Source organism: Salinivibrio kushneri, from assembly GCF_027286325.1.
Lineage (GTDB): Bacteria > Pseudomonadota > Gammaproteobacteria > Enterobacterales > Vibrionaceae > Salinivibrio > Salinivibrio kushneri_A.
In genome coordinates this window covers 2,651,378-2,709,048 of the sequence record NZ_CP114588.1, presented here as the reverse complement: position 1 = coordinate 2,709,048, position 57,671 = coordinate 2,651,378, and the positions used below count along the sequence as shown (strand labels likewise).

At 51.6% G+C, this 57,671-nt stretch carries 48 protein-coding genes, 2 rRNA genes and 1 riboswitch (2 of these 51 running past the window's edge); of the genes, 34 read left to right on the top strand and 16 right to left on the bottom strand.

Features of this window, described 5'->3' with window-relative positions:
• The 4 genes from recQ to N8M53_RS12415 all read left to right on the top strand — a co-directional run.
• Positions 1-1,374 carry the 3' portion of an ATP-dependent DNA helicase RecQ gene (recQ, locus tag N8M53_RS12430; protein ID WP_269578996.1) on the top strand. Its footprint begins 507 nt before the window's first position, so 1,374 of the gene's 1,881 nt are visible here — the last part of the coding sequence; its start codon lies off the left edge, out of view; its stop codon occupies positions 1,372-1,374.
• Positions 1,361-1,663, top strand: a complete 303-nt coding sequence (locus tag N8M53_RS12425; RefSeq protein ID WP_269578995.1) for a DUF3630 family protein — start codon at positions 1,361-1,363, stop codon at positions 1,661-1,663. Before recQ ends, N8M53_RS12425 begins: the two co-directional genes overlap by 14 nt.
• Before the next feature lie 112 nt (positions 1,664-1,775).
• Entirely contained in the window at positions 1,776-2,444 is a 669-nt protein-coding gene (locus N8M53_RS12420; RefSeq protein ID WP_077773180.1) for a 7-cyano-7-deazaguanine/7-aminomethyl-7-deazaguanine transporter, read from the top strand.
• Between the two features lie 58 nt (positions 2,445-2,502).
• Complete coding sequence (locus tag N8M53_RS12415; protein ID WP_269578994.1) at positions 2,503-2,955, top strand: GNAT family N-acetyltransferase; 453 nt, start codon at positions 2,503-2,505, stop codon at positions 2,953-2,955.
• 550 nt (positions 2,956-3,505) lie between these two features.
• Here the strand turns inward: N8M53_RS12415 and elbB are convergent.
• Positions 3,506-4,156 carry an isoprenoid biosynthesis glyoxalase ElbB gene (gene elbB / locus N8M53_RS12410; protein ID WP_269578993.1) on the bottom strand — a complete coding sequence of 217 codons (651 nt, stop codon included), beginning with the start codon at positions 4,154-4,156 and terminating at the stop codon, positions 3,506-3,508.
• A 453-nt stretch (positions 4,157-4,609) separates the two neighbouring features.
• Here elbB and polA point away from each other — a divergent pair, with 453 nt between their 5' ends.
• Positions 4,610-7,360: a DNA polymerase I gene (polA, locus tag N8M53_RS12405; RefSeq protein WP_269578992.1), complete on the top strand. Its 2,751-nt coding sequence runs from the start codon at positions 4,610-4,612 to the stop codon at positions 7,358-7,360.
• Positions 7,361-7,915: 555 nt separating this feature from the next.
• Here polA and yihA read toward each other — a convergent pair.
• Positions 7,916-8,560, bottom strand: a complete 645-nt coding sequence (gene yihA / locus N8M53_RS12400) for a ribosome biogenesis GTP-binding protein YihA/YsxC (protein WP_269578991.1) — start codon at positions 8,558-8,560, stop codon at positions 7,916-7,918.
• 149 nt (positions 8,561-8,709) lie between these two features.
• Here yihA and N8M53_RS12395 point away from each other — a divergent pair, with 149 nt between their 5' ends.
• The 5 genes from N8M53_RS12395 (at position 8,710) to hemN (ending at position 13,199) form a co-directional block, all read left to right on the top strand.
• Positions 8,710-9,327: a c-type cytochrome gene (locus tag N8M53_RS12395; protein WP_077457399.1), complete on the top strand. Its 618-nt coding sequence runs from the start codon at positions 8,710-8,712 to the stop codon at positions 9,325-9,327.
• Between the two features lie 666 nt (positions 9,328-9,993).
• On the top strand, positions 9,994-10,635 hold the full coding sequence (locus tag N8M53_RS12390; RefSeq protein ID WP_269578990.1) for a methyltransferase domain-containing protein: 642 nt from the start codon (positions 9,994-9,996) through the stop codon (positions 10,633-10,635).
• Positions 10,632-11,120 carry a Der GTPase-activating protein YihI gene (yihI, locus tag N8M53_RS12385; RefSeq protein ID WP_269578989.1) on the top strand — a complete coding sequence of 163 codons (489 nt, stop codon included), beginning with the start codon at positions 10,632-10,634 and terminating at the stop codon, positions 11,118-11,120. Before N8M53_RS12390 ends, yihI begins: the two co-directional genes overlap by 4 nt.
• A gap of 10 nt (positions 11,121-11,130) precedes the next feature.
• Positions 11,131-11,625 (top strand): DUF2489 domain-containing protein, encoded by a 495-nt coding sequence (locus N8M53_RS12380; RefSeq protein ID WP_269578988.1) that lies wholly within the window; start codon positions 11,131-11,133, stop codon positions 11,623-11,625.
• Between the two features lie 200 nt (positions 11,626-11,825).
• Positions 11,826-13,199, top strand: a complete 1,374-nt coding sequence (gene hemN, locus N8M53_RS12375; RefSeq protein ID WP_269578987.1) for an oxygen-independent coproporphyrinogen III oxidase — start codon at positions 11,826-11,828, stop codon at positions 13,197-13,199.
• 67 nt (positions 13,200-13,266) lie between these two features.
• On the opposite strand, the gene add is transcribed toward hemN, so the two are convergent.
• The 6 genes from add to glnA form a co-directional block, all read right to left on the bottom strand.
• Positions 13,267-14,268 (bottom strand): adenosine deaminase, encoded by a 1,002-nt coding sequence (add, locus tag N8M53_RS12370; RefSeq protein WP_269580047.1) that lies wholly within the window; start codon positions 14,266-14,268, stop codon positions 13,267-13,269.
• Between the two features lie 85 nt (positions 14,269-14,353).
• The gene (locus N8M53_RS12365) at positions 14,354-16,906 is read right to left on the bottom strand and encodes an EAL domain-containing protein (RefSeq protein WP_269578986.1); all 2,553 of its coding nucleotides are present in this window, start codon (positions 16,904-16,906) and stop codon (positions 14,354-14,356) included.
• Between the two features lie 111 nt (positions 16,907-17,017).
• On the bottom strand, positions 17,018-18,427 hold the full coding sequence (gene glnG / locus N8M53_RS12360) for a nitrogen regulation protein NR(I) (RefSeq protein WP_269578985.1): 1,410 nt from the start codon (positions 18,425-18,427) through the stop codon (positions 17,018-17,020).
• Positions 18,420-19,484, bottom strand: a complete 1,065-nt coding sequence (gene glnL / locus N8M53_RS12355; RefSeq protein ID WP_269578984.1) for a nitrogen regulation protein NR(II) — start codon at positions 19,482-19,484, stop codon at positions 18,420-18,422. Before glnL ends, glnG begins: the two co-directional genes overlap by 8 nt.
• A 109-nt stretch (positions 19,485-19,593) precedes the next feature.
• Positions 19,594-20,133 carry a DUF4124 domain-containing protein gene (locus tag N8M53_RS12350; RefSeq protein WP_269578983.1) on the bottom strand — a complete coding sequence of 180 codons (540 nt, stop codon included), beginning with the start codon at positions 20,131-20,133 and terminating at the stop codon, positions 19,594-19,596.
• Between the two features lie 112 nt (positions 20,134-20,245).
• On the bottom strand, positions 20,246-21,655 hold the full coding sequence (gene glnA, locus N8M53_RS12345; RefSeq protein WP_269578982.1) for a glutamate--ammonia ligase: 1,410 nt from the start codon (positions 21,653-21,655) through the stop codon (positions 20,246-20,248).
• A 517-nt stretch (positions 21,656-22,172) separates the two neighbouring features.
• Here glnA and typA point away from each other — a divergent pair.
• Positions 22,173-23,999: a translational GTPase TypA gene (typA, locus tag N8M53_RS12340; RefSeq protein WP_077668108.1), complete on the top strand. Its 1,827-nt coding sequence runs from the start codon at positions 22,173-22,175 to the stop codon at positions 23,997-23,999.
• A gap of 71 nt (positions 24,000-24,070) precedes the next feature.
• Here the strand turns inward: typA and N8M53_RS12335 are convergent, their stop codons facing one another.
• Positions 24,071-24,706 carry a DUF2959 domain-containing protein gene (locus N8M53_RS12335; RefSeq protein WP_269578981.1) on the bottom strand — a complete coding sequence of 212 codons (636 nt, stop codon included), beginning with the start codon at positions 24,704-24,706 and terminating at the stop codon, positions 24,071-24,073.
• Positions 24,707-24,776: 70 nt separating this feature from the next.
• Here N8M53_RS12335 and N8M53_RS12330 point away from each other — a divergent pair, with 70 nt between their 5' ends.
• Genes N8M53_RS12330 through N8M53_RS12320 form a run of 3 tightly spaced genes read left to right on the top strand, consistent with a single transcriptional unit; the run spans position 24,777 to position 27,123 of the window.
• Positions 24,777-25,745 (top strand): virulence factor BrkB family protein, encoded by a 969-nt coding sequence (locus N8M53_RS12330; RefSeq protein WP_420066592.1) that lies wholly within the window; start codon positions 24,777-24,779, stop codon positions 25,743-25,745.
• Positions 25,717-26,151 (top strand): D-aminoacyl-tRNA deacylase, encoded by a 435-nt coding sequence (dtd, locus tag N8M53_RS12325; protein ID WP_269578980.1) that lies wholly within the window; start codon positions 25,717-25,719, stop codon positions 26,149-26,151. Before N8M53_RS12330 ends, dtd begins: the two co-directional genes overlap by 29 nt.
• A gap of 27 nt (positions 26,152-26,178) precedes the next feature.
• Positions 26,179-27,123 carry a bifunctional GNAT family N-acetyltransferase/hotdog fold thioesterase gene (locus N8M53_RS12320; RefSeq protein ID WP_269578979.1) on the top strand — a complete coding sequence of 315 codons (945 nt, stop codon included), beginning with the start codon at positions 26,179-26,181 and terminating at the stop codon, positions 27,121-27,123.
• On the opposite strand, the gene N8M53_RS12315 is transcribed toward N8M53_RS12320, so the two are convergent.
• The 4 genes from N8M53_RS12315 to hslR all read right to left on the bottom strand — a co-directional run bounded on the left by N8M53_RS12315 (position 27,120) and on the right by hslR (position 32,354).
• On the bottom strand, positions 27,120-28,964 hold the full coding sequence (locus N8M53_RS12315) for an AsmA family protein (protein ID WP_269578978.1): 1,845 nt from the start codon (positions 28,962-28,964) through the stop codon (positions 27,120-27,122). The genes N8M53_RS12320 and N8M53_RS12315 overlap by 4 nt on opposite strands.
• A 125-nt stretch (positions 28,965-29,089) precedes the next feature.
• On the bottom strand, positions 29,090-30,718 hold the full coding sequence (gene pckA, locus N8M53_RS12310; protein ID WP_269578977.1) for a phosphoenolpyruvate carboxykinase (ATP): 1,629 nt from the start codon (positions 30,716-30,718) through the stop codon (positions 29,090-29,092).
• Between the two features lie 321 nt (positions 30,719-31,039).
• Positions 31,040-31,915 carry an Hsp33 family molecular chaperone HslO gene (gene hslO, locus N8M53_RS12305; RefSeq protein ID WP_269578976.1) on the bottom strand — a complete coding sequence of 292 codons (876 nt, stop codon included), beginning with the start codon at positions 31,913-31,915 and terminating at the stop codon, positions 31,040-31,042.
• Positions 31,916-31,949: 34 nt separating this feature from the next.
• Positions 31,950-32,354, bottom strand: coding sequence for a ribosome-associated heat shock protein Hsp15 (hslR, locus tag N8M53_RS12300; RefSeq protein WP_420066613.1), 405 nt, complete (start codon positions 32,352-32,354; stop codon positions 31,950-31,952).
• Positions 32,355-32,547: 193 nt separating this feature from the next.
• Between hslR and gspC the strand changes: the two genes are divergently transcribed.
• From gspC to cysQ, 14 genes are all read left to right on the top strand, one after another.
• Entirely contained in the window at positions 32,548-33,507 is a 960-nt protein-coding gene (gspC, locus tag N8M53_RS12295; protein ID WP_269578974.1) for a type II secretion system protein GspC, read from the top strand.
• A 77-nt stretch (positions 33,508-33,584) separates the two neighbouring features.
• Entirely contained in the window at positions 33,585-35,561 is a 1,977-nt protein-coding gene (gene gspD, locus N8M53_RS12290; protein WP_269580045.1) for a type II secretion system secretin GspD, read from the top strand.
• Positions 35,558-37,093: a type II secretion system ATPase GspE gene (gspE, locus tag N8M53_RS12285; protein ID WP_269578973.1), complete on the top strand. Its 1,536-nt coding sequence runs from the start codon at positions 35,558-35,560 to the stop codon at positions 37,091-37,093. The genes gspD and gspE overlap by 4 nt, the downstream gene beginning before the upstream one ends.
• On the top strand, positions 37,093-38,328 hold the full coding sequence (gene gspF, locus N8M53_RS12280) for a type II secretion system inner membrane protein GspF (protein ID WP_269578972.1): 1,236 nt from the start codon (positions 37,093-37,095) through the stop codon (positions 38,326-38,328). Before gspE ends, gspF begins: the two co-directional genes overlap by 1 nt.
• A gap of 28 nt (positions 38,329-38,356) precedes the next feature.
• Entirely contained in the window at positions 38,357-38,791 is a 435-nt protein-coding gene (gspG, locus tag N8M53_RS12275) for a type II secretion system major pseudopilin GspG (RefSeq protein ID WP_077457367.1), read from the top strand.
• Position 38,792: 1 nt separating this feature from the next.
• Positions 38,793-39,359, top strand: a complete 567-nt coding sequence (gspH, locus tag N8M53_RS12270) for a type II secretion system minor pseudopilin GspH (RefSeq protein ID WP_269578971.1) — start codon at positions 38,793-38,795, stop codon at positions 39,357-39,359.
• Positions 39,340-39,717 carry a type II secretion system minor pseudopilin GspI gene (gspI, locus tag N8M53_RS12265; RefSeq protein WP_269578970.1) on the top strand — a complete coding sequence of 126 codons (378 nt, stop codon included), beginning with the start codon at positions 39,340-39,342 and terminating at the stop codon, positions 39,715-39,717. The genes gspH and gspI overlap by 20 nt, the downstream gene beginning before the upstream one ends.
• Positions 39,701-40,339 (top strand): type II secretion system minor pseudopilin GspJ, encoded by a 639-nt coding sequence (gene gspJ / locus N8M53_RS12260; RefSeq protein ID WP_269578969.1) that lies wholly within the window; start codon positions 39,701-39,703, stop codon positions 40,337-40,339. Before gspI ends, gspJ begins: the two co-directional genes overlap by 17 nt.
• Positions 40,336-41,340 (top strand): type II secretion system minor pseudopilin GspK, encoded by a 1,005-nt coding sequence (gene gspK / locus N8M53_RS12255; protein WP_269578968.1) that lies wholly within the window; start codon positions 40,336-40,338, stop codon positions 41,338-41,340. The genes gspJ and gspK overlap by 4 nt, the downstream gene beginning before the upstream one ends.
• Positions 41,309-42,553, top strand: coding sequence for a type II secretion system protein GspL (gene gspL / locus N8M53_RS12250; protein ID WP_269578967.1), 1,245 nt, complete (start codon positions 41,309-41,311; stop codon positions 42,551-42,553). The genes gspK and gspL overlap by 32 nt, the downstream gene beginning before the upstream one ends.
• Positions 42,550-43,044, top strand: coding sequence for a type II secretion system protein M (locus N8M53_RS12245; protein ID WP_269578966.1), 495 nt, complete (start codon positions 42,550-42,552; stop codon positions 43,042-43,044). Before gspL ends, N8M53_RS12245 begins: the two co-directional genes overlap by 4 nt.
• A 4-nt stretch (positions 43,045-43,048) precedes the next feature.
• Positions 43,049-43,795 (top strand): type II secretion system protein N, encoded by a 747-nt coding sequence (locus N8M53_RS12240; protein ID WP_269578965.1) that lies wholly within the window; start codon positions 43,049-43,051, stop codon positions 43,793-43,795.
• 42 nt (positions 43,796-43,837) lie between these two features.
• On the top strand, positions 43,838-44,392 hold the full coding sequence (gene nudE / locus N8M53_RS12235) for an ADP compounds hydrolase NudE (protein WP_077773048.1): 555 nt from the start codon (positions 43,838-43,840) through the stop codon (positions 44,390-44,392).
• 3 nt (positions 44,393-44,395) lie between these two features.
• A complete protein-coding gene (cysQ, locus tag N8M53_RS12230) occupies positions 44,396-45,208 on the top strand; it encodes a 3'(2'),5'-bisphosphate nucleotidase CysQ (RefSeq protein ID WP_269578964.1) in 813 nt (270 codons plus the stop codon).
• Between the two features lie 41 nt (positions 45,209-45,249).
• On the opposite strand, the gene sthA is transcribed toward cysQ, so the two are convergent.
• Positions 45,250-46,668 carry a Si-specific NAD(P)(+) transhydrogenase gene (gene sthA / locus N8M53_RS12225; RefSeq protein WP_269578963.1) on the bottom strand — a complete coding sequence of 473 codons (1,419 nt, stop codon included), beginning with the start codon at positions 46,666-46,668 and terminating at the stop codon, positions 45,250-45,252.
• A 195-nt stretch (positions 46,669-46,863) separates the two neighbouring features.
• On the opposite strand from sthA, the gene fabR reads away from it, so the two are divergent.
• Entirely contained in the window at positions 46,864-47,499 is a 636-nt protein-coding gene (gene fabR / locus N8M53_RS12220) for an HTH-type transcriptional repressor FabR (protein WP_046074425.1), read from the top strand.
• A 13-nt stretch (positions 47,500-47,512) separates the two neighbouring features.
• On the top strand, positions 47,513-47,896 hold the full coding sequence (locus N8M53_RS12215; protein WP_046074424.1) for a YijD family membrane protein: 384 nt from the start codon (positions 47,513-47,515) through the stop codon (positions 47,894-47,896).
• 87 nt (positions 47,897-47,983) lie between these two features.
• Here the strand turns inward: N8M53_RS12215 and trmA are convergent, their stop codons facing one another.
• Positions 47,984-49,087: a tRNA (uridine(54)-C5)-methyltransferase TrmA gene (trmA, locus tag N8M53_RS12210; protein WP_269578962.1), complete on the bottom strand. Its 1,104-nt coding sequence runs from the start codon at positions 49,085-49,087 to the stop codon at positions 47,984-47,986.
• A gap of 122 nt (positions 49,088-49,209) precedes the next feature.
• A riboswitch (cobalamin riboswitch) is annotated at positions 49,210-49,441 on the top strand.
• Between the two features lie 31 nt (positions 49,442-49,472).
• Between trmA and N8M53_RS12205 the strand changes: the two genes are divergently transcribed.
• Positions 49,473-51,275: a TonB-dependent receptor domain-containing protein gene (locus tag N8M53_RS12205; protein WP_269578961.1), complete on the top strand. Its 1,803-nt coding sequence runs from the start codon at positions 49,473-49,475 to the stop codon at positions 51,273-51,275.
• Positions 51,276-51,353: 78 nt separating this feature from the next.
• Positions 51,354-52,175: a glutamate racemase gene (gene murI / locus N8M53_RS12200; protein ID WP_269578960.1), complete on the top strand. Its 822-nt coding sequence runs from the start codon at positions 51,354-51,356 to the stop codon at positions 52,173-52,175.
• On the opposite strand, the gene N8M53_RS12195 is transcribed toward murI, so the two are convergent.
• Positions 52,129-52,611 carry an RNA recognition motif domain-containing protein gene (locus tag N8M53_RS12195; protein ID WP_269578959.1) on the bottom strand — a complete coding sequence of 161 codons (483 nt, stop codon included), beginning with the start codon at positions 52,609-52,611 and terminating at the stop codon, positions 52,129-52,131. The genes murI and N8M53_RS12195 overlap by 47 nt on opposite strands.
• 681 nt (positions 52,612-53,292) lie before the next feature.
• Here N8M53_RS12195 and N8M53_RS12190 point away from each other — a divergent pair.
• Positions 53,293-54,862: ribosomal RNA gene (locus N8M53_RS12190) — 16S ribosomal RNA — on the top strand.
• A gap of 303 nt (positions 54,863-55,165) precedes the next feature.
• A 23S ribosomal RNA gene (locus N8M53_RS12185) occupies positions 55,166-57,671 on the top strand (it continues 381 nt past the right edge of the window).
• Together the 16S and 23S rRNA genes form the textbook arrangement of a ribosomal RNA operon.

The following is a 57,671-nucleotide window of genomic DNA, read 5'->3' as shown; positions in this document are numbered from 1 at the left end:
GACTTTCGTCGCGAATATGCCTCTTTAGGCCAGCTCAAACAGCACTTTCCTGATGTGCCGGTGATGGCGCTGACAGCCACCGCGGATGCCACCACGCGCGAGGATATTTTGTCCCGCCTTGCCCTGCATGATCCGCTGGTGCATCTGGGTAGCTTTGACCGCCCTAACATTCGCTACACCTTGCTAGAAAAGCACAAACCTTTGGCCCAATTGGTGCAGTTTTTGAGCAGTCAACGCGGCCAATCAGGGATTGTCTATTGCAATAGCCGTAAGCGGGTTGAGCAGGTTACTCAAAAACTGTGTGATAACAATATGCTCGCCGCCGCTTACCATGCAGGGATGACCACTGAGGCGCGCGGATCAGTCCAAGAGGCGTTCCAACGTGACGATGTTAACATTGTGGTGGCGACCGTGGCGTTTGGAATGGGGATCAACAAGCCCAATGTTCGCTTTGTGGTGCACTATGATGTGCCGCGCAATATTGAATCTTACTACCAAGAAACCGGCCGAGCAGGGCGAGATGGACTGCCGGCTGAAGCGGTGTTGTTGTATGACCCCTCCGACATGGGATGGCTCCATCGCTGCTTGGAAGAAAAGCCGGATGGGCCCCAAAAGCAGGTCGAAAGCCATAAACTGACCGCGATGGGCGCATTTGCCGAAGCACAAACCTGTCGTCGTTTAGTGCTCCTAAACTACTTTGGTGAGCATCGGCAAACCCCGTGTGGCAACTGTGATATTTGCCTCGACCCGCCCACCCATTTTGATGGCACCGAACAAGCACAAAAAGCGCTGTCGTGCGTGTACCGTGTTAACCAAAGTTTCGGGGTTGGATACGTGGTGGAAGTGTTGCGCGGGATGCAAAATCAGCGCATTAAAGATCATGGCCATGACAAGCTCTCTACCTACGGCATCGGACGAGAGTGGAGCCATGAATACTGGGTAAGCATTATTCGCCAATTGATCCATCGCGGTTATCTGGTGCAAAACATTGCCCGTAGCTCGGTGCTGCAGTTAACTGAACAAGCGCGACCATTACTGCGCAGCGAGATTGCCCTTGAGCTGGCGGTACCGCGTATTGGCCTCAGCCCTCGCACCAAGGCCAACAAGCTGAGCCAGCGTCATTACGATAAAAAACTGTTCGCCAAGCTGCGTAAGTTACGTAAAGCCATTGCTGATGAAGAAGATATTCCACCTTATGTGGTGTTTAACGACGCAACCTTGATGGAAATGGCCGAGATGCTGCCGTCATCGCAAGCGGAGCTCTTGGCGGTGAGTGGCGTGGGGCAGCGCAAGCTCGAAAAATTCGGCGATGCGTTTTTGGACTTGATTGACGATCACTTGAGTTTGAGCGAGTACGGCTATGGCACCGAGTAATTGGCAATTGATAGCGTCCGACAACACCTTGGCGTTTTATCAGCCGCAGCTGGATGCGGATAATGGCAAAGAAATCTGTCGGCCATTGCTGCAAGCTCTCGAAGCCTCTGTGCTGGAGTGCCAACAAGACGCGGACATGATGACCTGGCTGATTGATTTCGAAGGCACGCGTTTGATGCTCAAAGCAGCACATTACACCCAGAGCGTGTGGTTAGAAGCGCTGGATGAGGAGGGCGATGAGGTAATTGCCTTTTTGCGCCGCTGGTGGTTGCGTCATCCGCCCCTCTAAATTGCGCTGGCACCGCTGATTGATTGCTGTATAATTCGCCACCTCGCGCTGCCTGTGGACGGGTAGCTAAGTTTTTTGGGTTCCCTCGCCCCCAATAACAAAAAGGTGCACTATGAGCCACTTTTCTCTTGCTCAGCAGCGTAAAGCGCTGGGTTACCTCGTGATTTTTCATTTACTGATCATTGCCTCCAGCAACTACTTGGTGCAGATCCCCTTTACGGTTTGGGGTTTCCACACCACCTGGGGGGCGTTTACCTTTCCGTTTATTTTCTTGGCCACTGATTTAACCGTCAGGATCTATGGTCCGGCATTGGCACGCCGCATTATATTGCTGGTGATGGTGCCCTCGCTGCTGATTTCCTACGTGTTATCCGTCTTGTTTTATCAGGGCAGCTATCAAGGGTTAGCGGAGATGGGCACGTTTAATCTCACCGTCGCACGGATTGCGATTGCCAGCTTTATGGCTTACCTGCTTGGCCAGATCCTAGATATTCATGTGTTTAATCGGTTACGCCAGCAGCGCCAATGGTGGGTCGCGCCAAGTTGTTCTACCCTGTTTGGCAATGCGTCAGACACGCTCGCCTTTTTCGCGATTGCGTTTTACCAAAGCCAAGATGCCTTTATGGCCGAGCACTGGGTCGAAATCGCCTTGGTAGACTATGCCTTTAAGCTGATTATTAGCTTGGGGCTGTTTATTCCTATGTATGGAGTGTTGCTCAACCTGATTATCCGGCGTATCACACAGGTGACCCCGTCGGCGACGGTGCAGCAAACGTCCTAATCAATAGCAGAATAAAGAGTCGCATCGCGGCTCTTTTTTTACGTCAGCGGGAGGTCAAATGGAAATTCGTGCTGGGCACTTAGAGGAAGCGGTAACGGTGCTTAACAGCGTGCCCGAGTTGGATGCGGGTATATCCTTGGAGCAATGCCACGCGCGATTAGCGGGACGTACTGCATTGGTATTGGTGGCGTATCAAAACGGTGAGCCTGTCGGTGCCAAAATAGGCTATGCCACCAGTAAGACGCAGTTTTATAGCTGGCTGGGCGGGGTGACCAAAGCGGCTCGAGGTCAAGGGGTGGCGAAAGCCTTGTTACAAGCGCAAGAAGCGTGGGTCGCGGCTTCTGGCTATCAAACACTTGCGGTCAAATCACGCAACCGCTTTACCGCGATGGTGTGCATGCTGATGCGGCATGGCTATCAGGTGGTTGCGTTGGAGCAAAAAGGTCAGCCTGCCGATTACCGGCTTTATTTTGAGAAGCAGATCAATAAATGTACAGCGAGTGAAAAATAAGCGTATTTTTTTCTTGATAAGCGATAATGAGAATGGTTATTATTAACTTGCACTCAGGGCCAAGCCCACATGCTCAACCCTGAAGGCACGACATTGCTCACATTGCTTCCAGTGTATTAGCGGGGCGCTTATCAGACAGTGATTAAGTTAGCCTATTTTTGCTAGGCGACACCTCTCGGGGTGTCGCTTTTTTCTTTTCTGGGCACTGGCTTTTCGAACCAAAGTTGTTGGCGTGATGACTTTGGGTGCAATAACAGTTTGATGACAGCGAGTAAGTCTGAGCACAAGATCAACAAATGAAAAAGATTCTCAATTAAGTATTGAAAATGGTAATGAGAATGGTTATTGTTAACTTGTCTTCAGGGCCAAGCCCACATGCTCAGCGCTGAAGGCACGACATTGCTCACATTGCTTCCAGTGTATTGGGGCCAGCAAACTGTTCTGATAACAGCTTTGTTTTTGCGCTCACCTGTTACAGCGACGCCCATCTCGGCGTCGCTTTTTTCTTTTCTCTTCTTTGTCTCTCTGTCTCTTTGTTGATTAGAAGGGGTTAGGCGAGCTCCACCAATTTTTTCACCATACGATTGATGCCAACGGCCGCATCAGTGACGGATGTCGCGAGCATATAGGCCGGTGTGGATAGCAGATGGTGACGTTGGTCTAACACATAATCCGATACTGGACAGTCGATATGCTCACCGCCCATACGGTTAAAGGCGGCGGCGATATCGGGCTCATTACCAATAGTGCCTTTGACGCCTTTCGGGTAGATCTGCGGGATCATGATGGGGGCAATACACATGTAGCCTGCAGGTTTTTCGGTACGGGCAAAGGCCTGACACACCGCAAACATATCCTGGTGTACCTGAACGGGATCGCCATTGTAAGCAAAGTCCGACAAGTTTTTCGCGGCACCAAAGCCGCCGGGAACCAGTAAGGCGTCGAAGTCATCGGCGTTCAAATCCGTTAGCGGAAGAATATCCCCACGTACAATGCGGCTCGCCTCAGTGAGCACGTTACGCGTTTCGCTCATCGCTTCACCGGTACGGTGATTAATGACATGGTGCTGATCGATATCTGGGGCAAAGCACTGCCATTGGGCATCGTTTTGCTCAAGGGCCAGCAGGGATAACACAGTTTCTTGGATCTCGGCACCGTCAAACACGCCGCAGCCAGATAAGATCACAGCAACCTTTTTCATGACGCTCTCCTTGTATCGGCATTTACAATATTGCAATTAGAGTGGGCAATGCATAAAGCGTCGTCTACGCTTAATTGCGTTTGACAGTGTCGCATTGGCCAAGGGTTTATGCGAAATAGTAGTCAAGATCGCAAGAGAAATTGGTGATTATCTCCGCAGTTTGTGATGACTTTCTCTGCAACCTTTGACGGCTATAGCGATTTCTTTTTCCACACCACAGGATCCTTTTTCGATCAAGATCAAGATCCTAGCTCTTGATTTAAGTTTATGTTTTTACTTGATAAAAAATTCATTTCTTAGGTTTGTTTAGACAAAATCAAAACCCTATAAAATAATTACCAACAAAGTTATCCACAGATTGGCGGCTTTGTGGGAAAAACCATGGTTAACAGGGGTCGAGACTCGTGGCATGCTTAACGGCTAACGTGTTTAACTGGCGATCAAGATTCTGATATGGCAACTCTTCCCGACAATCCGTTAATCCTCGTGGATGGCTCTTCGTACCTTTACCGGGCATACCATGCGTCTCCTAATCTTACTAATAGCCAAGGTGAACCCACCGGGGCTGTGTTTGGGGTGGTGAACATGCTGCGCAGTTTGTTGCGACAATTTCCCCATTCGCATGTGGCGGTGATTTTTGATGCCAAAGGGAAGACGTTTCGTGACGATATGTACGAGCAGTACAAAGCCAACCGTCCACCGATGCCAGATGATCTACGCGGGCAAATTGAACCTTTGCATAAGATTATTAAAGCGATGGGCTTGCCTTTACTCGCGGTAGAAGGGGTGGAGGCCGATGATGTGATTGGCACACTCGCCACTCAGGCCTCAAAAGCGGGAATGCCGGTCCTGATCAGCACGGGTGATAAAGACATGGCGCAGCTGGTGGATGAGCATGTCACCTTAATCAACACCATGACTAATGTGGTGATGGATCCTGAGGCAGTGCGTGAGAAGTATGGCTTTGGCCCTGAGCATATTATTGATTACCTTGCCCTGATGGGCGACAAAGTCGATAACATTCCTGGCGTACCCGGCGTCGGTGATAAAACCGCGACCGCGTTGATAGCCAATCTAGGTGGCTTGGACGATATTTACGCCAACCTCGACAAGATTGCTGAGCTCAGCTTCCGCGGCGCGAAAAGCATGGCGAAAAAACTGACTGAGCATCAAGACGCGGCCTACCTGTCTTATCAACTCGCCACGATTAAATTGGATGTTGAACTGGATTTCACCCCTGAACAGCTGGTCAAGCAAGAACCTGATAATGACACCTTGGTGGCCATGTATCGTGACTTGCAATTCCGCCGCTGGCTCAAAGAGCTGGATGAAGGTGATGCGCCGGAAGAGGCGGTGTCTGATGAGCCTATCCCACAAGAGACCACGATTGACCGGAGTGGCTACCAGACGCTATTAACGCGGGACGCACTGGACACTTGGCTGAAGAAAATTCGTGACGCTGAGGTAGTTGCGGTCGATACCGAAACCGATAGCCTCAACTATATGGAAGCCAATCTGGTTGGTATTTCATTTGCCGTCGCGCCGGGTGAAGCGGCGTATGTACCGGTAGCGCATGATTATCTGGAAGCGCCGGCTCAATTATCGCTGGATGAGGTGCTGGAGGTGTTGCGTCCTTGGTTGGAAGATCCTTCAGCCGCGAAAGTCGGCCAGAATCTGAAATATGATGCCAGTGTGTTTGCGCGTCACGGGATCACTTTAAAAGGGATTGCCTATGACACCATGCTGGAATCGTATGTCTATAACAGTGTGGCGGGACGCCATGACATGGACAGCCTCGCTGAACGCTACTTGCAGCACACCTGCATCAGTTTTGAAGAGATTGCTGGGAAAGGCAAGAAACAACTGACCTTTAACCAAATCCCTCTTGAGCAGGCGGCACCTTATGCGGCGGAAGATGCCGATATTACGTTGCGTTTGCACCAATACCTGATTGGTAAAGTCACCAGTGACGAGAAACTGAAAACCATCTTTGAGTTCTATGAGATGCCGCTAGTCAGCGTGTTGTCGCGTATGGAGCGTCATGGTGTGCTAATTGACAAAGACAAGTTGGCGACCCAATCAGAAGCGTTACATACTCGTTTGATTGAGCTTGAGCGTGAAGCGTTTGAGATTGCCGGCGAAGAGTTCAACTTAAGCTCGCCCAAGCAGCTACAAGCGATTTTGTTTGAGAAAATGGGCCTGCCGGTGGTGAAGAAAACCCCATCAGGTAGCCCTTCAACCAATGAAGAAGTGCTGCAAGAGCTCTCACTCGATTACCCGCTGCCAGCGCGGATTTTGGAATACCGTGGGCTGGCAAAGCTCAAATCGACCTACACGGACAAATTGCCGCGCATGATCAATGCACAAACCGGCCGTGTGCACACCTCGTATCATCAAGCCGTTACTGCGACGGGGCGCTTATCGTCCACCGATCCGAACTTACAAAATATCCCCATTCGTAACGAACAGGGTCGTCGTATTCGTGAAGCCTTCACCGCGGAACCGGATCATACGATTTTGGCGGTCGATTACTCGCAAATCGAATTGCGGATTATGGCGCACCTATCCGGTGATAAAGCCTTGCTAGAAGCGTTCCGTGACGGCAAAGATATTCACGCCGCCACCGCCGCGGAAGTGATGGGGGTGAGTCTTGACGAGGTCACCAGTGAACAGCGTCGCCGCGCCAAAGCGATCAACTTTGGTCTGATTTATGGCATGAGTGCTTTTGGTCTGTCTCGTCAGTTAGGGATTGGCCGTCAAGAAGCACAAAGCTACATGGATACCTACTTTGAGCGCTACCCAGGCGTGAAGGCCTACATGGACCGTACCCGTGAGCAAGCGGCGGAAAAAGGCTATGTAGAAACCATTTTTGGCCGTCGCCTTTATCTGCCTGAAATAAAATCACGCAATGGCATGCGTCGCAAAGGGGCCGAGCGCGCGGCAATCAATGCGCCGATGCAAGGAACGGCAGCCGATATTATCAAGCGTGCGATGATACTGGTTGATCAATGGATTCAAGCCAATGCTGCGGATGACTCCCGTCTGGTGATGCAAGTTCACGATGAACTGGTGTTGGAAGTTAAAACGTCATCAATGTCCAAAGTTGAAAGCAAAGTACGGAAATTGATGGAGTCAGCGGCTGACTTGGATGTTCCTTTGATTGCCGAAGCTGGGTTCGGGGATAACTGGGGAGAAGCCCACTAAGTTAAGGGTTTTTATTGACCTTTATGTCGTTTTATACCGAAAGTCGATATTTTTATCGGCTTTTTTTTGTACACTATCCACCTGATATGTGGCGTTTTTACGCTAAATAGCCTTATTTTTATGAAAAAAAATTACGTAAGATACTTTTCAATACTGAGTGATTGATATACAGTTAGCAGCGTAGGGTACAGAGGTAAGATGTTCTATCTTTCAGACCTTTTGTTTCACGTTATTGGATTTGGCTGATTCAGCAGCCCCAGTCAGGATACTGACTGGGGCTTTTTTTATTGGCCATTTCCCAACCGATGAAGACACCCTGCCACTGCCTTTTTATGTTTCGCTGACTCGCTTATCCCCATTCTCATCAAAAAAATTAGAGTAATTACTTTAATTTTGGCGATAAGCTTGGTTATAATGCGTGCAGCTTCTTGTTCTTTATGTGTCTACGGGGTCTTATCAGATCGCTTACGCACAAAGATTCGCCGGCCCTCGTATTGAGGGTCGGCTTTTTTTTATCTGCGTGAGTGGCAGGTAGGATCTCTCCGTTAGAGAGAGTTACTCGGTTGGTTGTGCGTCGTCGTCTGCGATGACTGGGGGTGTTTGTTGATACCAGCCGTCTAGCTTACGGCGTAGTTTATCGACGCCCATACCTTTAAGCGATGAGTACAACTCGACCTCAACATCACCGCAAAAAGCCAGTGACGCTTCGCGGATTTTCATCAGTTGCTGCTTACGTGCTCCTGATTTCAACTTATCGGCTTTGGTCAGTAGTACTAACACTGGCAAGTGAGACTCTACCGCCCAGTAAATCAGTTGCTGATCCAAGTCTTTCATCGGATGACGAATATCCATTAAGACCACTAATCCGCCAAGTTGATCACGTTTTTGTAAATATTCTCCCAGCGAACGCTGCCACTTCTCTTTCATTTCCAAAGGGACTTGGGCATAACCATAACCAGGTAGGTCGACAATGTGACAACCTTCGTCCACCTTAAAGAGGTTAATTAATTGTGTGCGCCCGGGGGTCTTACTGGTCTTTGCTAGGCTCTTTTGGTCACAAAGACGGTTAAGGGAGCTAGACTTACCGGCGTTGGAACGGCCAGCAAACGCAATCTCTATTCCCGTATTATCAGGAAGATGGCGAATGTCGGGTGCGCTGGTAACAAACTGGGTGTTACGGTAATTAAGTGATTGCTCCACTGTTAACTCCGTCTCGTCTTGGTGTAGTAGACTGATTACTTTTGTGTGAATTTGTGTAAAATAACCGTGCTCGGTTTTTGATCGGTAATTGTACCATGACGGTAACTAAGTAGTGGTACTGGAAGCTTGATAATTATAAACGGAATGTCATGAAGAAATTAGCGCTAATATTGACTCTCCTCGCCAGCACTTCAGTCTGGGCCCAAGGAGATGCTGAAGCGGGCAAAGCAAAATCCAATACCTGTGTCGCCTGTCACGGTGCTGACGGTAACAGTGTTTTGCCTGATTACCCAAACTTGGCGGGTCAGCACGCCAACTATCTAGAGAAACAACTGAAAGAATTTAAGCTTGGCGCGCAAAGCGGCGGTGAGCAAGGGCGATATAACGCTGTAATGGCTGGCATGGTGGCTCCGCTTTCTGAGCAAGACATGGCAGACTTAGCAGCGTATTACGCAACCTTAACACCCAAGCCAGGCACCACGCCTGAAGGTGCTATCGAAGTGGGCCGCCAGCTCTATATGGCCGGCGATCCTGAGCGCGGTATTGCAGCCTGTACAGCTTGTCACGGTCCTCGCGGTAACGGCACCCCATCTTCTGGCTTCCCGAAAATTTCTGGCCAGCCCGCGAAGTATTTGGCTAGTCAGCTGAAAATGTTCCGCGCTGGAGAGCGTCATAACGATATGAATAAAATGATGCGATCGGTGGCCGCGAAACTGACGGACAAGGAAATTGATGCGCTGTCTAACTACTTAGGCGGATTGCACTAATAACCGAGCCTTTCTGCGAAAACGGCGGTGTGATAGACGCCGCCGTTTTTTATCCCTCCCATTTATTCACCTGTCCATGGCAATTGGCTCGCGCTTTAGCATCACATCACACCGATAGCGATAACGGCGACCTTCTATGTGAGAGATTGGCTATTTGCTAGCAAGAAAAATACGTCATTTTTTGAAAGACATATTTTTTACTTATTTAAAATCAGTTAATTAACTGGGATTTCCTTTTTTTATTCTTATTTTTATTGGCTGACATTCTAGGCAGTCTCGCTCACTGCGATATGCTATCAACATCAACAGGAAGTTGGTGTTAGGGACACATGACTGCGCCAAGAAGGGTGCGACGACCAGGACGGTCTTACCACAGGGTGTGGATGCAGCCAAGGTTGGCCGGCAAGGACGACGTTACACAGGGTGTGTGGTGGGTGTCGAATGACAAGGACGCAGGAAGCGACTGACAGGCAAGCATGCTACCCACAATGACAGGACGTTGATACTAAGGCGCAAAGCGCCATTCTCAGGGATGAACAGAGTACCAGGACGGACACTATCCGCTTATTATCGCAAGCGCGATACGCGACAGGCTTTATGCCTGTCGCTTTTTTATTGACCCACTTTCTGCTACATTCGCGCCAGCTTTTGGCATAGATGAATGACATGCAGCACTGCCCTTTATGTGAGCACACAACAACCCATCTTTATCATACCGACAAACGCCGTGCGTACTTTCAGTGCACGGATTGCGCGTTGGTATTTGTTGATCGCCAAACGCTGCTCGCGCCAGAGGACGAAAAGGCCATTTATGATTTGCACCAAAATCACCCTGAAGACGAAGGCTACCAGCGTTTTTTATCGCGTTTAGCCACGCCTTTGCTTGAGCGACTTGCGGTGCCAGCGGACGGGTTAGACTTTGGCTGTGGCCCGGGGCCTGTCTTGGCGAGTATGTTGCGAGACGCAGGACATGGTGTCGCCTGCTATGATCCTTTCTATGCGCCACAGACCGACGTACTGGATGCACAGTATGACTTTATTACCTGTACGGAGGCGATCGAACATTTTTATTGGCCGAAGGAGCAGTGGCATCAATGGTTAACGATGCTTAAGCTGGGCGGCTATTTGGGTATTATGACCAAGTTGGTTAAGGATAGAGATGCATTTTCACGTTGGCACTATAAGAACGATCTGACCCACGTTAGCTTTTTTAGTCGCCACACGTTCCAGTTTCTTGCTTGCCAAGCTGGCTTGGAGCTCACGTTTATCGGCAACGACGTAATATTAATGAGGAAACCACAGACATGACGCGTAAAAAGAAAACGCGCCGCGTAGGATCGGAAGGCCCGGCGCAATACGTAGATAAAAATCAGAACGAGCAAGACCGCATTGCGCGAATGCTGAAAAAGCAGAAAAAGCGCAAAGGTAAGAAAGCCGGCTCGCGTCATTCAGAAGAAGACAACAAGCAAGTGCGTCGCAGCGGTGGCAAAAAAGACCCACGTATTGGTAGCAAAAAGCCGATTCCATTGGGCTCGGATGCAGTAAAACCGAAGCAACCGAAGCTCACGCCAGAGCAAGAGCTTGCGAAGCTTGAACAAGACCCACAGCTTAACGTGCTGCTGGATCGCATTGAAAATGGCGAGAAATTAGGGGCGGGCTTGCAAGCTTACGTGGATGAGAAGCTGGATCGGATTGAGGTGCTGATGGATAAACTGGGCCTGCTTGCCGACGATGACGCGCTGGATGATGAGGACGACCTGCTGGCTAAATTTGAGCAACAGGACGATCAATAAGGAGTAATCGGTGCAGGAGTGGATCTGGATACTGGCAGGGTTTGGCGCGCTAATAATTTTAGCGTTATCCGTTTATGCGGGCGTATTGCTCGCCAAATTAAGACGGCAAACCAAGTTGCAAGCCGAGATACAAGAGGCGGCGATCAACAAGCGTAACGACAAAATCATTGAGAGTGTTGACGTGATTGCATTTGCAGCACTGCAAGATCAATGTGATTTGTCGGAGGCCGCCATCCGTCTTTACATGATCATGGACCACTTACAAGGCGACAAACGGGTTGAATTTGATAGCCGCTATCCAGCCTTGTTTGAACTGTATGAGGCGGTAAAAGATACCCCTCGCGGTGAGGCAAGAAAGGGATTGAAAAAGAATGAGCGCATGCGACTCGACCTAGACCGAGCCAAACATGAAGCGCGCTTGGAAGAGGCGATAAAAGTGGAGCTTGCAGAAATTCTTGCCTTTACCGGGGGGCGCCACGTTCCCGATCATATCCTCACACACTGAGCGTGACTGCCTGGAAAGCAGCCGATAAGAGCTGCTTTCCACTGTTATTTTGCCTCAATACCCTTATAATTATTGGGCGAAAATCGATCTCACCGACACTTTCGCAACACCAGTGCGGGTAGTGCTAAACACCTTACTCAAGGCTGTGGCACACTAGACGCTGTTACTCCTTTCCTAAGCGCTTTTGCGGAATGTAAGCCATGTCATCACCACAAATCATTTGGGATCAAGCCCTTATCAATAAGTACAACTACTCAGGGCCCCGTTATACGTCGTATCCGACGGCACTTGAATTTCATGAGGCGTTTGCGCCCGCGGAATTTGATATGGCGTGTAGTCAGTACCCTGAGCGTCCTTTGTCGTTGTATGTGCATATCCCGTTTTGCCACAAACTTTGTTATTACTGTGGCTGCAATAAAGTGGTGACACGGCACCAACACAAGGCGGATGAGTATCTGGATGCGCTTGAGCACGAGATTCGTCAGCGCGCTTTCTTACTGGGTTCACGTCGAGTGACTCAGCTGCATTGGGGCGGTGGCACGCCTACCTTTCTTACCAAGACGCAAATTTCACGCTTAATGGGGTTGTTGCGTCAAGAGTTTGATTTCGAGCACGATGCCGAAATCAGCATCGAAGTCGACCCGCGCGAAATTCCACTCGACATGCTCGATCACCTGCGTAGCGAAGGCTTCAACCGCATCAGTATCGGGGTGCAAGACTTTGATAAAAAAGTGCAGCAGCTGGTTAATCGCGAGCAAGATGAAGATTTTATTCGTGCATTGGTTGAACGCGCGCGTGATCTAGGTTTTCGTTCTACTAACCTTGATTTGATCTATGGTTTGCCCAGTCAAACGCCTGACGGATTTGCCAACACCCTTGAGCAAGTCCTTACCATGCGTCCAGGTCGGCTGTCGGTGTTTAATTATGCCCACTTGCCCAACTTGTTTGCTGCGCAGCGCAAAATCAAAGAAGAGGATTTACCGTCACCGGACGCCAAGCTCACCATGTTGCAAGACACCATCAATACCTTAACGGGCGCAGGCTATCAGTTTATCGGCATGGATCATTTCGCTCTGCCTGATGATGAGCTGGCCGTCGCGCAGCGGGAAGGGCGCTTGCACCGTAACTTCCAGGGCTATACCACCCAAGGTGACTGTGATCTGCTCGGACTCGGCGTGTCGGCGATTTCGATGATTGGTGATTGTTATGCGCAGAATCAAAAAGAGATGAAAGCGTATTATCAGCAAGTGGATGCTGAGCGCCATGCTCTGTTTAAAGGCGTGATGCTTGAGCCGGACGACCGAATTCGTCGTGATGTGATTAAAGCACTGATGTGTAACTTCACCCTAGAGAAAGCGGAGATAGCGACGCGCTATCAGCTCGACTTTGATCAGTACTTTGCTGAAGACCTTGCCCTGCTCCAGTGCTTTATCGATGATGATTTGGTCCGGGTGACTGATAACACGATTTCAGTGACCAAAACGGGGCGGATGTTAATCCGTAATATCTGCATGAGCTTTGATGTCTATTTGCGTGATAGGGCCCGACAACAGCAGTTCTCCCGTGTGATATAAGCACAAAAAAACCGCCCGTTGGCGGTTTTTTTGGATTGAGGCTCGCCGGGTTCGACTCTACGACGAACTAGCGTGCTGCTGCGTGGGCTTTCAGTGCCGCTTTCTCGCTATCAGACAAGAAAGCAATCGAGAGGCCATTTTCTTGCAGTGTGCTGATCTGCGCTGGGCTTAAGCCGGCGGCAGGGGCGGCCACTTCGTACTCGTAAGGCAGTTCAATGCCTTCGACGGCGGGATCGTCAGTATTTAACGAGGCCAGAATGCCGTGGTCGAGGAACTGGCGCACAGGGTGCTGTGCGAGATCAGCGATGGTGCTGGTTTGGATGTTGGAGGTCAGGCAGGTTTCGATACCAATCTGGTGTTGAGCCAAATAATCCATTAGCGCTGGGTCTTCTATCGCCTTGACGCCGTGACCAATACGGGTGGCGCCGAGTTCATTGATGGCCTGCCACATGCTGGGGGCGCCTGCCGCTTCGCCTGCGTGCACGGTCACTTGCAGGTCGCTGGCGCGCACTTTGGCAAAGTGCTCGGTGAATTGGTCACCCGGTTGGCCGAGTTCATCGCCGGCGAGATCGATGGCGACTAAGTGCGATTTTTGCGTTAGGAGCGCATCCAACTCCGCCATACAGGCTTTTATGCCGAAGGTACGACTCATGATGCCAATCAAGTTGGTTTTTACGCCAAAATCACGGCTACCTGCTTGCACACCATCCACAACCGCTTCAACCACGCCTTCTAGCGGTAATTGGTGCTTCAGTGCCATGTAGTAAGGCGAAAAGCGTAGCTCAGCATAATCAATTTGAGCGTTTAAGGCGTCCTCTACGTTCTCGTAGGCGACGCGGCGAACAGCATCCAAATCGCCTAATACGGCCACGCCCCAATCGAGCTTAGACAGGAATGCCACTAAATCGGGTTCGGTCTCAACCACTTGCACATGTGGGCGCAATGACTCGATATCAGTGGCGGGCAGCGGCATCGCAAATTTTTGCCCTAATGCCAAAATGGTTTCGATACGAATATTGCCGTCTAGGTGGCGGTGTAAATCCGTCACGGGTAAGTCTTTTCTTATCATCATCGGTTCCCAGCAGGTGAGTTGGGGCTCAGTATAGCGAGTGACCTCTTCATCGTCAGTAGTCAGTATGTGGATGGCGTGACAGCTATCGCGTGGGGAGCTTGTCCGTTACCCGTTCTGTTGGTTGTTCCGCCAAGGGGAGGGGCTTAGCAAACAAAAAACCTTGCGCAAAGTGGCAACCGATGTCACGCAGTCGCTCGGCTTCTTCTTGAGTTTCTATGCCCTCGGCCACCAGGTGAACATTCATACCGCGTGTCATCGCGACCACGGCTTCAATGATGCGCTGGTTGGTGCTGTTTTCTGTCATCGAGTGAACGAAGCTGCGATCAATCTTAAGGCTGTCGAACGCCATTTGGTGAAGGTATGCTAGCGATGAATAGCCGGTGCCAAAGTCATCAATGGCAATTCTAATCCCCAGCGCGCGAATTTTGGTTAACCCTGAGGTAGCCAAGTGTTCGTGGCTCATCAGCTGTGACTCAGTGATCTCCAAGGTTAAATTCTCCGCTGGCAGTTGGGTACGATCCAGCACACTTTGCAATTTGTCGATAAAGTCGGCTGACAGCAGCTGACGTGCAGATAAATTCACGTGCAGTTGATAATTGGCTGGCCATAAGCCTTTTTGAATCTGCGCCACGGTGTCATAAGCGGCTTGCTCGAGCACCTGCATGCCGATTTGATTAATCAAGCCACTTTGTTCGGCGACGGGAATGAATTCAGCAGGGGAGACCATGCCGCGTGTCGGGTGGCGCCAGCGCACTAAGGCTTCCGCGCCGCAGAAGCGGCCATCAAGCAAGCGGATAAAGGGCTGGTAATAGACCTCAAACTGGTGATGTTGAACGGCGTGATGAAGCTCGAGGAGAAGCCTTGATTGCTCTTGAATCCGTGCTTGCATGTTGGCTTCAAAGTAAACGTACATCTCTGTTTCACTGCGTTTGGCTTCGCTCAATGCAAGACCGGCGTGATCAAGGCCTTCATAGATGGCATCGCCAAAGGTGTAACCAAAGACCACGCCAGCACATGCGTCGACCAGGACATCATCGTTGCCAATGGTGACGGGGCGTTTAAACAAACTCAGTAACTGATCGACCAATGCTTCGGACTGCGTGCGGTTAGTGGTATTGGGGGCGAGAACGGCAAACTCATCGCCACGCACACGTGCCAGTAGCATGCCTGAACCATCGGAGAGGGCGCTGAGTCGATCGGCAATCGCGCATAAAAGGGTGTCCCCGCCTTCTTGTCCAAGGCTATCATTAATATTACGAAAGCCATTGATCCCCAAAATGACCAAGGTATTAGGGGCGTGATAGCGTAGGCCTGCGGCCTGTTCAATCAAGCCTTCCCGCGTATAGAGTTGCGTGAGGTTGTCTTGGCGGACTTGTTGGCGCAGCGCATTGAAAGAGTGCTGCAATTTGACCGACATATTATTAAACGCTTCTTTGAGTATCGCGATTTCCCGTAGGCTTGCTGGCGTATTGATGCGGTAAGTCAAGTTGCCGGATGCCAGTTTGGCTGCCGCTTCAGCGGTGTCTCTCAACGGGCGAGTCAGTTGGCGTATAATGAAATACACCACCGCTAGCCCTATTAGTGCCATGGTCATCACCAGATAAATACTGATTTCTTGCTGGCTAAGAAGGTTTTTTAACAATAGCTGGTCAGGTAGTGCGACCACCACATACCATTGATGCTGAAAAGGAGCGGGCATCGCCACTTTTTTAATGGTGCCATAAAAATGGCCCTTGTCGGCAATATCGAAATTAAAGGGTCTGCCTAAACGGTTGGGGTCGGGCGGCCACGCGTTTGCTACCTGGCTAATCGTACTGTCGAGGACTGGATTATGGGTAATATCGGGAAAATGTAAGATATTACTGGGACTCTCTTTGCCACTGTGGGCGACCATTCGGCCCTCATCGTCGACAATAAATAATGCCCCTCCGAGTTTTTGTTGACGCTCACTGAGGAAGCGATTAAAGGCATTGAGCTTGATGTCGCTGGCGACCACGCCCCACACATTATCATTGACCATTACTGGGGCGATGGCTGATAAAGACACGTCCCCGACGTCGTCGGCATCACGATAAATATCTGTCCAGCGTGGTTGTTCACGGTTAAAGGCAGGAATATACCAAGGGCGGACACGCGGGTCGTAATGGTTGTCTTGGTAAACGACGTTGGCATTGGGGGTGCGACCATCAAAAATACGCAGCGTACCTTGTGTCGCCTCACTCTGCTCCATCAAAATATACTGACCTGCTTGGCTTTGACGGTAGCCGAAATATTCGCCCTCGGCATCGACGCCAATGCTTAATACCTGCATGTAAGGCATGGCTTGATAGAGAGAGGTGTAGCTATTGAGAAGGTAATCACGTAGCCCTGAGTCAGTGATTGGCGCATCGGTAAGCCGGGCGGCCAGGCTGTCAGCAACAAAGATGTTGGCATTGAATGGGTGAGCAAGATACTGGCGCAAGTCTCGCTCAATACCGACAGAGTAATCTTCGAGTAATAACTTGCCGACAAATTGCGAGCTGGAGCGATAGTGGTTGTTGATGGTAATAATGATCACTATCAACGTCAGTGTTAGGACGAGAAACACGGGGAGCATAACGGCAGCGCGTATCGACAATGGGCGTAAGTTTCTCATCAGGACTGCAACTTCACTCTTATCAAAAAAATAACACGATTGTTGTATTTTACCTCAATCTCTCTACTTAAATTTAGCAGAGGTTCAAAGAGTGTCAGTTTCAATAATGAGTTAAGACTCAATATTTAACTCTTTGAGTTTGCGTGTCAGGGTATTACGCCCCCATCCTAGGATTTTAGCCGCCTCTTGTTTGTGTCCATGAGTGTGCTTGAGCGCTGACTGCAATAAGATGCGTTCGACGCTGGGGAGCGCTTGTTGCAAAATGCCATGTTGTCCTTGTGTTATCGCATCTTGGGCCCATTGGGTAAGCGCCTGCTGCCAATCATGTGCTTCACTGTCGGTCACAGCGCTGGGCTGGTTGAGTAGCTCTCTTGGGAGATCGGAGGGAAGCACTTCCTTACTGCTGGCCATCACGGTAAGCCAGCGGCAGGTGTTTTCTAGCTGGCGCACATTACCCGGCCAAGGTAACTGGCTCATCATGGCTTCTGTGTCTGGGTGGAGTTGCTTGGCTTCGACATCCAGCTCTTTGGCCGCGCGGGCCAGAAAATGCTGACACAGCTGGGGAATATCTTGGCGCCTATCTTTGAGTGAGGGCAGGTGAACACGTATCACGTTCAAGCGGTGAAACAAGTCTTCTCGGAAGCTGCCTTCTGTCACCAAGCGCTCGAGATCTTGGTGGGTAGCAGCGATAATGCGCACATCCACATCGACCGCAGCGTGACCGCCGACCCGATAGAATTGACCATCCGCGAGCACACGCAGTAAACGCGTTTGCACATCCAATGGCATATCGCCAATTTCATCGAGAAATAAGGTCCCCCCATTGGCTTGTTCAAAGCGCCCTTGCCTGACCGCGTTGGCTCCTGTAAATGCCCCTTTCTCATGACCAAACAGCTCAGATTCAATCAAGTCTTTGGGGATGGCAGCCATATTCAGGGCGATAAAGGCTTGATTGGCCCGCGGACTATGACGATGTAGCGCTTGGGCAACTAGCTCCTTACCTGTTCCCGACTCACCATTGATTAACACCGAAATCGAGGAGCGTGACAACCGGCCAATGGCACGAAACACTTCTTGCATCGCGGGGGCCTCGCCGATGATCTCTGGTGTTTGCGTTTGCGGTTGTTGTGACGTTTGTTGCTTTTGCTGCTCTTTATAGTGGGCGAGCGCGCGCTCAACCAGTGCCAGCGCTTCATCAATATCGAACGGTTTGGGCAGGTATTCAAACGCCCCTTTTTGGTAGGCATTGACCGCTGCATCCAAGTCTGAGTGCGCGGTCATGATGATCACGGGTAAGTCAGGGTGTTGCTCTTGTACCGCTTTTAACAGCGCCAGCCCATCGCTACCTGGCATGCGAATATCGGAGACCAACACATCAGGGCGACGATCATGCAGGGCATTGAGTACATTTTCCGCATTGCTAAATGTATCGCAGGTGAGGCCGGCGGCACTGAGGGTGCGTTCCATCACCCAACGAATGGAGCTGTCATCATCAACAATCCAAATGGTCCCTTTACTCATGTGATGTGTCCTTTTCAATGATTGGCAACTGGATGGTGAAGCAGGTGTGGCCTGGCCAGCTATTCACGTCAATTTTACCTTGATGTTGATCGATTAAATGATGGGTAATGGCGAGTCCGAGGCCATTGCCATCGGCCTTGCTCGTGACCATGGGGTAGAACAAGGTGTCTTGCAGGTGTGGCGCGATCCCAGGCCCATTGTCGATGATCTCGATTTGTGCCACCACTCGGTGTCGTTCGCCGTGGATAACGGTTTGAAACCCGGTGCGGGTACGCAAGGTGAGCCGCGCGTTTGGCTGACCACTTATCGCATCCGCCGCATTGGTGGCGACGTTGAGAATCGCTTGCTCAAGCTGTTCAGGATCCATCTCAAAGTCTGGCAAGCTGGGGTCATAGTCGCGAATGATTTGTATGCCCTCGTGGTTATCGAGGCTAATCAATTGGCGGACTTTTTCCAGCACAACGTGAATGTTTTGTCGTTGGCGCAACCCAGGACGCTGTGGGCCCAGTAAACGGTCGACCAAGTTTCGCAATCGGTCGGCTTGTTCGATAATAATCTGGGTATATTCAGCCAAGCTCGCATCAGGGAGCATTTTTTCTAATAGTTGAGCGGCGCCGCGCAGCCCGCCAAGGGGGTTTTTGATTTCATGCGCTAAACCACGTACCAACTCTTTTGCCGCTTGTTGTTGTGCTTTTTGGGTAAGCTCTTTACTGATCCGCTGTTGTTGGCTGACCACATTGACTTCTAGCAGCAGTCGCCCTTCGTCCGCTTGCTCAAACAACGGACTGGCACTGAGTTGCACCTTTTGTGGCTGACCGTCCACTACCCAGGTCACATCACTGTCCGTCAAGCTCTGCCCGGCACGTGTGGTGTTGGCAATTTGTGCCCAGTCGACGCTCGCGTGCTGAATTTGCTCGGTGAGCGGTTGCGTCAGCAAGCGCCTAGCACTTTGATGCATCAGCTGCTCGGCGGCCGCGTTGACGTATTGAATGCGCCATTGGCTATCCACCACAATAATCGCAGTGAGGAGATGGTCGAACAGTTGAGCGGGCGTCATCCGTGTTGCATCCTTGTTTGCACTAATTTGGTGCATTGAGTGTAATCGAGATCCTTGCTTGATGCAGCTTGCACTGCTGGGTTTGTGAATGCATCGGTGTTGTCGCGGGTTAATCATGCGTTCGATGTGGCTGATTCACATGGGCGCGATGCAAATACACCTGGTGTTCAGAGGACGATGCAATTACCTTGCCGCTTTCTAAATAGTGTACTTGAAAGTGATGGGTGCCTCTGTCTATCGGGCCGAGGTGCCATTGTAGTGTGAGCTGTGAGGCGCTGCGCGTTTGCTCAGGGTGAACCTGAACGGGTTTACCGTCCATCATCAGTTGCACGTGGTCGCTTGGGGAAGCAGCCGGTGCAAGAATGGCTTTTACTGAAACCTTACCGGGATTACTGCGCAACGTTGCGCCATCACTGGGGTGAACCAGTGTGAGCGCCACGTTTGCTTGACTTGTGGGCTGGGTGGTTGTCTGCGATGGTTGGGTTAACGGTGGCGACGGCGACGAGGGAGCGTAATGACGCACTTGGTGGGGCGTGTTGGGAGGCTGATCACTGATATGCCATTGTCCATTTTGATCCCGCCATTGGTAAATCGTGCCAGCCTGGCAGGTGACAGTGAGGCCGAACACGATGATGGTTAGCCAGCGCATCGCTTACCCTTTTTTTCCTGCAGATATTGGCAATGATAAGCCATGTCTCGCGGGTAAAAAGCACAAAAAAGCCCACCTGCGAGGTGGGCAACAATTTATGGTGTATGCGCCTTTACACTGAGTAGTAAAGCTCGAACTCCACAGGGTGAGTCGTCATTTGGATACGCTCAACATCTTCGCCTTTCAGCGTGATGTAAGAATCGATGAAGTCATCCGAGAATACGCCACCTGTCGTCAAGAATTCACGATCCGCGTCAAGCGCTTGCAGTGCTTCTTTCAGTGACTCGGCAACGGTTGGGATTTCCGCTGCTTCTTCCGCTGGCAAGTCGTACAAGTCTTTATCCATGGCATCGCCAGGATGGATCTTATTCTTAATCCCGTCGAGGCCAGCCATCAGCATCGCTGCGAAGCAGAGATAAGGGTTGGCTGTTGGGTCGGCAAAGCGAAGCTCAATACGGCGTGCTTTCGGGCTTGGTACCACAGGGATACGGATTGATGCAGAACGGTTACGTGCTGAGTAAGCCAACATGACCGGCGCTTCAAAGCCAGGGACCAGACGCTTATACGAGTTGGTTGAGGCGTTGGCGAATGCGTTAATTGCACGTGCGTGCTTGATAACACCGCCAATGTAGTACAGTGCGGTTTCAGACAAGCCGCCGTATTTGTCACCGGCAAACAAGTTTTGGCCGTCTTTGGCAAGCGATTGGTGGACGTGCATCCCTGAACCATTATCACCTACCAGTGGTTTTGGCATAAAGGTAGCGGTTTTACCAAATGCGTGCGCCACATTGTGGACGACGTACTTATAGATCTGAATCTCATCCGCTTTGGTGGTCAGTGTGTTGAAGCGTGTGGCGATCTCGTTTTGACCTGCCGTTGCCACCTCGTGGTGGTGCGCTTCAACCACAAGGCCCATTTCTTCCATAACCAAGGACATGGCCGAACGAATGTCTTGTGATGAGTCAACCGGTGCAACTGGGAAGTAGCCGCCTTTTACGCCTGGACGGTGACCTTTGTTACCCCCCTCTAGGGCGGTGCCTGAGTTCCAGCTTGCTTCGACGTCGTCAATTTTATAGAACGAGCCGGCCATATCAGTGGCAAACTTAACGTCATCAAATAGGAAGAACTCTGGCTCAGGGCCGATCAGTACAGTGTCGGCGATGCCGGTTGCACGCATGTAGTCTTCAGCGCGTTTGGCAATCGAGCGTGGGTCACGGTCGTAGCCTTGCATGGTTGAGGGTTCAAGAATATCGCAACGGATATTCAGGGTGCTTTCTTCGGTAAATGGGTCAAGCACGGCGGAGCTGGCGTCTGGCATCATCACCATGTCTGATTCATTAATGCCTTTCCAGCCCGCTACCGATGAGCCATCAAACATTTTGCCTTCTTCAAAGAAGTCATCATCAATTTGATGTGAGGGAATAGAAACATGCTGCTCTTTACCTTTGGTATCGGTAAAGCGCAGGTCGATGAATTTCACCTCGTTTTCTTGGATCAGTGCGAGCACGTTTTCTACTGACATGTGAAATAACCTCCGGTGTCAAATTGAGTAAATAGCGCGTTGGCTCCTTGCTGCATGACAAAGCGAAAACCGTGCCAACAATTATAAGCCGCGCCAAACCGCGTTTAACGCGATAAAATCGCGTGCAGCCTTGGTCAAAAACGCGCATTTTGCACTATTATGGTGCACGTTTGACCGTATATGGTGCAAGGGGCAAAGACAGTGCGTCACTTTGCACGAGATGCGTGCAGCATTGCCCCTTCTCTTTGTAGCAGACAATGCATGACAAGAGTGTGGACGGTCTTTAAAAATTCATTTTTTCTCCAATCACGATGAACCCTTGTATTTGCACAATAAATAACCAACTGAGACGGGGTTAACCCCGAGTGACGGTGAGCTAATTCACATAATAAGGTGGGTTTTGCGACAAAATCTGGTACATTACGGCCGTTTTTTTAATCAGGTGGCGGTGCCGTCGTGTTAGCATAGCTCGCCAACTTCGGCGCGCGCCCCGTCTATCGAGTGAAAAAGAGAGTCCATGACCAACATACAGACAGATAAACTAAGAAATATCGCCATTATTGCCCACGTTGACCACGGTAAAACCACGCTAGTGGATAAGCTGCTGCAGCAATCCGGTACGCTGGCTTCCCGCGGTGAGGTGGAAGAGCGTGTCATGGACTCAAACGACATTGAGAAAGAGCGTGGCATTACCATCTTGGCCAAGAACACGGCTATTAACTGGAATGACTACCGCATTAACATCGTTGATACCCCTGGACACGCCGACTTTGGTGGTGAAGTTGAGCGTATCATGTCGATGGTTGACTCCGTACTACTGGTAGTCGATGCGGTAGACGGCCCAATGCCGCAAACCCGTTTTGTGACCCAAAAAGCTTTCTCTCATGGCCTAAAGCCGATTGTGGTGATCAACAAGATTGACCGCCCAGGTGCTCGCCCGGATTGGGTGATGGATCAAGTGTTTGATCTGTTTGACACCTTAGGTGCATCGGATGAGCAATTGGATTTCCAAGTGGTTTATGCGTCAGCCCTGAACGGGTGGGCGAGCCTAGAAGAAACCACCGAAGGCGAGGACATGGAGCCGTTGTTCAACGCGATCGTCGATAACGTTGACGCGCCTGACGTTGATATCACGACGCCGCTGCAAATGCAGGTGTCTCAGCTGGACTACAACTCCTATGTCGGGGTTATTGGTGTGGGTCGTATCACCCGAGGTTCGGTTAAGCCGAATCAGCAAGTGACGATTGTAAGTGCCGATGGCAGCAAGCGTAATGGTAAAGTAGGCAGTGTTTTAGGCTACATGGGCCTTGAGCGTCACGATGTTAGCGAAGCCTCTGCCGGCGACATTATTGCGATTACCGGTTTGGGTGAGCTGAAAATCTCAGACACGATTTGCGATCCAAGCAATGTCGAAGCGCTGCCAGCACTGACTGTGGATGAGCCAACCGTGACCATGACTTTCCAGGTTAATACCTCGCCGTTTGCAGGACTGGAAGGTAAATACGTCACTTCACGTAACATTCTTGAGCGTCTGCAAAAAGAGTTGGTTCACAACGTGGCACTGCGCGTAGAAGAGACAGATAACCCGGACAAATTCCGTGTCTCAGGCCGTGGTGAATTGCACTTGTCGATTCTGATCGAGAACATGCGTCGTGAAGGGTTTGAACTCGCCGTGTCTCGCCCAGAAGTGATCATCAAAGAAGAAAACGGCGAGAAATTCGAACCGTTTGAGACAGTGACCATTGACGTGCTCGAAGAGCATCAAGGTGGCGTGATGGAAAGCATCGGTCTGCGTAAAGGCGAACTGACGAACATGCTGCCAGATGGCAAAGGCCGTGTGCGCATGGACTTTGTGATGCCATCACGTGGTCTGATTGGTTTCCAAACAGAATTCTTAACACTGACCTCTGGCTCGGGCCTGATTTATCATACCTTTGACCACTACGGTAAGTATAAAGGCGGTGATATTGGCCAGCGTATTAATGGTGTGTTGATCTCTAACGCGGCAGGTAAAGCACTGACTTATGCACTGTTCAACTTGCAAGACCGTGGTCGTCTGTTTGCTGAGCACGGTGACGAAGTGTACGAGGGGCAGGTGATCGGTATTCATAACCGCGCCAACGATCTGACGGTTAACTGCTTGAAAGGTAAGCAGCTGACCAACGTCCGTGCCTCAGGGACCGATGATGCGCAGGTATTGAGCCCAGCGATCAAGTACACCTTGGAGCAGGCGCTTGAGTTTATCGATGATGATGAACTGGTTGAAGCGACGCCGGAGAGCATCCGTATTCGTAAGAAGCTATTGACGGAAACGGAGCGTAAGCGTGCAGGCCGCAAAGGCTAATCTCGCGGAGACTCTAGCGAGACGTTGACAAAAGGCACCCTCGGGTGCCTTTTTAGTGGGTGGCGTTTCGTTTAATTGAGGGTCTGGATAAAACGGTCTGAAGCTTGAATCGCGCGTTGCATATCGGCAACGGCACGGTCTATCTCGCCAGATAGCGCATCTAATTCGCCTTGTAGTGCACCAATGGCACGAGCGTTGAGGTTGTGTTTCAGATAAAGACGGTTATCTTGCAGCGTGTTTAGCACGGGGGTCATGGTTTGTTCGGCACGACGCATGGCATCACGTAACCGTTCATATTCCTCACGGGTTTGACGCAAGCGTTGCTCACTATCACGCTGCAGGCGTTGATTCGTGTACAAGTCTAATTCTTCTTCCCACTCATCAAACAACGCTTCAGAGACGGACTCAAGCGCATCAATCCGCTCGCGCACGCGGGTCACCGCATCATGACTTTTTTGATACTGGCTATCCACGGCCTCGTAGGCAGCTTGTAGCTCACCGCCGTCAAACTGGGTGAGCTGACTCAAAGCTTGCCGTGCATCTTTAAACTGTGATTGCGCCTCTTGCTGCGCATCAGCGGCGTCTTCCACGCGATCGACCATGATATCGCGTTTGTGGATGCCCACTTGCTCCATGGCTGAGTAATAGGCAGACTGACAGCCGGTGAGTAGGGTTAAGGCGATAGCAAACAGAAAGATAACCCGCACAGGCAACTCCTTAATAATAAATCATGTACACTCATTATGCTTAAGGCTAACACAAGGTTAAGGTGGAAGGATGCGCAAAATTGGGATCCTAGACGAGAAGGCATGGCGTCATTACCGTGATTGGTTGATGGCAATGCTCACGCATTTATGGCGGCGGATGGGCGAAGATAGGCTCACGGTCAGTGCGGGCCATATGGCGTATGTCACGCTGCTATCCCTTGTGCCGTTAGTGACGGTGGTGCTATCCGCCTTTTCAAGTTTTCCCGGTTTTTCCGAGGTGGGAGAAACCCTACAGCAGTTTGTGATTAACAACTTTGTGCCGGCGGCTGGCGAGGTGGTGGCACGCTATCTGAATGAGTTTGTTGCCAACGCGGGTAAAATGACGGCAGTAGGGGTGAGCTTCTTGTTTGTGGTGGCTATCATGCTTATTTCGGCGATCGACAAGAGTTTGAATCACACCTTTAAAATTCAGACCAAGCGACCCACCATGATCGCCTTTTCCATCTATTGGATGGTGTTGACCTTAGGGCCAATTCTTATTGGCACTAGCATTGCGTTGAGCTCCTATTTAACCTCGCTGTCGTTACTACAAAGTGGGATTGCCAATGACCTATTCACGACGCTATTGCGCGTTTTGCCCTTTATTCTGACGACGTTGACTTTTACGGGGCTTTATACCCTGGTACCCAATACGCGTGTACGATTGCGCCATGCCTTTGTGGGGGCAGCGGTAGCGAGTATTTTGTTTGAACTGAGCAAGAAAGCCTTCGCCTTGTATGTAACCCACTTTCCGTCATATCAACTGATCTATGGGGCACTGGCAGTGATCCCGATTCTCTTTGTCTGGGTGTACTTCAGTTGGTGTATTGTGCTGTTTGGCGCGCAAGTAACGGCGACGCTGAGAGAGTCGACAACCTGGTGGGCAAATACAGCGGGACAAGTCACTCAACACGCATCGACCACATCAGTGGCAGCGACGCATTCTTTAACCACTCAAAAAGAGGAAACCGATGATTGCCCTCATTCAACGCGTGAGTGAAGCCAGTGTGACGGTAAATGGCTCCACCTTGGGCTGTATAGGCAAAGGGCTGGTGGTGCTGCTAGGTGTCGAAAAAGGCGATACCGAGAGCCAAGCGGCCAAGCTGGCACATAAAGTGCGCGGTTATCGCGTCTTTGAAGATGACGAAGGAAAAATGAATCTAAATGTGTCACAGGCAGGGGGAGCGTTACTGGTGGTCTCTCAGTTCACCCTCGCGGCTGACACGAAAAAAGGAATGCGTCCAAGTTTTTCAGGGGCCTCACCCGCCGAGGCGGAGCGTTTGTATGAGGTGTTTTGCCAAGACTGCCAGCAAGCCGGTGTCGAGACGCAAACGGGTCAGTTTGCTGCCGATATGAAGGTGAGTTTGGTTAACGATGGGCCGGTGACTTTCTGGCTTCAAGTATAAATGTGCGCCTAACAGGGAGAGATAGGCATGTTTAAAATCGTCACGCCACGTACAGAGCAGGAGCTTGCACGTTATTACGACTTTCGTTATCGCATGTTGCGAGAGCCTTGGCATGCGCCGCGCGGCTCAGAGCGCGATGCCTACGATGGCAATGCATGTCATCGAATGATTGTCGACAGTGACGATGACCCTGTCGCCATCGGGCGTCTTTACTTAACGCCAGACAATGATGGTCAGATCCGTTACATGGCGGTCTCTCCTGATTTTCGTAATCGTGGCCTCGGGGCGCTCATATTAATGGCACTAGAGTCATTGGCCCGGCAAGAGGGGGCCAAGCGTCTTGTGTGCAGTGCGCGAGAAGAGGCGGTAAGCTTTTATGCACAACATGACTTCATCCGTCAGGGGGATTTAAGTGACGAACGTGGGCCTATCCGTCACCAACAGATGGTGAAACCCTTAGATCCTTTGTCTGACGTGGTGCGTCATCCTGAGTGGTGTACCGAGCTACAGCAGCGCTGGCAAGAACAAATCCCGATCAGTGACAAAATGGGCGTGCAGATCAGCCAATTTACCGGCTATTACTTTGAAGTGTGCGCCAACTTAAATGCCAACCTGAATCCGCGTCATACCATGTTTGCCGGCAGTATTTTTAGTCTTGCCACGCTCGCGGGTTGGGGGATGGTATGGCTGTTGATGAAAGAGCGCCAACTCAGTGCCGATATTGTCCTGGCGGACAGTCATATTCGCTATCGCCGTCCAGTAGCTGAACGGCCAAGAGCAAGTGTCTCTCTGGATAACTTGAGCGGTGAGCTGGATAGGCTGGAAAATGGTCGCCGCGCGCGTGTCACGCTAGAAGTGGAGTTTTTCAGTGGCGACGATAAAGCCGGCGTGTTTACCGGCACTTACGTGTTGCTACCATCAGACGATGGCGCCACCGCGCAGCCTGCTCCTCAGCTAGCACTGCTGCGTTAACGTACCCTTGGGGTGGTGGTTTGATAAATCGGCCAATCAATCGACACGGATGTATCCCCCTGAAGGATACCCGTGATATCGCCACGGTCGGCTTTTAGAGAAAGTTTTTCAAATGGGAACGACTGCGATTGACGCTGTTTGCCCGGCGTGTCCTGAAACCACCCAGCGATTCGCGCTGGCCAGCCTTTATCCGGTGCAACAGCGGCGTGAGCATCGAGCAGCGTGACCGCTAGGTGGCCATTTAAACCGACCTTGAAACTGTTTACATCTGCGGCGAGCCCAGACCATTGACCTTGTAGATCGTGATACCCCGTCAAAGGCAGTGGCCAGCCGAACCACGCTTGGTAAAGCGATAACGGCACTTGTAAGCCGTCAACCTGTGCTGACCAAGGCTGGCTCGGTGTATTGATATTCCACTGCCCAGAGGCGGCCAATTGCCCATCGGGAAAGCCCAATAGTAACTGACGTAAGTTGACGTGGCCGTCGTGCGCCTCTAACCGCAAATAAGGCTCAGCTAACCACTGTTGATTGATGCTGGCATAGCTCGCGCTTGCGGTGAGCGTGCCATCACGCAGTTGCCACTGTTGGTCGCGGCTTAAGCGCAGATCGCGCCCGTCGATGTCAATGCCATCCACCTTAACCGGAAAACCTGGTGATAACGCCAACCATTCATTGTGTTTAAGCGACAGATCGGTGATGGAGATGTGTTGCGGCCAAGTTGGCAATGCGCTTATCAACGGCCTAAGCCGTTCGCGGCTGAGCGTGAGGCCATTGGCGCGTAGCCTGTCTATCTGCCAATCTTGGGGCGAAAATTGGCCGGAAAGAGCGATAAACCCTTCATGCCACTGGCTGGTGAGTTGGTTGACTATCCAATTGTCTCCGCGACGTTCCAGCTCCCCCAACGGTTGCTCCCACGTTTGCCCTTGCCAACGGATATAGTCGGCATTAAACGAGGTGCGCAGCTGAGGCTGATGCCACCAAGGTGACTGAGGAGAAAACGCTAACTGTTCCGCTGACAAGTTCAAGGCATTGACCGAGAGCTGATCCGTCTCGGCACTGAGTTGACGGACGTCCGCACGATCGATGGTGAGTTGGGTGTTGGACGGCCAATGTGACAAGGCCTCGCGGAGCCGCTGCTGTGTTTGCTCACTATCCACGATGGCATTGCTAATGGTCAACTGACTCAAGGCGAGCGCGCCAGGTTGCCATTGCCCTTGCGCGTTAAAGGCAGCACGTTGCCATTGAAATGAGAGGCCATTCAGTTGCCAGCCTTTAGGGGATGGTTTGGCATCCAGGAGGGCATGAGAAAGCGTTAGGCCGTGCCAATCGATATGTTTGGCTTCCCATTGCGCGCGACCACGGACCGAGCCCCATGGCGAGTCGCCTTTTTGCCACTCATCAAGCTGGGCACTCACTTGGCGCGCTTGCCAATCTGGCCCAATGAGATCTAAGTCATTGAACAAGACACGACCGATTTGCAGAGACGCAGGCAACATCTCTAGGCTAGGTGGTGGCGTGCTCTCAGTCAGATCGATAGATAGGCCATCAATCCGCAGCCAATGAATGCGTGGCAAGCGTGTGGCATCAAGTTGTATGCGCAACCGGTCGGCTTGCCAGTGTTGAGAGCCAACGTGATAGTTGGGCTGGGTGAGGGTCAAACTAAGTGGTTGGCGCCAATGATAGACAACCTGTTTGGCGGAGAGATCGCCTGGCAGCAAAGGCGACACGGCATGATGAAACAGCGCTGTGCTATAGCGCGTTTGAAAGAGGACTGCTAACACCAATAATGCGGTAACACAGAGAATGAAGAAGCTGGCGAACAGTTTGGCCAGGATGCGCATGAACCAACCCTATCAAGGCAATCAGTAGCAATAAGACTGGCGCAAAAGTGTCGTGACTTCAACTATTAGCCAGTATTACGGTGGGGAAGTGACCCCCGTATCGCACGCGCGATACGGGGGTAGGGTTAGTCTAGCTTCGGACCGGCTGAGACCAGTGCGGCACCTTCGGGGGTGTCGGTGTACTTTTCAAAGTTATCGATAAAGCGTTGCGCCAGATCTTTGGCTTTGCTTTCCCACTGAAGTGGGTCGACATAGGTGTCACGCGGGTCAAGAATGCCGTCATTGACTTCATTCAATGACACAGGGACTTCAAGATTAAAGACAGGGATAACCTGGGTGTCCGCTTTCTCGATGGACCCATCGAGGATGGCGTCGATGATGGCACGGGTATCTTTAATTGAAATCCGTTCACCAGAGCCATTCCAGCCAGTGTTGACTAAATAGGCCTCGGCGCCTGCCGCTTCCATGCGTTTCACCAATACTTCTGCGTATTGAGTGGGGTGCAAGGTCAAGAAGGCGGCACCAAATGCGGCAGAAAACGCGGGTGTCGGCTCGGTGATCCCACGCTCTGTGCCTGCAAGCTTGGCCGTAAAGCCTGACAAGAAATGATACTTGGTTTGCTCTGGGGTCAGCTTAGACACGGGTGGCAGCACACCAAACGCATCCGCTGACAAGAAAATTACCTTGTTGGCATGGCCGCCTTTTGAGACGGGCTTAACAATGTTGTCAATGTGATAAATCGGGTACGAGACACGGGTGTTCTCAGTTTTGGTGTTATCGTCAAAGTCGATGGTGCCATTGCCGCGGACGGTGACGTTCTCTAGCAGCGCATCACGACGAATGGCGTTATAGATATCCGGTTCAGCCTCTTTCGATAGCTTGATGGTTTTCGCGTAGCAACCGCCCTCGAAGTTAAATACACCGTGATCGTCCCAGCCATGCTCATCATCACCAATCAATTGACGTTTAGGGTCGGTAGAGAGGGTGGTTTTGCCGGTACCGGATAAACCAAAGAAGATGGCAACATCGCCGTCTTTACCCATGTTCGCAGAGCAGTGCATCGACGCGATATCTTGCAGTGGCAAGAAGTAATTCATCATCGCGAACATGCCTTTTTTCATCTCGCCGCCGTACCAGGTGCCGCCGATGAGCTGCATGCGTTCGGTGAGGTTGAAGACGGTGAAGTTTTCCGAGTTCAACCCATGTTCACGCCATTTGGTATTGACGCATTTGGCGCCGTTCATTACCACAAAGTCGGGCTCAAAGTCTTTCAGCTCTTCCTCGGTTGGACGGATAAACATGTTTTTAACGAAGTGTGCTTGCCATGCCACCTCGGTGATCACGCGAATACGTAGACGAGTGTTTGGGTTGGCGCCACAATAGCCATCAATCACAAACAGGCGTTTGCCTGACAGCTGGTCTGTCACCAGCGCTTTGAGATCTTTCCAGACCGCTTGGTCGATAGGCTTGTTATCGTTTTTGCCTTGATCAGACCACCAAATGGTGTCGCGGGTGGTGTCATCGCGGACGATGTACTTATCTTTTGGTGAGCGGCCGGTGAAAATACCCGTGTCTACCGCCACCGCGCCGAGCTCGGTCACCACGCCTTTTTCATAGCCTTCCAGCCCAGGTTTGGTTTCTTCCTCGAACAGTTGCTCATAAGAGGGGTTACGGATGACTTCTTTGACATTTTCCAGACCATGACGGGAAAGATCGATGTCAGCGACCTCGGGTTCGACGTTCAGGACAGTCATAGGTGCTCCTTGGGGTAAGATGTTGTTAACTGTCTTTGTGCTAGCAACCTGAATATGTGACTTCAGGGACTGACTCCATACAAGACTGCACACTGGGGTTATTGTGATTGTAGGGTACGGACCACCAGGTGCCTGTCGTAGACATGGTAACGCTTAGTGAATCGTTTGCGCTACCCAAAGACCTATTATTGTTTGTACAAAAATAATGCGAGAAAAAATGTGAGTTAAGTCGGGTAGGAATAAGAAAAAAGCCAGCATAATGCTGGCTTTTGAACTCCGTCAGGTGGATTTGCTTCGGAGCGCTAAAAATGTAGCACGCTGTTACTGCATTTGTGAGGAAGAATCCGCGTTTTGCTCGAAAATAGCTGCAACATCAACACTATCGAAAGCGTAGTCTGTGCCACAATAATCACAATGCAAATGAATTGTTCCCATTTCAGCCACCATTTTATCCACTTCGCTACGCTCAATAGCGGCGATCGCGCTGGCACTGCGCTCACGTGAGCAGCTGCATTTGAATACCACCTCTTGCGCGGGATACAGCGTGACTTTTTCTTGGTGGTACAAACGATACAGCACATCTTTAGCAGACAGGCTAAATAGCTCATCGTTTTTAATGGTTTCAGTCAACTGAGCCAGATGCTCGAAGTCGCTGTTGTCGCCTTTGCCATCTGGCAGAATTTGCAGCATCATCCCAGCCGCATGAGGCTTACCATCGTGCTCACCTGTACGCAACCAAAGGCGGGTCATCAGTTGCTCGGAACGGGCGAAGTAATCTTCAAGGCAGGCTTGTAAGCTGTCAGATTCAAGGCCGACAATGCCTTGATAGCGTTCACCATCGACAGGCTCAATGGTAATGATGAGTTGGCCTTTGCCCATCATCTCCGGCAAGGTCGCCCCGTCTTTGATTTCGCCTTTCACGCGTGCGGTACCGCGCAGTTGTTGATGATGATCCCCATTAATCACCGCAAGAGAGACAGGACCATCGCCTTGCAGTTGCACGGTGATTGAGCCGTTAAACTTGAGGGTAGCGGTCAATAAGCTGGTTGCGGCGAGCATCTCTCCCAGCAAGGCATTGACCGGTGCCGGGAAATCTTGGTTTTCCAGTATGCGCTGATAGGTGTCATCGAGCTTGACCAGCTCACCACGAACAGACACATCTTCAAATAGGTAACGGTGTAGTTGATCGTTTGACATGCAATTTCTCTCCGGCAATGGCGCGATCGCGGCCTTAGTCTATGCCTTGTTTAAACTTACGAATATCTCGGCGTTGCTTTTTATCCGGTCGTCCATCGGGACGGGGATTGTGTGCATTTAAGCGACGCATTTCTGACTCGTGCTCGCGTTTGGCGAGACTGCTTTCGGTTTCTTGGTACAGGGTTTGCGCTATCGGTGCCCCCTGACGTTGCTCTGAAAGAGCCATAACCGTGACGGTTTTTTCATCATGGCCTTGGCGAAGGCGGATTTCAGCCCCGACTTCTACCATTTTACTCGGCTTAGCGCGTTGACCATTGTACTGCACTTTTCCGCCATCTATCATGTTGCGCGCAACGGAGCGCGTTTTGTAAAAGCGGGCAGCCCACAGCCACTTATCTAACCTGACCGCCGTCAAAGGCGTTGATGTGTTGTTTTTCATCATCCAACTCCTGCGCAATCTGGATCGGCGACATTAGCACAAAATTTACTTTAGAGCAGTATCACAGCATCGTGGTTCCACTGCCCGTCAAACCGATGACTTCGATAAAATACCGGGCTATGACTGAAAAAGTCTCACTATCACAATGCGTTTTTGCTAGCATGCCCAGCTTTTCGTAATCTAATGATGGAATTTGCTGGCAAAAACAGCCATCAATGGATTAACGGTGACCCAAATTGGTTTAAAAGGAATGATATCTCAGGCAGGACGCCAACATAATCGCTTCTCTATGTCGCCACAAACACTGCGTCGTGCAGCCTCTTGGCTCAATATCGGCTTAGTCTGCGTACTCGCGTGGTTGGCAGGCCGTTTGGTGTGGGCTTTTTATCAGCCTGCGCCGCCTACGCCTGCGCCTGTGGTGCACGAGGCGGGCGCCTCTCAACCCACCGGAAACACGCTGTCTCTTGCGCCTGTGATGGATGCCCAGCTTTTCGGACCTTATCAGGCATCGAAGGCACAGCGTCAACAAGCCGTGAGTGACGTGCCGGAAACGCGGCTGCAATTAACCTTGGTGGGGGTGGTTGCTAGTGACCAACCATCCCGTGCGTTGGCGGTGATCGCCAATCGCGGGCAGCAGGCGACCTATGGTGTGGGTGAGCAGGTGAACGGCACCCAAGTGAGTATTGACCAGGTGTTGTCAGATCGGGTGATTTTACGCCAGGGGACACGCCGAGAGGCATTGTTGATGCCAGGTGTAGAGGCCGATAGCATGCCGCAAACCGTTTTTTCGCCATCAAACGACGAGGTTTCGCCCCCAAAGCCTACGCCCGGTGAGACGGCCAGTGGTAACTGGCCTGCTAATCTTGCGCAGCAACTTAACCAAAACCCTCAGCGCCTACTCGACTATGTGCAGCTTGCGCAAGTTGGGGATGCAAAGCAGCTTAAAGGCTTCCGCCTCACCCCTGGCAAAAACCCAATACTGTTTGAGCAATCCGGGTTGCAGCCTGGGGATATCGCGATTGCGATTAATGGCCTCAAGCTGAGTCGGTCAGTGGCGCTTCCCGATATTCTCAGCCGCATTCAACAACAGGGCGCGCTCGATCTGGTGGTCGAGCGGCAAGGACAGCAACATGACATCTCTATTCAATTATAAATTACAACCACCGCTGCGCGCGGCAGTAGGAGCGTGACGTGAACTTAAGGCAACGACTGATCCCCTATTTTATCGCTATGACTTTTCTTTTCTCTGGGCTGTCGGCGAGCGCGGCGGAATTTAGTGCATCATTTAAAGGCACTGACATTCAGGAATTTATTGAAATTGTGGGTCGTAACCTAGAAAAGACCATCATTGTTGATCCCTCCGTGAGAGGTACGGTCAACGTGCGCAGCTATGACACCTTGACTGAGGAGCAGTACTACCAATTTTTCCTCAATGTCCTAGAGGTGTATGGCTTTGCGGTGGTTGAGATGGATAACGGCGTCGTCAAGGTGGTGCGTGATAAAGATGCCAAAACGTCCCCAGTGCCTGTGGTGGGAGAAGCCGACAACGTGGTGGGCGATGAGGTGGTCACGCGTGTAGTGGCGGTGAAAAATGTGTCAGTGCGTGAGTTGTCGCCGCTGCTGCGTCAACTTATCAACAATGCTGGTGCAGGGAACGTGGTGCACTACGATCCCGCCAATGTGATCATGATTACCGGACGTGCAGCGGTGGTGAACCGCTTGACTGACATTATTCAGCGCGTTGACCAAGCCGGTGACAAAGAGGTTGAGGTGGTGCGTCTTGAGCATGCCTCGGCCGCTGAGATGGTACGGATTGTTGAGGCACTGAATGAGCGGGATAACGCCAACACGCGCCCTGAATTGTTGGAACCTAGGATTGTTGCCGATGAGCGCTTAAATGCGGTATTGGTGTCGGGCGAACCCAAAGTCCGTGCGCGGGTGAAAAAACTGATCCGGCAGTTGGACAAAGAGATGGCCACTACCGGAAATAGCCGAGTGATTTATTTGCGCTATGCCAAAGCCGATGATGTGGTCGATGTGCTTAAAGGGGTGTCGGATAATCTGCTCGATGAAAAAGAGAAAAAGAGCAAGCCAGGCGCAACGCAGCAGGCGGTGCAGATCTCTGCCCACCAAGGCACCAATGCACTGGTGATCACCGCGCCACCGGACATTTTGAAAACCTTAGAGAGCGTGATCTCTCAGCTTGATATTCGCCGCGCACAAGTGTTGATTGAAGCATTGATTGTGGAAATGTCTGAATCGGATGGTGCCAACCTGGGTATCCAGTGGGGCTCGCTGGAAAACGGCGGGATTCAGTTTAACAACACTGGCGTTGGTGTGACCAACTATCTGACCGGACAAAAAGCGACTGAAGACACGACTCGAACTGAAGTTCGTTATCGGGATGATGGAACGTCTTACAATGTTCCCATTACAGAGTCGGGTGATTATTCAGCACTCAATGAAGTCTTGGGTGGTTTGAATGGTCTCGCGGCCGGGGTGATCATGGGCGATTGGACCGCCTTGGTGACTGCCGTGGCGTCGAACAATGAATCGAATATTCTGTCTTCGCCCAATCTGATGGTGCTGGATAACCAAGAAGCCTCGTTTGTGGTGGGTGAAGAGGTGCCGGTAATCACCGGATCGCAAACCGGTTCCAACAATGACAATCCGTTCCAAACCGTTGAGCGTAAAGATGTCGGGATCAAACTGAAAGTGACCCCGCAAATCAATGAAGGCTCAGCGGTGCTACTGGATATTGAGCAGGAAGTGTCCAATGTATTGGGTGCCAGTGGCGCGGTCGATGTGCGTTTTGGTAAGCGCCAACTCACTACCTCTGTGATGGTGGGTGACCAACAAATGATTGTGTTAAGTGGTTTGATTGATGAGCGCACGGTAGAGAGCGAATCTAAGGTGCCTGTGCTGGGGGATATTCCGGTGTTGGGGCATTTGTTTAAGTCCACCTCGACTCAGACCGAAAAGAAAAACCTGATGCTGTTTATCAAGCCGACCATTATTCGTACGGGCTTAACGGCCGATGGTGTGACGCAACGTAAATATAACTATATTCGTGCGGAGCAGCTATTGCGGGCACAAGATGGCGTGAAACTGATGCCGGATGCCGAAAAACCGGTGCTGCCTGATTATAATAGCGAGGCGGTGATGCCTGCTGAAGTCCGTGCACTGCAAGCGGAGTTAGCCGGATGAGTGAGCGTGCGACGGAGCTTAGCCGAGACGCAGGTGCTCGCTGGCAATTGCCATTTGGTTTTGCTCGCCGTCATGGGGTGATACTACTCAATGACACTGAGGATAGCGAGCGCACGCGCTTACTGTGCTTGCCCTCCGTGACGCCAGATACCTTAGCGGAAGTGCAACGGGTACTAGGAGCTAACTTAGCACCTGAAATCGTCTCGGACAGTGACTTTGACCAACACCTCACTCGCCTTTATCAGCGTGATAGCGCAGATGCCCAGCAGCTAATGGCGGATATTGGCGCGGATGCAGACAGTGATGATTTCTTCTCTTTGGCGGAGGAATTGCCACAAAGCGAAGATTTGCTGGAATCGGAGGACGATGCGCCGATCATTAAACTGATCAACGCGATGTTGGGGGAGGCCATCAAAGAGAGTGCCTCGGATATCCACATTGAAACCTTTGAGCATGCGTTATCGATTCGCTTCCGTGTCGATGGCGTGTTGCGCGAAGTCTTATCGCCGAGCCGCAAGTTAGCCCCCTTGCTGGTATCACGTGTCAAAGTGATGGCCAAACTCGATATTGCCGAAAAGCGTGTGCCACAAGATGGTCGTATCTCGGTACGCATTGGCGGGCGTGCGGTAGATGTACGGGTGTCGACCATGCCCTCGTCCCATGGTGAGCGCGTAGTGATGCGCCTACTTGATAAGAATGCGGTACAGCTCGACCTCGCCCAGCTGGGTATGGCGCCTGATCTTCACCAAGGTTTCCGCACCCTCATTCACAAGCCTCATGGCATTTTGCTGGTGACCGGGCCAACCGGGTCGGGAAAGTCCACCACCTTATATGCCGGATTACAAACCATTAACAGTGAGGATCGCAATATTCTCACGGTTGAAGATCCGATCGAATTCGATCTGGCCGGAATAGGGCAAACACAGGTAAACCCCAAAGTCGATATGACCTTTGCGCGCGGCTTGCGCGCAATGTTGCGTCAAGATCCTGACGTGGTGATGGTGGGGGAAATTCGCGATTTAGAAACTGCTCAAATTGCGGTTCAAGCATCGCTGACTGGCCACTTGGTGATGTCAACGCTGCACACCAACACTGCCATTGGCGCGGTGACGCGCTTGCGCGATATGGGCATTGAACCTTTCTTACTTTCGTCATCGTTGCTCGGGGTATTAGCACAGCGCTTGGTTCGTACCCTGTGTGAACACTGCCGAATGCCCTATCAAGCAGACGAGACACAGCAACAATTGTTTGTGGATGTGGGACTTGCTAACCAAGGCGATGCCATTACGTTATATAAACCAAGCGGTTGCGAGCGCTGCCACCACAAAGGCTACCGCGGCCGCACCGGGATCCATGAGCTGTTGACCGTGGATGAGAATGTACAAGCGTTGATTCATCATGATGCCGGTGAGCATGCCATCGAGGAAGCGGTGCGGGCGCAAAGCCCCAGTATCCGCTATGACGGCTTGGCCAAAGTGCTGAACGGGGAAACCACCCTGGAAGAAGTAATGCGAGTGACCAAGGAGAGTTAATGGCTGCCTTTGACTACCAAGCACTGGATGCGCGAGGACGCAAACGCAAGGGCGTGATTGAAGCCGATACAGCACGCCAAGCACGGCAACAGTTGCGCGACAAGGGCTTTACTCCCCTCGATGTTCAGGCCACTACCCGTAAGCGTGCGACACAAAAAAGTACGGCTTCTCAGCCACTTTTTCGTCAGCGCGGACGCGGTATTAGCACCCAGGAGCTGTCGCTGATCACCCGTCAGTTGGCAACCTTGATTGAGGCGGCGATGCCACTGGAGGAGTGCTTAAAAGCGGTGGCAGAGCAGGCCGAGAAGCCGCGAATTGGCAGCATGATGACCAGTGTGCGTGCACGGGTGATGGAAGGATACACACTCGCCGATGCGTTGGCGGATTACCCCCATGTGTTTGACGAGCTCTATCGGGCGATGATTTCAGCCGGTGAAAAAGCGGGCCATTTGGGCACTGTGCTTGAGCGGCTTGCTGACTATGTGGAAAACCGTCAACGCATCCAATCAACCTTGTTACAAGCCATGCTTTATCCGGCGATTTTGACATTTTTCTCGGTACTGATTGTCGCCTTCCTGTTGGCAACGGTCGTGCCTGATATCGTTGGTCAATTTGTTCAAACCGGGCAATCACTGCCCGCATCAACCCAATTTCTTTTAAACGCCAGTGACTTTATCACCCAGTGGGGTGTGTGGGTGGTCAGTGGTGTGGTGCTTTTTAGTATGGGGATTCGTCTGTTACTGAAAGATACACAACGGCGTCTTACCTGGGATAAACAAAAGCTCGCGTTACCGATACTAGGTCGGGTGGCGCGCGGATTGAACACATCACGTTTTGCGCGAACATTGGCGATTTGTACCGCCAGTGCGATCCCGTTATTGGATGGGATGAAAGTTGCCGCGCAAGTCATCACTAATCAGTATGTACGTAAGCGCGTGCTTGAAGCGGCCGATAAAGTGCGTGAGGGGGCCAGTTTGCGTGTTGCGCTCGACCAGTCTGGTCTGTTCCCTCCAATGATGCTGCATATGATTGCCAGTGGTGAGCGCAGTGGTGAACTTGAGCCGATGCTCTCACGTGCGGCGGATAATCAAGACAAAGATTTTGAGGCGCAAGTCAATGTTGCCCTGGGAGTGTTTGGCCCGTTAATGATTGTACTGATGGCCGGATTAGTGCTTTTTATTGTGGTTGCCACCTTGATGCCAATCATTGCCATGAATGACATGGTTGGTTTGTGATTTTAATAATTTAAACAAGGAGAAAGCGATGCGTCGTCAACAAGGTTTCACCCTGCTCGAGGTCATGGTAGTGGTGGTCATTATTGGTCTACTTGCCAGCTTCGTGGCTCCTAACTTGCTGGGGAACAAAGACAAAGCCGCGGTCAAAAAAGCGGTGGCGGACGTGAGTGCGCTTGAAAATGCGCTGGATATGTACAAATTGGATAACAATCAGTACCCCACCACCGATCAAGGCTTAGACGCGCTAGTGACCCAGCCGCAAAGTGAGCCGGTACCTCGTAACTATCCGGCGCAAGGCTACATCAAGCGTTTACCGCAAGACCCGTGGAACAACGATTATCGCTATGTCAGCCCAGGCGAGCACGGTGTTGTTGATATCTTTTCGTTAGGCGCCGATGGCCAAGAAGGGGGAGAAGGGGTCAACCAAGACATTGGTAACTGGAACCTCAACGAGCTGCAGTAATATGCGTCAAGCAGCCGGCTTTACCTTACTCGAGATCTTGCTTGTGGTCGTCATCGTCGCGGTGAGCGCCTCGGGAGTGGTAATGGTGATGCCTGAGCCGGCTGACAGCCGCACACAAGAAGCCGGTCAAGCGCTGTATCAGCGGATGAAGCTGTGGGCAGAGCAAAGTTGGTTGGAAGGGCGTACCTATGGCGTGCGTATCGACCCACAGCGCTATCAGCTTTTAGTGTTGGGACAAGAGCAATGGCAACCTGTCAGCAGTGACCGTTGGGCGACCCAAGGCCGCTTGCCAGAGCAAAGCCGCTTTGTCTTAACCATGGATGGCTTTGGTTGGCAGCAACAAGACAGGTTGTTCGAGGATAAGCCGCTGTTTGAGGATTTGTTTGACGAAGACGATGAGCAGGCGGTGGCGCCACCGCAAATCTGGCTACTGCCTAATGGTGAGCTGACGCCGTTTACCCTGATGATTGAAACAGATGGCCGTGCGGTCTGGCAGCTCAAAGCCAATGAGTTGGCGCAGTTTACCTGGCAGCGTGCAGGAGAGGGTGATGATGTTAATGCGCGCTAACTCGCAGCAGGGAATGACCTTGCTTGAGGTCTTAGTCGCGGTGGCGATCTTTGCCGTTGCGGCGCTGAGTGTGATGAAAGCCACTGGGCAACACACCCGCTCACTGAGCCGCTTAGAGCAAAAAACCTTAGCCGCTATGGTGGCGGATAATCAACTCGCCGAGGTAGTGCTCAGCGCTAAGGTGCCAGATAAAGCCACGCAAGGCTCAACAGACATGGCCGGGCAACAATGGCAATGGCAGTTGGTGCCAGTCGCCACAGAGACGGGCCAGTTGCGTGCGGTTGAGCTGTCGGTGGCTGCCGCTGCAGAGACCGATAACCCACTAGTAACGGTGAGGACCTATGTCGCCACGCGCTGAACGAGGATTTACCTTACTGGAAGTGCTGTTGGCGTTGGTGGTTTTCGCCAGCATCAGCCTGACGGCATACCAAGTGCTGCAAACCGTGCAGCGCAGTGATGAGCAGTCTCAGCAGGTGGGTGAGGCCTTACAGCAACTGCAGCGCGCATTGGTGATCATGGACAGTGACTTTCGTCAAATGGCGGCAAGACGTCAGCGGGTCGAAGGGCAAGCACCAACAGAGCAGCTGCTAATGGCTGGCTCTGAGGTGTTGCAAAGTGACGCAATGGGCGTGCGCTTTACCCGCACCGGCTGGATTAACCCACAAATGCGCTTTCCGCGTGGTGAAGTGGTGGCGGTTGGATACCGTCAGCGAGATGGCAAGCTTGAGCGCTTACGCTGGCGTTACCCAGACCAAGCGGCGAGTGATGAGCCCGCGGTGGCGACGCTGCTCAGTGATATTGATGATTTGAGCTTTCGTTTTTACGTCAAGCAAGGCTGGCAAGACAGTTTTGACACCAAACACGCATTGCCGAAAGCGGTTCAAGTGCGCTTTACCCACCCACGCTATGGCAAGTTAGTACGCACTTACCTTGTGGCTGGGCAAACCTTGCCAGCCTCATTGCAGCGGGAGGCGCAATGAGGCGGCAGCAAGGGGCAGCCCTTTTGGTGGTGATGATGATCATGGCATTGATGACTGCGATTGCCGGGAGCATGGCGTCGCGGCTATACACCAACTATCACCGCGCCGAAAACCAGCTGCATTTTCAGCAAGCGTATTGGTATGGCAATGCGGTAGAGGGCTTGGCGGCATCGGTACTGCGCGAGAGCCTATCAGGGAGTGAAACGGTGAATTTAAGTCAAGCCTGGGCGGAGCCGGCTCGGACCTTTCCGCTGGATGGTGGAAAAGTAAGTGGTCGCTTACAAGATGCTAGCGCCTGTTTTAACCTCAATAGTTTACAGCTACGCGGCGCCAAAGTGGGTGGGGCAACACCTTATGAGGTCACTGTACTGCGAGCGTTGGTTGGACAGTATGTGGAAGATGGCTATCAAGCGGATGTGATTGCTCAGGCGAGCCGAGATTTTATTGATGAGAATAATCAGCTGGATCAGTCTCTCGGGGCAGAAGACGCGCACTATGAAAGCGTACAGCCTGCGTATGTGACGGCGGATGCCTTGCTAGCCGATGTCAGCGAATGGCGCGCGGTGCGCGGCGTTAATGGTGACGTGTTTCGGCGTGCCTCACCCCAGCTTTGTGCGCTGCCTAGCGCTGAGCTTAAAGTCAATGTGAACACCTTAACCGAGAAGCAAGCGCCTTTGCTTTCAGCGTTGTTTACCTCGGCGTTACCGGTGGAACAAGCACAGCAGGTGATTGCGCAGCGGCCTGAGGCAGGGTGGAAAAGTGTCGCAGCATTTCTTGATACCCTGAGCCTCTCGGAGTTTGAGGATGCTGATCGCGAGCGAATTGCGCCGCACTTAGGTGTGACCAGCGAGTTCTTTTTATTACAAGCCGATGTGCAGGTGGCCTCTGCCCAACGTCACATCCAGGCACTATTGCACTATCAAGACGATGGCGAAGTTTCTATTGTGCGCCGTCGGTTCGGAGGAATGCGTGAGCGAGCGACTGATAATAAGGATCAGTGATGCCAGCCAGCCCATTTATTGGGCGCAGGTTCGTGCCAGTGATAACCAAGTGGTTGAGAGCGGCAGTTGTCAGCACCTGTCAGCGTTAACCGAGCAAGCACAAACGCGGCGAGTGGTGGTGCTGGTGGATAGCACGTGGCTGACATTGACCTCGGTGACACTCCCTCCTGGGTCTCGGCGCCAGCGCGACAAGGTAGTGCCTTACTTACTCGAGGAAGCGCTAGCAGAAGAGGTAGAAGCGGTGCATGTTAGCCTTATCGATACTCAGGCGGATACTGCACATGTGGCCGTGGTTGCCCATCAGCAAATGCAAGCTTGGCAACAAGCGCTGGACGAGGCCGAGATAAGTGCACGGCAGTGGATCCCAGATGTACTTTGTATACCTTGGTCGTCTGATTCGCTTTCACTCTTGGCATTGGGTGAGCAGTGGTTGTGCCGTTATGGATCTAACCAAGGCGTGACGGGCACGGCGGAGTGGCTGGCCTTTTGGGGGCAGGCTTGGTGGCGGCAGCAACAGGAGCATGCGGACATCAACACACCTGAGCAGACTGGCGCTCTCAGTATTAACGGTTATGGTGAAGGTGGCCTGCAAGCCGCCAACCCCCTTCATGCCTTACCGTTTCAACTCGAGTGGCATGCAGAGGAAGCGCTGCACGTGTTGGCCACGCACAGCCACTCGGTGACGGCCAATATATTGACCGGAGAGTATCGACCGCAAAGTCAAACCAAGCAGACGTTCAAACCCTTTTTGCCAGCGGCTTGTCTACTGGTGGCTATCAGTGGGTTGCTAGGGGGTGAGCAATGGCTATCGATTCGTGATACCCAGCAGCAAGCGCAGGCTTTACGGGCACAAAGCGAAGCCCTGTTTCGTCAAACCTTGCCGCAGTATGAGCGCATTCCCACTCGCTCATACATGGTTCGTCAAATGGATGCGGAGATTGCACGGTTGGAAAGCCAACAACATGATGCGGCACTCTTACCTTGGCTGGTTCAGCTGGCGCCCCTACTGAGTGAGGTGCCCGGTATTGAGCTTCAGGCATTGCGTTATCAAGCCAATCGCGAAGCCTTGATATTACGGGCAACCGGCAGTGATTTCGCTCAGTTTGAGCGCTTGCGTGGCGCATTAGACGAGCACTATATAACCGACCTGGGGCAACTTAACCGCGATGGTGAGACGGTCAGTGGTGAATTTACCCTAAGGAGTCAATCATGATTGCGCGCATCCAGGCTCAATGGCAATCCATAAGTGCTCGCGAGCAGCGCCTTATCGGGGTCGCCGGCGGTGTACTGCTGATAAGTTTTCTTTATTGGGGCATCGTGGTGCCGATTCAAACACAAGCAGAGCAGGCACGTACTGCCGTGATCAGTGAGCAACGTGTTTTTAATGAGCTACAAAATAAACGCACCCAAATCATGCAACTGCGTGCCCAATCAGGGGGCACTCGCCACGCGTTGGCGAGTCGAAATCAGCCGCTTAATCAAGTCATTGCCGCCAGTGCTGGCGAATTCAATGTCACTATCACACGGTTGCAGCCAGGAGAAGACAGCGTACAGCTGGGCCTTGAGCCTCTCCCTTTCAACCAATTATTGCGATGGCTAGAGCAACTGGCACAGTTGCACGGGATTCAAGCCGCTCGGCTGAGTACCGAAGCGACTGAGACTGCGGGTGTGGTGAAGGTCAATCGACTAGAGCTGGAGCGGTAAGTTGATGGGGAGAAAAGTGTTGATAGGGCTTGGGTGCGCGCTGGTATTTGCTGTCAGTGTCATTGTGCATGCCCCGGCCACATTATTACACCTCGCGCCTTTGCCAGCAGAGTTACAGCTGAGTGGGGTCAACGGTACCGTGTGGCAGGGGCAAGTCAGGCAACTGCGTTGGCAAGACCAGGCTGTCGGCCCAGTACAGTGGGATCTCCATTGGCACCGGTTATTGACTAGCGCCACGCTGGAAGCGGCGATAAAGGCAAAAGGCCCGCAAGGCATCAGCGGAAAAGGTGTGGTGGGCTTTAATGGCACCGAGCTGCAGCTTTCTCGTACCTTGATTTCGGCCCCCGCGAGTTTGCTTACCCGCTCGGTAGCGTTACCGCCGAGTGTGGCGATTGAGGGACGGCTTGATGTGATTGTCCGTGAGGCGGTATTGGCAGAGTCAGGGTGTCAGCGGTTAGCCGGGCAGTTCCAATGGCTGCAAGCGGGGCTTACGCTTCCCTCGGGGCAGCTCAATGATATCCCATTGCACGCCTCTCTCGCTTGTGACGGTCAAGGTGTCACCGCACAGGGCCAAGGTGAGGCGCCCTCTTTGAGCAATAAGTTTTCATTGTCAATCAAGCCATCTGGGCGATACTCTGTGTCAGGATGGCTGAAGCCGGGGCCGGCCTACCCTGAGTCGATGAAAGCACCACTGTCTTGGCTGGGGTCGCCGGATAATCAAGGACGCTATCGCTTTTCTTTTCGCGGCTAACAAGGCCTGATAGGCTTATCAAAAAGGGTGGCAAATCACGATATGACGCAGCGTAAACTTCCTCACATTCAGTCTAAACAGGTCGTCGCCGCTTCTCGCTTGTTTAAAGTGGAGTCGCTAGAGCTGATTTTTAGCAATGGCGTCGAGCGTACCTATGAGCGGATGAAACCGTCGGGACGTAATGCCGTGATGATGGTGCCGGTGACCGAATCGGGAGACCTCTTACTGGTACGCGAATATGCCGCAGGCACAGAGCGTTATGAGCTCGGCTTTCCCAAAGGATTAATTGACCCCGGTGAGGCACCGGAGCAAGCGGCGGTAAGAGAGTTAAAAGAAGAAATCGGTCAAGGTGCACGCGAGTTGGTGCCATTGAAAGAGGTTGTGCTGGCGCCTTCTTACTTTTCCAGCCGGATGACACTGATGTTGGCACGTGATTTGTATCCAGAAAGCTTGGAGGGGGATGAACCCGAACCGCTTGAGATCATTCGCTGGCCACTTGCCCAAGCGGAAGAGTTACTCACCCACGGTGATTTCTGTGAAGCGCGCAGTATCACCGCATTAATGATGGCGCTGAAGTACTTACAATCTGAGAGGTGAGGCATGGCATTGCCTGAGTTGTTGCCCGAGGTGATTGAGATTGCTCGCTCTGCGGGTCAGGTTATTTTAGATATTTACCAAGACGGTGATTTTGAAGAGATCACCAAAAGTGACCAAACCCCAGTGACCAGTGCTGATTTGGCGGCACATAAGCTGATCACGGAAAAGCTCACCGCGTTGACGCCAGACATCCCCGTGTTATCGGAAGAAGACTGTGGTGTGCCATTAAGCGACCGTCAGCAATGGCAGCGCTATTGGTTGATTGACCCGCTAGACGGTACTCAAGAATTTATTGCGGGCAGCGGTGATTTCGCCACTATTATCGCGCTGGTGGAGGACAACCATCCGGTGATGGGGGTGGTGTATGCGCCCGTGTCGGGGGTGACCTATTATGCGTGTCAGGATAAAGGGGCGTGGAAAATAACCCCTGATGGCGAAATGCATCGCATCTCGACAATGAAGCGAGAAGAGACGATTACCTCACTCTCTATCGCTATCAGTCGCCGGCAAGATATTCATGCGGTCACCGAAAAGCTGGCACCTGAAATCAACTATGATTTGGTGCCATTAGGATCCGCGGCGCTGAAAGCCTGCTTAGTGGCCGAGGGTGCCGTGGACTGTTATCTGCGCTTGGGCCCCACAGGTGAGTGGGATACGGCGGCGACGCAGTGCATTGTTGAGCAAGCCGGTGGGCGCATACTGAGTACGGCGCTTAATGCCTTGTCATACAATGAGCGGGACTCGCTACAAAATCCCAACTTTATTGTGTTGGGGGATGAATCACTCGCGTGGTCGTCGATACTGCAGGCATCATAACGGCTGACGGCACCTGACGGTGCCGTTTTCTTTTCGGCTGTTTAGAACAGACGGTTTAAGCCATTGAGCGCCGCGACCCGGTACGCTTCGGCCATGGTCGGGTAGTTGAAGGTGGTATTCACAAAGTAATCGATGGTGTTGCCGTCGCCTTTTTGCTCAAAGATCGCTTGGCCGATATGAATGATTTCCGAGGCGCGTTCACCAAAGCAGTGAATGCCTAATATCTCGCGGGTATCGCGGTGGAAAAGGATCTTCAAACTGCCGACATCCATGCCCGCAATTTGTGCCCGTGCGAGATGTTTGAACAAAGACCGTCCGACCTCATAGGGCACTTTTTCCGCGGTGAGTTCCTGCTCCGTTTTGCCCACTGAACTGATTTCAGGAATGGTATAAATACCGGTGGGGATGTGCTCAATCAGACGTACGTTAGTATTGCCTTGGCAAATGGCTTCGGCCACCACGCGTCCTTGGTCATACGCAGCGCTGGCAAGGCTTGGGTAGCCAATCACATCACCGACCGCATAAATATGGTCCACTTCTGTTGCGTAGCTTTCGCTATCAACGTCGAGCTGCCCACGTGAATTTGGCGTAAGGCCGACCGAGGACAAATTGAGTTTATCGGTATTGCCTGCGCGGCCATTGGCATACAGCAGGCAGTCTGCTTTCATTTTTTTACCGGACTCCAGATGCACAATCACGCCATCATCAGTGCCCTCAATGCGCTCATAGGTCTCATCATTGCGGATCATGACACCGCTACTGCCAAAGTGATAAGACAAAGCATCAGAGATTTCATTATCCAAAAATGACAGCAAGCGATCGCGGGTATTGATTAAATCCACTTTGACCCCGAGCCCACGAAAAATAGAAGCGTACTCACTGCCTATCACGCCTGCCCCATAAATGATCACATGGCGCGGGTCATGGGCTAACGATAAAATGGAGTCACTGTCATAAATCCGAGGGTGAGAAAAATCCACATCGGCAGGCTGATAAGGGCGAGAGCCTGTGGCAATCACAAAGTGATCGGCGGTGTAGGTATCAGCGCTGCCATCACTATGGTGCACCGTTAGGGTATGCGCATCGACAAACTCGGCGTTGCCATGGAGTAAGGTACACTGGTTGCGGTCATAGAACCCCTGGCGCATGCGGGTTTGTTTGCCTATCACAGACTCCGCATGGCTGAGTATTTGGGAAAAAGTACTGTGGATGCTCTTACTGTTTTGGGTATAGATAGGGCTTTGATTAAATTCGATGATCCGGCTAACGGTGTGGCGTAGTGCTTTAGACGGGATGGTGCCCCAATGGGTACAGCCACCTCCGACGGTGCTTTCTCGCTCAATCACTGCCACCCGCTTACCGGCTTTGGATAAGCCCATAGCGGCACCTTCTCCGCCAGGGCCACTGCCTATTACGATGGCGTCAAAATGATCTTGCGGGCGAGGGCTCGACTTGCTCATAGGGTTCAGACCTTATTTTCATTATTGCAACATCTGTTTATGACCAGTTTAACGCTTATTATCCGTAAGGTTAACTTTCGCTGCCAAATCTGTGTTCAAATCCGCGTGATAGCGATGGGGAGCTCTGCCTGGATTGGCTGATTTAAACGCTAAAATTGCGTATAGTGGCAGCATGGTGACCATGAGTAGAGTGCGATGGGTATTCGAGCACAACAAAAAGAAAAAACGCGCCGTTCTGTCATTGATGCGGCGTTCAGCCAGCTCAGTGCTGAACGCAGTTTTTCCAGTCTTAGTCTGCGCGAAGTCGCACGCGAGGCGGGAATAGCGCCTACCTCTTTCTATCGTCACTTTAAAGATATGGATGAGCTGGGGTTGACCATGGTCGACGAGGGCGGGCTACTGCTCCGACAACTGATGCGTCAGGCGCGTCAGCGGATAGCCGCGGAAGGCAGTGTGGTGCGCACCTCGGTAGAAACCTTTATGGAATTTATCGAAAGCAGCCCAAATGTGTTTAGGTTGCTGTTGCGCGAGCGGTCAGGCACCTCTTCGGCGTTCCGTGCTGCAGTGGCCCGAGAAATCCAACATTTTGTTGCTGAGTTGACCGAGTATTTACAATCTCGCACGCAGCTCACCTATGAAGAAGCGTACAATCAGTCGGAAGCATGTGTGATCTTGGTCTTTAATATGGGAGCGGAAGCGCTTGATCTCGATCCTCACGCCCGCGCAGAATTGGCCGAGCGAATGGTGTTACAATTACGCATGATAGCCAAGGGAGCTTACTGGTACCGAAAAGACCGTGAGCGGCGAGCCTTACAGGAAAAACTGTCATAAAACAGGTGAAGACATGGAACACGAGCAAGTGAAATCAGAACGTAAATTTTTGCTGCTGGCACTGGTTACCGGCATTTGTGGAAGTGCAACTCTCGCGACACTGTTCGTCAGTGGTGTGGCATTTTCTATTTTTCCCATTCTCGCGTTTGTACTGGCCGTGCACGCTTGCTACCAACTTCACGAACGCCAGCCGCTGACTGAAGGCACGCCGCTGATTGCGTTTGCCTGCTTCTTGGTGGGAGCCTTTGGCTATTCAGCATTTATCCGTATGCAAATGCCAGAGCTGGGCGGCAACTTCTTCTCTATCCTAGTCGCGATGGCACTGGCGTTTTGGGTGGGTCATAAGCTGGGCTTTTTCAGCCGCAAAGCAAAAAACGATACCGCGTCTGACGTGTAAGCCTCGCGGGGCGAATCGCACTCCAAAACAAACAAAAAAGGCGTCGAGAGACGCCTTTTTACGTTGTTCCGAACTCGTTGACTGTGACTACTTACGCTCTAACCACACACCCGCTTCGGTATGGTGGGTGAACGGGAATTGATCGAACAGCGCACAGCGACTAATGCGGTGTGTTTGGCTTAGACGTTCTAGGTTTTCGACCAAGGTTTCTGGGTTACAGGAGATATATAAAATCCGATCGTAACCTTGCACCATTTTGCAGGTTTCATCATCCATGCCCGAACGGGGTGGATCGACAAAAATGGTATCGCACTGATAGTCGCTCAGCGTCACCCCTTGGTCTTTTAAGCGACGGAATTCGCGCTCGCCATTGATCGCTTGAGTGAACTCTTCGGCAGACATACGAATGATCTGCACATTGTCGATGTTGTTGGCGGCAATATTGTATTGCGCCGATTGCACCGAGGGTTTCGCCAGCTCGGTGGCGAGGACGCGGCGAAAGTTTTTCGCTAGCGCGAGGGAAAAGTTGCCATTCCCACAATACAGCTCCAGCAAATCACCTTGGCTATCGCGGGTGCAATCAATGGCCCATTCCAGCATTTTCTCCGCCACCGGCCCGTTGGGTTGGGTAAAGCTGTTTTCAATTTGCTGGTAGATCAGCGTCTGACCATCGGCATTGAGCTTTTCCAAAACGTAGTCGCGGTCTAGCACTTTCTTTTGCTTGCGCGCACGGCCAATCAGGTTGAGGTTAAAGCCCTCATCGTTTAAACGTTGTTTAAGCGCTTGCGCGGCCTTTTCCCACTCTTCATCTAACTGGCGATGGTAAAGCAAAGACACCAAGATCTCACCGCTCAAGGTAGATAGGAAATCAACTTGGAAGAGCTTACGTCGCAACGCGTCATTGGGCTTGATGGCCTCCATCAACAGTGGCATCAAATCATTGATCAGGCGGCTCGCAGCGGGAAAGGTATCGACGCGGTACTTCTGCTTGGTTGCAGGGTCAAACATGATGTAATACAGGTCGTCACCTTCATGCCATACCCGAAACTCTGCGCGCATCCGATAGTGGGTTTCCGGTGAACGAAAGATTTCTAGCTCAGGTGCGTGAAACGGCGCGAGTTGTGCATTGAGTCGTTGGACTTTCTCAGCAAGCTGTGTGTCGTAGTCAACGGCGGTGTGAGCCTTGGTCATGATGGCTGCCTCAGCGATTGGAAAATGAGCGCAGATTTTAGACAAATCCCCAGCTATGTCCACCCTTGCTCACGATTCTCCCTTATTCAATAAGGTTATCAATGGACAATATCCATCTAGACGGCTACTATCCGTGAGCGGGTACGCGATCAGCAAGTATAAGCCTGTTGGTCACCGGAATGCGGTGAGAATCCGCAACTGACGCGCAGCGGTGTAAGAGAACGACCCTAACTCGGCGCTAGGCCAGACACTGTCGCCAATACTGTTTAACAGTATGCGATGGGAAGTCGTTAGCAGTAGGCGGCGAAAGCCATGCTCTTAAGTCCGAACACAGCCCGCCCCGCAGCATAACGCTGCATATTCTCGCGATAGAAAGGAATAACCAATGAACAAACAGATTGTGGCGAGCCTAGTGGCAGCGTCATTTTTCCCTGTGAGCACGTGGGCCGAGCAAAATACCGAAACGGTGGTGGTGACCGCCAGTCGGTTTGCGCAGTCCGATGCCTCGGTATTGCAATCAGCAACCATTTTGACGCGTCAAGACATTGCGCGCTTGCAGGCGCGAAGCCTTGTCGATGTATTGCGCACGGTGCCGAGCATCGAGATTGCTCAAAACGGTGGTCGTGGCCAAAGTGCCTTTATTTTTATGCGCGGCACGGAATCAGACCACTCTTTAGTCTTGATTGATGGGGTGCGTATGGCCTCGTCTATCACAGGCTCGGTGGATTTTAATCAGATCCCGGTGAACAGTATCGAGCGGATTGAGATCATTCGCGGCGCACGCGCCACACTTTATGGGTCGAGCGCGATTGGCGGGGTGATCAATATCATCACTAAAACCGATAAAGAGCGAGCCAATGTTTCCGCGACCGTAGGCAGTTTGGATCATCATGCTGTTAGTGGCACGTGGTCAACAACGTTGGGCGATAACGGTCACTTCTCTGGTATCGCTGGGTATGAGTCCAATGATGGATACAATGTTCATCCAACGACAAGTAACTTGGGTGATCAGCATGGTTTTACCGGCCGCAATGCCCAACTTGGCTACAGTCATCGCTGGAATACATCTTGGTCGGCCGATGTGACGGGGCGCTGGTACCAGAATGAATACGATTACGACTACTCTAACCAAATAAAGCACAGTTGGTTGGAAAGCCAAGCACTGGCTGGCAATCTGAATTATCGTTCAGGACACTGGAGTGCAACCTTGAGCGGGGAATTTTCTCAGCGAGATAAGTATGACTATTTTCCTGGTACCGTGCGCAAGGAGAATAAAACCTCAGATGTGGAACAAGTCTCTACCTCGTTGGGACTCCAGTATCAAGCCACGGAGGATTGGCTGCTTGGTGGCGGTGTGGATTATCGACAAGATACCTTTAATGAAGGAAGCTTGATTTCCAACCCCGATGATATTGCAATCAATCCGCGCGATAACCTTGGCACTTACCTTTTAACGCAATTTAGCCCAGTAGAGGCACTATCTATAGAGGCAAGCGCACGCTCGGATGATAATGAACAATACGGACAACATACGATGTGGCAGACAAGCGCGGGTCTTGCGATAGCGGATGGATACCAATTGGTCGCCAGCTACGGTACCGCTTTTAAGGCACCGAGTCTGACTGAGCTTTATGGATGGGGCGGTAATGCAACGCTCAAGCCGGAGGAATCATCCAACACCGAACTTGCTCTTCGTGGCGTGACGGCTGACGTTGATTGGTCACTTACAGGCTATATTAACAATATCGACAATATGATTGATTGGGATAATGAGGCCAAGAAAAATCGTAATATTGGTGAGGTAACGATTAAGGGCATTGAGCTCATTGCGAGCTTTGATGTGGCATCACTCCATAACCAGCTTTCATTGGAGTATAAAGATCCGAAAAAGGATAAAACCGGTGAGCAGCTCCAGCGTCGCGCCAAACGGGTGGCGAAATGGGATGCATCCTACCAATGGGAGCGAGTACAACTCGGTACTCAGTGGCAATATCAAAGTGAGCGAACTGATTGGAATGGCCGCTTAGATAGTTACAGTTTATGGGCGGTCACTGCCTCTTATCAGGCGACCGATCACCTGACCGTGAAAGGCAAAGTCGATAATGTGTTTGATAAAGAGTACGAGACAGCGGGTGGTTATCCTGCGGCCGAACGCGCCTACTTTATGACGTTGGACTATCAGTACTAGTGATAGCTTCTCTGCGAAACTAGCTTTCCTCACGCCCTTATCGTTATGATAAGGGCGTTTTTATTGTATGGGTGACTCATGGCGCAGCCTAACATTCTGATCTTTGACTCTGGTGTGGGTGGCTTATCGATTTATCAGTCGGTGCGAGAGCAGCTTCCTGACGCTAACTACACCTATTTATTCGATAACGAAGCTTTTCCATACGGCGAGTTAGATGACACGCGCTTGGTCACACGGGTGACCGCTCAAATACAAGCGGTGTGCGCGCATCATGATATTGATATCGTCGTCATTGCATGCAATACAGCCTCGACGCTGGTATTACCCACGCTCCGTCAGCAGTTGGCGCTTCCGGTCGTGGGAGTTGTACCCGCGATCAAGCCTGCGGCCGCAATGAGTCAGCAAAAGGCGATTGGCTTATTAGCAACACCCGCCACGGTGGCTCGTCCGTATACCGAACAATTGGTGGCTGACTTTGCCAAAGATTGCCAGGTAGTCTCAGTCGGTACCACGGCACTTGTGCATATGGCAGAGCGCAAACTACGGGGTGAGGCGGTGAACCAGCAAGATCTCGCGGCGATATTGCGTCCGTTTAAAGGAACCGTCGATACCCTCGTACTGGGTTGCACTCACTTTCCTTTACTGCGTGATGACATCCAATCAGTGATGGGTGACTCAGTCCGTTTAATTGACTCGGGAGATGCTATAGCGCGTCGCGTGGTCTCGCTGGTCAGTCTATATAGCGAAGCAAGGACTACCGTTGCGACGTCAAAGCATTATGCTTATGCAACGGCAACCCCTATCAAAGCCTATGCTTTGGCGGGCTTTATCCGATCGATAGGTTTTACGGATGTCAGCTATTCGCCTGCTTTTTTGGCTCATTCGCTTCACGGACTTTAAGTGTCCGCTCGCCATAAACATTATTATTGAGCGCATTGATAGCATCGTCGGCATGTCCTGCGGCCATCACCACAAAACCAAACCCTCGGCGTTTCCCCGTCCGTTTGTCTTTCATTAGACGAACGGCAAACACTTCTCCATGTTCGCTAAACAGCGTGCGCACATCATTTTCATTTGCACGATAAGGTAAGTTTCCGACGTATAGCGTTTTGCTTTGCGGAGACTCTTCTTCTTTTTCACTCGACGGAGTCGATGTAGAGGGTCCTTGCTCTGGCTGAATAAAGTTAGGTAAAGGAAGATATAGGCAAGCTAGACCACTAAGTATTGCACCCACAGCAAACGAAAGAGCGGGTGAGCTGACGTCCATGAGGCTGACGATAATCGCGCCAAGGACAGCGATGCAGATGACTAAAGCAAAATTAACTGGTGATTTCATAAGCGTCATTAAATAGAACAATTAAAGTGATGACATGACAACAGTTCGGCAATGCATGTCGTGAAAAAGACCAAGAAAACAAGCCAGCGTTACCTTGCGGTAAAGGTCTCGTATCAATAATGTTTCAAACCGCTGGTTATTCATCATTTTAGGTGGATTATTGCTCAGTCGAAATAAAAAACGTAAAAATCCCTTGTCAGTGTGATCCGCGTCGCTATACTACGCCCCACATCGACACGGCAAGCACTCAGCGAGCATGTCGAGGCAAAAAATCAAATAAAAATAAACGCTTGACGTCAGTTTTTAAATGATTAACATTGCCGGCCTACTTAACGCCAAGCGTTAGGGGAGTCAAAAAGAGGTTTTGTTTCACCCGATTGGGTTGAAAAGAAAAGATAAAATTTCTTCTTGACTTTAACGGCAAGGCGCGTAAGATACGCAGCCCTGACCAAGCGAAGCGCAGCTTCGCACAGTCAACGCTCTTTAACAATTTGACCTATGCAATCTGTGTGGGCACTCGTTGAGAATAGACAAAAAGATTTATTCGATGAACTGAGTGACCAAGCGACAACTTTTATAGTTGTTCGGCACAGTCAATTCGTTTGTCTCGTAAGAGACGAACAAAACAGTATTTATCGAGCCGTTTGTCTTTCCTTTATAGGAAAGTAAACACCAAAACTTAAATTGAAGAGTTTGATCATGGCTCAGATTGAACGCTGGCGGCAGGCCTAACACATGCAAGTCGAGCGGAAACGGCAGCATTGAAGCTTCGGTGGATTTGCTGGACGTCGAGCGGCGGACGGGTGAGTAACGGCTGGGAACCTGCCCTGACGAGGGGGATAACCGTTGGAAACGACGGCTAATACCGCATAATGTCTTAGTTCATTACGAGCTGGGACCAAAGGTGGCCTCTACATGTAAGCTATCGCGTTGGGATGGGCCCAGTTAGGATTAGCTAGTTGGTAAGGTAATGGCTTACCAAGGCAACGATCCTTAGCTGGTTTGAGAGGATGATCAGCCACACTGGGACTGAGACACGGCCCAGACTCCTACGGGAGGCAGCAGTGGGGAATATTGCACAATGGGGGAGACCCTGATGCAGCCATGCCGCGTGTGTGAAGAAGGCCTTCGGGTTGTAAAGCACTTTCAGCAGTGAGGAAGGTGGTGTACTTAATACGTGCATTGCTTGACGTTAGCTGCAGAAGAAGCACCGGCTAACTCCGTGCCAGCAGCCGCGGTAATACGGAGGGTGCGAGCGTTAATCGGAATTACTGGGCGTAAAGCGCATGCAGGCGGTTTGTTAAGTCAGATGTGAAAGCCCGGGGCTCAACCTCGGAACCGCATTTGAAACTGGCAGGCTAGAGTCTTGTAGAGGGGGGTAGAATTTCAGGTGTAGCGGTGAAATGCGTAGAGATCTGAAGGAATACCAGTGGCGAAGGCGGCCCCCTGGACAAAGACTGACGCTCAGATGCGAAAGCGTGGGTAGCAAACAGGATTAGATACCCTGGTAGTCCACGCCGTAAACGCTGTCTACTTGGAGGTTGAGGTTTAAGACTTTGGCTTTCGGCGCTAACGCATTAAGTAGACCGCCTGGGGAGTACGGCCGCAAGGTTAAAACTCAAATGAATTGACGGGGGCCCGCACAAGCGGTGGAGCATGTGGTTTAATTCGATGCAACGCGAAGAACCTTACCTACTCTTGACATCCAGCGAATCCTTTAGAGATAGAGGAGTGCCTTCGGGAGCGCTGAGACAGGTGCTGCATGGCTGTCGTCAGCTCGTGTTGTGAAATGTTGGGTTAAGTCCCGCAACGAGCGCAACCCTTATCCTTGTTTGCCAGCACGTAATGGTGGGAACTCCAGGGAGACTGCCGGTGATAAACCGGAGGAAGGTGGGGACGACGTCAAGTCATCATGGCCCTTACGAGTAGGGCTACACACGTGCTACAATGGCAGATACAGAGGGCAGCGAAGCTGCGAAGTGGAGCGAATCCCTTAAAGTCTGTCGTAGTCCGGATTGGAGTCTGCAACTCGACTCCATGAAGTCGGAATCGCTAGTAATCGTGGATCAGAATGCCACGGTGAATACGTTCCCGGGCCTTGTACACACCGCCCGTCACACCATGGGAGTGGGCTGCACCAGAAGTAGATAGCTTAACCTTCGGGAGGGCGTTTACCACGGTGTGGTTCATGACTGGGGTGAAGTCGTAACAAGGTAGCCCTAGGGGAACCTGGGGCTGGATCACCTCCTTACTGACGCTATTGTTGCGAGTGTTCACACAGATTGCACGGTCATATTGAAAAGCGCTAACTAATGGTCATCCATTGGTTAACGCTTTTAGGCGTTACTCTGAAAAGAGATGCTCTTTAACAATTTGGAAAGCTGACAAGTCATTCTTAAAGAATGACAGTAAAGTTCTCAATCAGTGACATGTAATGTCACTCACACAATCAAGTGTGCTTGGGCTTTGTCTTAGTGATAAGCAAAGTCTCTATTTTGAGTCCGGCAAAAACAAAACCTTAGTTGTTTTCATGCAAGACCTTTTGGGGTTGTATGGTTAAGTGACTAAGCGTAGACGGTGGATGCCTTGGCAGTCAGAGGCGATGAAGGACGTACTAACCTGCGAAAAGCGATGGTGAGCTGGTAAGAAGCATTTGAGCCATCGATGTCCGAATGGGGAAACCCACCTGCATAAGCAGGTATCTTAGCGTGAATACATAGCGCTAAGAGGCGAACTCGGGGAACTGAAACATCTAAGTACCCGAAGGAAAAGAAATCAATTGAGATTCCGGCAGTAGCGGCGAGCGAACCCGGAGCAGCCCTTAAGCGGCTTAGGCGTTAGGTGAACAGGTTGGAAAGCCTGGCAATAAAGGGTGATAGCCCCGTAACCGACGGCGCCTTAGACGTGAAAACGAGTAGGACGGGACACGTGATATCTTGTCTGAACATGGGGGGACCATCCTCCAAGGCTAAATACTCCTGACTGACCGATAGTGAACCAGTACCGTGAGGGAAAGGCGAAAAGAACCCCTGTGAGGGGAGTGAAATAGAACCTGAAACCGTCTACGTACAAGCAGTGGGAGCCTCCTAGTGGGGTGACCGCGTACCTTTTGTATAATGGGTCAGCGACTTAATGTAAGTAGCAAGGTTAACCGCATAGGGGAGCCGTAGGGAAACCGAGTCTTAACTGGGCGTCGAGTTGCTTGCATTAGACCCGAAACCGAGTGATCTAGCCATGGGCAGGTTGAAGGTTGAGTAACATCAACTGGAGGACCGAACTCACTAACGTTGAAAAGTTAGGAGATGACCTGTGGCTAGGGGTGAAAGGCCAATCAAACTCGGAGATAGCTGGTTCTCCCCGAAAGCTATTTAGGTAGCGCCTCGGACGAATACTACTGGGGGTAGAGCACTGTTAAGGCTAGGGGGTCATCCCGACTTACCAACCCTTTGCAAACTCCGAATACCAGTAAGTACTATCCGGGAGACACACGGCGGGTGCTAACGTCCGTCGTGGAGAGGGAAACAACCCAGACCGCCAGCTAAGGTCCCAAAGTTATCGCTAAGTGGGAAACGATGTGGGAAGGCTCAGACAGCCAGGATGTTGGCTTAGAAGCAGCCATCATTTAAAGAAAGCGTAATAGCTCACTGGTCGAGTCGGCCTGCGCGGAAGATGTAACGGGGCTAAGCGATACACCGAAGCTGCGGCAATGTCCTTATGGATATTGGGTAGGGGAGCGTTGTGTAAGCTGTTGAAGGTGAGCTGAGAGGCTTGCTGGAGGTATCACAAGTGCGAATGCTGACATGAGTAACGATAAAGGGGGTGAAAAACCTCCTCGCCGGAAGACCAAGGGTTCCTGTCCAACGTTAATCGGGGCAGGGTAAGTCGGCCCCTAAGGCGAGGCCGAAAGGCGTAGTCGATGGGAAACGGGTTAATATTCCCGTACTGCTACTTACTGCGATGGGGGGACGGAGAAGGCTAGGTGGGCCTGGCGATGGTTGTCCAGGTTCAAGTGCGTAGGCTGATTTCTTAGGCAAATCCGGGAAATCAAGGCCGAGACACGATGTCGAGCCACCAAGGTGGTGAAGTCATTGATGCCATGCTTCCGGGAAAAGCCTCTAAGCTTCAGGTAAGTAGCAACCGTACTCCAAACCGACACAGGTGGTCGGGTAGAGAATACCAAGGCGCTTGAGAGAACTCGGGTGAAGGAACTAGGCAAAATGGTACCGTAACTTCGGGAGAAGGTACGCTGCCCGCGGTGAAGTCCCTTGCGGATGGAGCTATGGGCAGTCGCAGATACCAGGTGGCTGCAACTGTTTATTAAAAACACAGCACTGTGCAAAATCGAAAGATGACGTATACGGTGTGACGCCTGCCCGGTGCCGGAAGGTTAATTGATGTGGTTATCGCAAGAGAAGCCATTGATTGAAGCCCCGGTAAACGGCGGCCGTAACTATAACGGTCCTAAGGTAGCGAAATTCCTTGTCGGGTAAGTTCCGACCTGCACGAATGGCGTAATGATGGCCACGCTGTCTCCACCCGAGACTCAGTGAAATTGAAATCGCAGTGAAGATGCTGTGTACCCGCGGCTAGACGGAAAGACCCCGTGAACCTTTACTACAGCTTGGCACTGAACATTGAGCCTACATGTGTAGGATAGGTGGGAGGCTTTGAAGCGGCGACGCCAGTTGCTGTGGAGCCATCCTTGAAATACCACCCTTGTATGTTTGATGTTCTAACTTAGCCCCGTTATCCGGGGTGAGGACAGTGCCTGGTGGGTAGTTTGACTGGGGCGGTCTCCTCCCAAAGCGTAACGGAGGAGCACGAAGGTGGGCTAATCACGGTCGGACATCGTGAGGTTAGTGCAATGGCATAAGCCCGCTTAACTGCGAGAGTGACGGCTCGAGCAGGTACGAAAGTAGGTCATAGTGATCCGGTGGTTCTGAATGGAAGGGCCATCGCTCAACGGATAAAAGGTACTCCGGGGATAACAGGCTGATACCGCCCAAGAGTTCATATCGACGGCGGTGTTTGGCACCTCGATGTCGGCTCATCACATCCTG

Coding starts and splice junctions, on each gene's coding strand:
- N8M53_RS12425 (WP_269578995.1), top strand. CDS start 1,361: ATGGCACCGAGTAATTGGCAATTGATAGCGTCCGACAACACCTTGGCG.
- N8M53_RS12420 (WP_077773180.1), top strand. CDS start 1,776: ATGAGCCACTTTTCTCTTGCTCAGCAGCGTAAAGCGCTGGGTTACCTC.
- N8M53_RS12415 (WP_269578994.1), top strand. CDS start 2,503: ATGGAAATTCGTGCTGGGCACTTAGAGGAAGCGGTAACGGTGCTTAAC.
- elbB (WP_269578993.1), bottom strand. CDS start 4,156: ATGAAAAAGGTTGCTGTGATCTTATCTGGCTGCGGCGTGTTTGACGGT.
- polA (WP_269578992.1), top strand. CDS start 4,610: ATGGCAACTCTTCCCGACAATCCGTTAATCCTCGTGGATGGCTCTTCG.
- N8M53_RS12395 (WP_077457399.1), top strand. CDS start 8,710: ATGAAGAAATTAGCGCTAATATTGACTCTCCTCGCCAGCACTTCAGTC.
- N8M53_RS12390 (WP_269578990.1), top strand. CDS start 9,994: ATGCAGCACTGCCCTTTATGTGAGCACACAACAACCCATCTTTATCAT.
- yihI (WP_269578989.1), top strand. CDS start 10,632: ATGACGCGTAAAAAGAAAACGCGCCGCGTAGGATCGGAAGGCCCGGCG.
- hemN (WP_269578987.1), top strand. CDS start 11,826: ATGTCATCACCACAAATCATTTGGGATCAAGCCCTTATCAATAAGTAC.
- add (WP_269580047.1), bottom strand. CDS start 14,268: ATGATAAGAAAAGACTTACCCGTGACGGATTTACACCGCCACCTAGAC.
- N8M53_RS12365 (WP_269578986.1), bottom strand. CDS start 16,906: ATGAGAAACTTACGCCCATTGTCGATACGCGCTGCCGTTATGCTCCCC.
- glnG (WP_269578985.1), bottom strand. CDS start 18,427: ATGAGTAAAGGGACCATTTGGATTGTTGATGATGACAGCTCCATTCGT.
- glnL (WP_269578984.1), bottom strand. CDS start 19,484: ATGACGCCCGCTCAACTGTTCGACCATCTCCTCACTGCGATTATTGTG.
- N8M53_RS12350 (WP_269578983.1), bottom strand. CDS start 20,133: ATGCGCTGGCTAACCATCATCGTGTTCGGCCTCACTGTCACCTGCCAG.
- glnA (WP_269578982.1), bottom strand. CDS start 21,655: ATGTCAGTAGAAAACGTGCTCGCACTGATCCAAGAAAACGAGGTGAAA.
- typA (WP_077668108.1), top strand. CDS start 22,173: ATGACCAACATACAGACAGATAAACTAAGAAATATCGCCATTATTGCC.
- N8M53_RS12330 (WP_420066592.1), top strand. CDS start 24,777: ATGCGCAAAATTGGGATCCTAGACGAGAAGGCATGGCGTCATTACCGT.
- dtd (WP_269578980.1), top strand. CDS start 25,717: ATGATTGCCCTCATTCAACGCGTGAGTGAAGCCAGTGTGACGGTAAAT.
- N8M53_RS12320 (WP_269578979.1), top strand. CDS start 26,179: ATGTTTAAAATCGTCACGCCACGTACAGAGCAGGAGCTTGCACGTTAT.
- N8M53_RS12315 (WP_269578978.1), bottom strand. CDS start 28,964: ATGCGCATCCTGGCCAAACTGTTCGCCAGCTTCTTCATTCTCTGTGTT.
- pckA (WP_269578977.1), bottom strand. CDS start 30,718: ATGACTGTCCTGAACGTCGAACCCGAGGTCGCTGACATCGATCTTTCC.
- hslO (WP_269578976.1), bottom strand. CDS start 31,915: ATGTCAAACGATCAACTACACCGTTACCTATTTGAAGATGTGTCTGTT.
- hslR (WP_420066613.1), bottom strand. CDS start 32,354: ATGAAAAACAACACATCAACGCCTTTGACGGCGGTCAGGTTAGATAAG.
- gspD (WP_269580045.1), top strand. CDS start 33,585: ATGACTTTTCTTTTCTCTGGGCTGTCGGCGAGCGCGGCGGAATTTAGT.
- gspE (WP_269578973.1), top strand. CDS start 35,558: ATGAGTGAGCGTGCGACGGAGCTTAGCCGAGACGCAGGTGCTCGCTGG.
- gspF (WP_269578972.1), top strand. CDS start 37,093: ATGGCTGCCTTTGACTACCAAGCACTGGATGCGCGAGGACGCAAACGC.
- gspG (WP_077457367.1), top strand. CDS start 38,357: ATGCGTCGTCAACAAGGTTTCACCCTGCTCGAGGTCATGGTAGTGGTG.
- gspH (WP_269578971.1), top strand. CDS start 38,793: ATGCGTCAAGCAGCCGGCTTTACCTTACTCGAGATCTTGCTTGTGGTC.
- gspI (WP_269578970.1), top strand. CDS start 39,340: ATGATGTTAATGCGCGCTAACTCGCAGCAGGGAATGACCTTGCTTGAG.
- gspJ (WP_269578969.1), top strand. CDS start 39,701: ATGTCGCCACGCGCTGAACGAGGATTTACCTTACTGGAAGTGCTGTTG.
- gspK (WP_269578968.1), top strand. CDS start 40,336: ATGAGGCGGCAGCAAGGGGCAGCCCTTTTGGTGGTGATGATGATCATG.
- N8M53_RS12245 (WP_269578966.1), top strand. CDS start 42,550: ATGATTGCGCGCATCCAGGCTCAATGGCAATCCATAAGTGCTCGCGAG.
- N8M53_RS12240 (WP_269578965.1), top strand. CDS start 43,049: ATGGGGAGAAAAGTGTTGATAGGGCTTGGGTGCGCGCTGGTATTTGCT.
- nudE (WP_077773048.1), top strand. CDS start 43,838: ATGACGCAGCGTAAACTTCCTCACATTCAGTCTAAACAGGTCGTCGCC.
- cysQ (WP_269578964.1), top strand. CDS start 44,396: ATGGCATTGCCTGAGTTGTTGCCCGAGGTGATTGAGATTGCTCGCTCT.
- sthA (WP_269578963.1), bottom strand. CDS start 46,668: ATGAGCAAGTCGAGCCCTCGCCCGCAAGATCATTTTGACGCCATCGTA.
- fabR (WP_046074425.1), top strand. CDS start 46,864: ATGGGTATTCGAGCACAACAAAAAGAAAAAACGCGCCGTTCTGTCATT.
- N8M53_RS12215 (WP_046074424.1), top strand. CDS start 47,513: ATGGAACACGAGCAAGTGAAATCAGAACGTAAATTTTTGCTGCTGGCA.
- trmA (WP_269578962.1), bottom strand. CDS start 49,087: ATGACCAAGGCTCACACCGCCGTTGACTACGACACACAGCTTGCTGAG.
- N8M53_RS12205 (WP_269578961.1), top strand. CDS start 49,473: ATGAACAAACAGATTGTGGCGAGCCTAGTGGCAGCGTCATTTTTCCCT.
- murI (WP_269578960.1), top strand. CDS start 51,354: ATGGCGCAGCCTAACATTCTGATCTTTGACTCTGGTGTGGGTGGCTTA.
- N8M53_RS12195 (WP_269578959.1), bottom strand. CDS start 52,611: ATGAAATCACCAGTTAATTTTGCTTTAGTCATCTGCATCGCTGTCCTT.